Here is a 57,671-nt window from a genome sequence, read left to right as displayed (position 1 = left end):
GGCGCAGCTTGAAACCGTCGGCCTTTCGCTCGACGCTCTGAAAACCACCGGAGTCGCCTATTTCCCGGACAAAGAGTTCTCGTACGGCAAGGTACCCGAGTGGAAGACGCCGACCGGTAAGATCCAGTTTACGAGCGAGGCGGCAACGGCGGCAGGTTTGTCAGCTGCACCCGTGTGGGTGGAACCCGCCGTCATGCCCTCGGGCAACGAACTTAGGCTTATCGGCGGCAAGCAGGCCATCCACAGCCATACGCAAACGGCGAACATCGAAGATCTCATGCAGATCACGAAGGATTACGACCTTACGCGCGTATGGATTAACGCCGACGTCGCTGAAAAACTCGGGATTGCCGACGGTGACGAGGTGGAGGTTTCGAACGAGAAGCACACGGGACGCTGCCGTGCGAAGGTAACGCAGCGCATCAACCCGACGGCGCTCTACATGCCGAGCCATTACGGATGCTCGTCTCCCGACCAGCATACGGCGTACGAGGTCGGCCTTCGCCAGATGGACTTCGTGCCCTTCAGGATTGAGACTGCATACGGAGCGGCTTGTACGCAAGAAGCCCTCGTATCGGTGAAGAAAGTAGGTGCATGATGGCCCGCTACGGAATGCTGATCAACACCAAGAAATGCATCGGCTGCTACGCGTGCCGTGTAGCGTGTCAGCGGCAGAACAGCCTCGAGTCCGAGCAGGCGTTCATCCGCTACGAAGAACGCGAGGCGGGCACGTATCCGAACGTGTCGATCGAGACGGTGCCGTTGCAGTGTATGCATTGCGAGGATGCGCCGTGCGTGTCGGTGTGCCCGACGGGCGCTGCGTACCAAGGACCTGACGGCATCGTGGGCGTCGATCACGGGCGTTGCATCGGGTGCAAGTACTGCATGGCCGCGTGCCCGTACCAGGTGCGCGTGCACAGCCACACAACGGGGACGGTCGACAAGTGCCGCTTCTGCGTGGTGAGCTCGGCGGAATCGGGGACGAAGATGTCGACGTGCGTCGATGCGTGCCTGACCGATGCGCGCATCTTCGGCGATCTCGACGATCCCGATAGCGATATATCCAAGGCAATCGTGAGAGAGAACGCCCAGCCAATCGCGGGCAGCCTCACGAAGGCCAAAGTCTTTTATGTGAGGTGATGAGCGATGTCTTTCGAACCTGTATGGGGTGCCATCATCGCGTGGTACCTGTTCTTGGCGGGTCTCGGCGGCGGCGCGTTCGCCACCTCGGCCTTTTTGGGATGGAAGCACCCTGAAGCGGTGAACATGCGCAAGATCGCGCATATCATCGCGCCTATTGTGGTGATCATCGGTTTGTGCCTGCTCATGGTTGATGCCGAGGGCGGCTTGCATAATCCGCTGCGCTTCGCGCTCTTGCTCACGAACTTCGGATCGGTGATGACGTGGGGCGTCGTGTTTCTCGCGGGCTTCGTCGTCATCTCGCTTGTGGCTGTGCTGCTCGATTTCCTCAAGCGCTCGATTCCGGTGTGGCTCGACATCGTGGGCACGGTGTTCGCGGTGTGCGTGGCCATCTACACGGGCGTGCTGTTGGGTGTCTGCAAGACGTTTCCCTTGTGGAACAACGCGCTTCTGCCGATCCTGTTTCTCGTGTCGGCTATGTCGGCCGGTGCGGCGGCGGTTCTGCTCATAGCGGTGTTTCGCCATGCCGACGAGTTCAACATGGTGGGCGTTCTCAAGAAGTTCCACTTCTGCTTTCCGATCATCGAGCTTGTGCTGCTTGCCTCGCTCATGTTTATCACGTCGTTCAACTCCGAGGCCGGTTGGAATTCGGTCATGAACCTGCTTGTGGGCCAGTACGCGCTGCCGTTCTGGATCGGGCTCGTGCTCGTGGGCCTTGTAATTCCGACTTTGCTCGAGACGTGGCTCTTGTTCTTCTCGCCCCGCGAGTTCGAGGAGAGTCGCAAGGCGCACTACCTGTCGGCCGCGTCCGATGTGGGCGTGCTCGTGGGCGGTTTCCTACTGCGCTTCTTGATCGTGGTGGGCGCGGTGCCGGTTACGATCGTCGTGCCGATGATGCTGTAGGTCGTTTGCCGTTTCCGGGGCGATGCCGCTTGAGCGGCGTTGCCCCCGGCGGTTCGGCCGGGCAGCTGCCGCGATGTCGCCCCAGCAGATTTTGCGGCGGCGCTTGCGGTTCCCTCATCGTCACGCAAACGGTGGGAGAATCCGAGGGCGCTGCAGACGACGAGGCTTGCACCTTGGGGATTCGGATTACGGCTGTTCGACCGCGCTGCGGGCGCTGGGGCCGCAGTTGCGGAGCGAGTCCGCGTTGCAGCCGTCCGCCTACGTTGCGAGCGGATTCGGAAGTGAATCCACAGCGCAGGTGCAAGCGCTTTCGAGCGAGCAACTCCTACCATAAATTTCCAAATCCGAAAAATTTTTAGTACAAAATGACGTTTGCGAACGGTTATTTCACTCGAATCCAGATCAGAGAAAAGGGAAGAAAAGAAACGTCCCAGTTCGTAATCAAGTACAATCGACTATTCTGAAAAAAGATCATTCGCAAACGTCATTTTGTACTAAAACGATGCCGCTAATTTGCAAAACTGCTGTACCATGCAGGTATGGCTATCGTTCTCAGTCACATATCGGCACTTGAGTACTGGCTTTCGGTTCGCAGTCAGTCGAGGAGCTTTGTTGCGGTATCTCACGCGAAATCGCTGATTGCGCAGCCGCCCGGTTCGCATGAGGAGAAAGCACTGGGCCCGTGGTGGATTTCACGGCCGTTGCATGTGCTCGTTTCGCAGGCAGCGCTTCGTCGCCATTCGAAAGAGTACGTCTGCCATATTTGGGGGACTGCGCTTCCGAAAGGCATGGTGCTCGACACGCGAAACGGGTTTTACGTGTGTTCCCCTGAGCTATGCTTCCTTCAGATGGCATCGCGCCTCTCACTCATTGAGCTTATCCAGCTCGGCTTCGAACTGTGCGGCATATACGATCTCTTATCCGAAGGCGATGATATTCCGAGATGCGCACCGCTCACTACGGTAGCTAAGCTTATTTCATCCATCGAGAATATGCCGCATGCAGCGTGTCGGAAAAAAGCGTTGAGGGCAGTGCGCTACATTGTGGAAAACTCAGCTTCGCCAAAGGAGACGGAGCTGGTGATGCTTTTGTGCTTGCCGTACAAACTCGGGGGGTATGGAATTAAGGCACCTCTGCTTAACCATAGGATCAAGGTAACAAAAACCGGCAAGAGGTTCACATCGAATGATTTCTTCGAGGTGGACCTCTACTGGCCCGAAAGCCGTTTGATCGGCGAATACGATAGCGACAAGTACCATAAAGGCGAGCGCAAGAAAACAAAGGACACGGCACGCCGCAATGCGCTTGAAGCGATGGGGTATACCGTAGTGAACGTAACATTCGACCTGCTTAAAAGCAGGGAAGCGACAGATGAAGCCGCAAACGCGTTTTCTCAGCTTACCGGGCATCAGTTACGTTACGACGAAGGCAGTTTTGTGAACGCGCGCAGCCGTTTGAGGACGGAATTGTTTAGCGGAAGGCGATACGGCCTGCCTGTTGCCGTATGACAAGGGAAAACTGAGAGTCGCTAGTCTACGATGGAAAATGGAGAAACACCTAGTCCACCCGCCTCCGGGTTGCTTTCTTCTCGCTGGTCAACCGTTTGTCCTGGAGCCGTTTCTCTTTTGCGCGGCGGGGGATGCGGGTTTGCTTGCGGATCTTCGGTGGTCGGGCTTTGCGCTCGAAGATGGTGCGAAGCTTCGAGAGGCAGAGCTGGCGATTGCGGAACTGACTGCGCGATTCGCGTGAAGTGACGGTGACACCCGTGGGCAGGTGCTTCATGCGCACGGCCGAATCAGTGGTGTTGACGCCCTGGCCGCCTGGGCCAGTAGCACGGAACACCGATACCTCGCAATCGCGGGCGATTTCGTCAAGCGATTGCTGCGCGAAGGCAGCATAATCGCGGTATGTCAGATGCTCGCTGTCCATAGGGCCATTGTAGCAGGTGTCGCGCGCCGTCCCTTTGAAGCGCATGAGCGGTTGCCGAGCCGCAATGCGCAATGCGCTGCTGCAGCGTACTGCGGGCTGGAACAAAGCAACCCCTTCTGCGTACTGAGGGCTGGAACAAACCAACCCCTGCCGCAGCGTACTGCGGGCCGGGATACAGCAACCTCTGCTGCGGCGGGGCGTGATAAGCCCGGTTTCGCAGGCCGGGAGTTGCTTGGTGCTTCCCGCACGGTGTGGCGTTGCGCTCTTGGCGTGCGCCTCGGCCCATCCGTTCAATGAGGTTGCGCCGTTTACGGTTCTATAATGTTGAAGAAGAACTCGTATGTCACCATATGCTCGGTGAGTTTGGCGATAACGTCCTGGTCACCCTCGATCTGGATTGCTTTCTGGGCTTCTTCGTCGCGGTTCAAGATGGCGAACATCCCGAGGCGCGGCATCGTGAGCGTCGCATCGACGTCTTCGGATTGAACGCCGCGTTCGTAGAGTACCACGCCCGAGCGCACGGTAAGCAGGTACGGATCCTCGTCGGTGAAGGTGAGGTTGATGCGCAGATTCACGTTCTCAGCAGCGTTCGCATCGAGGAGGATGCCCAGGTAGTCGAGCATCATCCCGGGCTCCATCGCTCGTTGGATATCGGCCGAGCCGGTGGCGCGGTACTTCGGGTCGCTGTCTACGCCGAACCGCAGCTCCTTCGCACCGGTGAGGTAGGCGTTTCTCCAGGTGCCGGATTCAGCCGCGTAGCCCAGCTGCTCGAGCGCATCGGCGCACAACAGGCGCGCGGGCTCGTTCGCGGGATCAGCAAACACGATGAGGTTCGTTACCTGGGCGACCCACTGGTATTCGCCCGCATCGAAATCCTGCGTCGCGCGGGCGAGCACGGCATCGACGTCGCCGAAGTACTCGACGAACTTCTTTGCGGTATCTACGGGGGGCAGGGGATGGAGGTTCACGGGGTTCGCATCGTACCAGCCCATGTACTTCTGGTAGACCGCTTTGGCGTTATGGCGCACCGTGCCGTAGTATTGGCGCGTGTACCAGTTCTTTTCGAGTGCGGCGGGAAGCTCGATCATGTTCGCGATCTCGGTGGACGTGTAGCCCTGATTGAGGTACATGAGCGTCTGGTCGGTGATGAACTTGTACATGGCGGCCGTATTTTCGATGTACTCGTTCACGACGTCGTTGCCCCAATGCGGCCAGTTGTGCGCCTGGAACGTCACCTGTGCCTCGGTGCCGTAGCGCGCTTTCGACTCCATAAGGTAGTTCGCCCATGCGTTGCCGTCGCGCACCTCGGCGCCGCGCAGGGTGTAGAGGTTGTGCAGCGTGCCTGTGCAGTTCTCTGCCACCCAAAGCGCCTTGAAATCGGGAAACCACGTGTTCATCTCAGCGGGGGCTTCGGTACCGGGCGTCATCTGGAATTCCATGGTGACGCCGTCGATTATACGCACCTCGCCGGTAGTGGCGATCGTATCGTTCGGCGCTATGTAGGAGACGCTGCCTTTGGATTGCCCCATGCCGATGCCGATGCAGAGGGAGCCCTGCGCGTCCGGCTCCAAGAAGGTGCCGTACTGGTAGCCTGCGCGCCTGCCCATCGCGTTGCCGGCGTAGACGTTTTCGGCCACCGCGTGCTCGGCGAACCCTGCGGGCACGATAATAGGGATGGAACGCTCGGCGACCTCTTCTTCGCTTACGATGCCCTTGATCCCGCCGTAGTGATCGACATGGGGATGGCTCATGACGATGCCCGCGACGGGGCGGGCTCCGAGGTTTTCGGAGACGAGCTCGAACGCGGCGCGGGAACACTCGACGCTCATGAGCGGATCGAATACGATCCAGCCGGTCTCGCCGCGCACGAACGTGATATTGGTCATGTCGTATCCGCGCACCTGGTAGATGCCCTCGACCACTTCGAAGAGACCGTACAGGTGGTTCAGCTGCGCGTTGCGCCAGAGGCTCGGGTTCGCGGTATCGGGCGCTTCGGCGGGCGAGCCGTCGGCCCCGTCGAGAAACGCGTAGGCCTCCTGGCTCCAGACGACCTTGCCGGCGTCGTCGGTTATCTCGAGCGCATCGGGCGCGTCGATGAGGCCCCGGCTTGCGAAGTCGCGTTCGCGCTCGTCGGAGAAGTCAAGGAGCGCGTAGACGGCGTCGTTGGCGGCGAAAGTGGAATCGGTTGCGGGTTTGGTGTCGGTCGTGAGGCCGGTGAGCGCGGCAGCGTTTTCGGGCGCACCGGCTTGCTGGTGCCCGGCGCACCCGCAGAGTGCGGCTCCGGCGGCAACGAGCGCCCCGGTGGCGAAAGCGCCCGTAACGAAGGTGCGCCTGTCTAGGTTATGGTTGCAGCCCATTGGGGCCTCGCTTTCTTTTGGAATCGCTGCGGAGCCATCGGCATGATAGCACGACTGCCGCCGCCGCAGCCAGAAGCGCCCCAAATGCCCCCGCCCAACCGGCCGCGCCGTCGCCTACAGGCGCGAGCGTGCCGCCCTTCGGGTCGCCGATGATCACGGCGAAGGGCGACACCGCGCTCACCTGCACCGTCGCCGTTCCGTCGACGATGGCGGCATCGAGGGCCACCATGCCGCCGGGAAGCTCTTGAAGCACCGTGACGTCGCAACCCGCATAGTCCGCCGCCAGGGGAATCCTCAGCTCGACGAGGCCGTCCAACGATGACTGGCCCGACTTCCTCCCGTTCACGGGCAGCAGGGCCCGCCAGCTCGCCGCCAGCTCGCCCAGCAGGCCGGACGCTTCCGCATGCTGCAGGAGCGCGTCGTAGCTCGCGTCGCCTTCGGCGAGGGGCTCGAGGGAGAGCACCGCGCCCGCGTGGATGGTGCCGGCAAGCGAGATGCCGGTGGTCCCATCGGTTATCGTACGCTCGATCATCGGGTCCTTCACCTGCGAAGGCATCTCCGCGTTCGCGTCGCGCGACCAAGTCCACCAGTTCATGGCGCCGGTCACCCTGGCGTTGAGCTGATCGGCGAAACCCTGAGCGGCCATGGACTCCCGTGCCATCTCCACGAGGCCGGCCTCGGGGTCGTCGCCCGCAAAGCCGCTTCCGAACGCGCGGCCCGCGACGCCCTCTACGAAATAGGCCGCGAACACGTCGTGGTGGTTCGCGCCGATGAAGCTGCCGGCTTGCGTGCCGCTCACCTCGGCGCCGGCGAAATACGCGTTGTAGACATCGCCGGAGTTGCTCCCGATGAGGCCGCCTGCCTGCTCGCCTGAGTACACGTTGCCCAAAGCGTAGCCGTTCCACACGCTCGATCCCGCCTCGGCCACGCCGACCAGCCCGCCGCCGCGCCCGCCGTTCGCGCTGGCACGCACGTCGGCGCCCGACCAGCAGTTGAGCACCTGCCCGCTGTTCACGGCCACGAGCCCTCCCGCGTCGAGCCCTCCTACCGCGGCGTTCGTGGGCTCACCCTCAAAGGCGAGCAGCGAGGGTGAGGTGGCGGTGCCGGCCTGCGCCGACCCCGTGGAGCAATCGACGATGCTGCCCCGGTTGAGGCCGGCCAGCCCGCCCACCGACTGGCTGGCGGGATCGCCGCTGAAGTCGACGGCGCTCACCGCCACGTCGCGCACCACGCCCCCCTCGCCGATCACGCCGAAGATGCCGCCGAACTTCTGCGCGGCGAGCGCGCCCTGGCTCATGTCCATGGTGAAGCCGCCGATGCGGTGGCCCGCCCCGTCGAAGGTGCCCGTGAACGGGTGCACCTCGGTGCCGATGGGCGTCGTCCACGCCGGGAAGGGCGTGCTCTGGTTCACGATGTCGGCGGCCAGCCTGAACGTAGCGCGCTCGTACGCTTCCGCGTGCTGCTCGAAGGCGGCGGCCACTTTCACCAGGTCGTCGAGCGTGCTCACCAGATACGCCCCGTCGGCATCCTCGGCGAAGCTCAGCGGGTTGGCCAAAGTGGCGCCCGATGCGGCCACGACGAACGCGTCTTGGAAGGGCATGGCGAACGTGAAGCTCATCGCGCCGGGCCGGTTGGTATCGGTCGGCTGGTCGGGCTCGACCAGCGACGCCGCCTCGGGTGTGGCGAGCTTCTCCAGCACGTCGCCGTTCGCATTCTTGAGCACGAGCGAATCGAGCATCGACGGTTCCGATGCAACGACGGAAAGCTTGACGCAGGTGCCCGCCGGCACCTCGGCCGGAAGGGGGTTGCCCGCCAGGTCGGTCATGACGATGTCGAGCCCGCTTCCTTCGGGGTTCGCGTGCAGCTGGTAGGCCTCGCGCTTGCCCGCCTCCTGGGCCAGCACCACCAGCATACCGGGATCGCCGGCGGTGTCATCCATGGTCAGGCTGGTCTTCGCGCTCTCGTAATCGCCGCTGGTCGGAATGGCGGTGCTGGAGAGGTTGAACGACGAGGAGCGGTTCTGCGCATCGACGCTGGACGGGGAGGCCGGATCGACGTAGCTGTTCATGAGCACGTAGGGTGTCGGGCCGATGGATGTCATGCCGTTGCTGTTCAGGAAGGAGGTCAGCGATCCTTCCGAGTTCGCATAGCTCTTCTGCGTGACCAGCGGTGCGAGGGGCGCGAAGTCCTGTGGAAGCGAGTACACGCCGTCGCGAGTGGAAAGCAGGTTGTAGAAATCCTGGTCGGGCAGGCCGAAGCAGTCGTAGGTGAGAAGCGTGCCGGAGCCCAGCTTCTCCCAATAGCGCAGACCGTGGATGAGGTCGCCCTGCTTCTCGCCGTGCGAGATGCCCCTGCCGCCGTCGACCACCAGGTACGTCGCGCCGTTCACCGAGGCGCGGTACACGGGCATGACAGGGGCGGTTTTCACCGCTGTGGCCGTGTAGTGCGTCGTCGAGGTGGTTGGGCCGTTGGAGTCGGACGTTTGATACTTGAACGTCCTGCTGGACGAGCTTTCGTAGTTGAAGTCGTACTCGGTTTGAAAGTCGTAGGGGCGCATGAGGGTGAGCAGGTCGGTGCGCGGCCACGAGGCGTCGCCGCTCTTGTTGGCGAACTCGGCCACGGTGTAGTCGATGTCCTCGGCGACGCGCCTGAGGTTGGTGACCAGGGCGTTTTCGAGAGCTTTCGCCTTGGCGGGTAGGGCGGGGTCGCTCGAGTTTTCGGCTTTGGCGCTCCAGTAGTCGTACTCCAGACGCTGCACGTAGACGACGACGTTCAGGTTGGCCACCACATCGTTGATGCCGGCAGTGAGCAGGGCGTAGCGCTGATGGTCGAAGGCGAACGCTTCGTCGGCGTACTTGTCCAGGTTGTACAGATAGCGCTGGTTCGCGTAGTCGCCCATGTTGATGCCCTGGGTTTCAAGGGTGGCGAGGTCGCCTTCGTAGTCGAGCATGTCGAACGCGGCCACGAGCGCCCCTTCCGCCAGGTGCGCGGCTTGCAGGCAGGCAGACTCGTTGGCGGTGCCTCTGGACGCGGAGTAGTCCCGCGCCGCTTCGACGAAATGGCTGTAGGCAGCGAGCGCGGGGGCGTACACCGAGTCGCTCATCTTTACTATCTGCTCCCGCTGGATCTTGATCGTATCGGTCGTGGCGGTTTGCTTGAGGTCGTTGAACTGCTGGTTGTTCCTGTTTTCGAGGTCGCTCAGCTGCGTGCTCAGGTCGTCCACCGCCTGCAGGATCTTCTCGCACTCGAGCTCGATGCTTTTGGCGTCTTCCAGAAGGCCGTCGACGCGGTCGATCACGTTTTCGAGGTCGGTCGCGGTGTTCGGGTCCGCGGCCATGCCGAGCGGCTTGAACGCCGCACCGTCGGCCAAGCTGAAGGCGATGCCGGATATCTTGCCGAGGTTCCATTCCGAGGGCGCGCCCACCGCGGGTATTGGGGCCATGAAGGCGACCAAGCCGAGCGCAAGCAGAAGGCTTAACGCGGTGCGTAAAAGACGGGGCGCGAAGGTGCTGTCGGCAGGCTTGATGGCACTCATAGTTCACTCCTTTGGCCGCCCCGCACCGTATCTGCGAAGGCTTCGCTCTTGCATGTATCCTGCAGTCTCGAGGAATCGTTCGGGTAAAACCATCTCCCGGGATGAGGTTTCGGCACGGCTTCGCTCACCGCTTCGCCCCCGGTGCGCTTCGCCGCCTCTTGCGCAGCATGCCCCCCACTATTCCCAGCACGCACAACGCAGCGAGCGCAAAGAGCGCTGTCAGGTTTGCGGGCAACTCGGAGTCGTCGCCCACCTTTGCGAGCGAAGCCGCCGAGCCGTCGTCCGTCACCACGAGGGCGAAGGGCGAGAGCGTGTCGATTTCGATCGAGGCGAACCCCTCGCGAACAACCGCATCGTGCGTTTCCACCGCACCGCGCGTTTCCTGCAGCACCGTGATCGCGAGCCCCTGATGCTCGCGGGCTACGGGTATGCGCAGCGTAACCGTGCCGTCGACCGCGTGCTGCCCCGACTTCTTGCCGAGAACGGGAAGGAGCGCGTTGTAGCTCGCCGCCATGGTGCCCAGAAGCCCGGCGTCGCGTGCGTGCTGCACGAGGGCCTTGCGGCTCGCGCTGTTTTCGGCGAGGGGCTCGATCGCAAGGCGCGCCGCAACGTGCATGGTTCCGGAAAGCGTGACGCCGGTGGCCTCGTCGGTAATCGTGCGCTTCATCATGGGGTCGCTTACCAGGTAGGGAAACCCGTTGTTCTCATCGGGCGACTGCGCCCACCAGGCCATGTCCCCCGTAACCTCGGTGTTCAGCGTGTCGGCGAAGGTCTGCGAGGTCATGGCGGCATGCGAGAGCACCTCAAGGCTCGAATCGGGGCTGTCCCCCTTGTAGCCGCTGCCGAAGGGTTTCGCGGCGGCTCCCTCGATCACGAAGCTCGCAAACACGTCGTGGTGGTTCGCGCCGATGAAGCTGCCCGCCTGAGCGCCCGTAACGCTCGCTCCGCAAAAGTAGGCGTTGTGCACGTCGGCGTAGTTCGGCCCGATGAGCCCGCCAACTTGTCCGCCCCCGAGCACGTCGCCCATAGCGTACGAGTTCCATACGCTCGATCCCTGATGCGAATACCCGATGAGCCCGCCTGCGTGTCCGCCGTTTGCCGAAGCGGTCACATCGGCTCCCGACCAGCAGTTGAGCACGTGGCCGCGGTTGACGGCCACGAGTCCGCCCGCATCGAATCCCGTTGCGGTCGAGTTCATGAGCCTGAGCTCTTCGGGCGTTAGTGTCGGTGCGGACGCTCGGAAGCCGGTCTGCGGCGATCCCGTCGAGCAGCCCGTGATCGAGCCGTAATTGAGGCCCGCAAGCCCGCCAACCGCATGGTTCGCCGAATCGCCGCTGAATTCGGTGCCGTAGACGGCCACGTTGCGCACGATTCCCGTTTCACCGATGACGCCGAAGATGCCGCCGTACTTCTGGTTCGCGAGCGGCTCCTTCGTCATGTCCATCGTGAAGCCGCCGATGCTGTGGCCGTTGCCGTCGAACGTGCCGGTGAATGGATGGGCCTCGGTGCCGATGGGGGTGGTCCATGCGGGGAAGGGCGTGCGCAGGTTCACGATGTCGGCGGCAAGCCGAAACGTCGCGTTCTCGTACATGCCCGGATGCTGCTCGTAGGCTGCTGCCACCTTTACGAGGTCGTCGAGCGTGCTCACGAGAAAGGCTCCGTCGGCGTCTTCGGCGAAATTGAGCGGGTTCGGCTGCGCTTTGCCCGGCACCCCCACGAGGCTGGCCGGTTGATAGGGCATGGTGAACGTGAAGGTGGCGTTGCTCGTGCCTCCCTCGATAAGCGAAGCCGATCCCTCGCTTGCAAGCGTTTGGAGCACTTCCCCGCCGCGGTTCTTGAGCACGAGCGAATCGAGTGCGGAGGGCTCCGTTGCGCTCACGGTTATCGTGACGCGGCTTCCCGCCGCCACCCGAGCGCCCGATGCGATGGCGTTGCCATCCTTGTCGGTTGCGGTGATGGTAAGGCCGCTTCCCTCGGTTTGCAGGTAGAGCGGATGGGCCTCGTGCGCTCCGGCTTTCTGCGTCAAAACGGCGAGCAGCCTGGCATCGCCCACGCTGTCTTCGGCGGTGAGCGCGACCTTCGCCCTTCCGTAATCGCCGCTTGCGGGAATCGATGTGTTGTACCAGTTGAACTTTGTGTAGTGGTTCTGGTTGAGCGCGCCCGAGGTATACAGGGGCTCGGTGTACGAATTCATGATCACGTACGATTCTGATCCCAAGCTGGACATGCCGTTGTGGGCGAGATAGCGAGGCAGCGATCCGCCGTAGGTGCGGTAAGGGGTAGACGACACGAGCGGTGCGAGCGGCGTGAAATCCTTCGGCATCTCGTACACGCCGTCCCTCGTCGAAAGGAGGTTGTAGAAATCCTGATCGGGGAAGCCCACGTATTCGGCGAGAAGCAGGCCGAAGCCTTCGGGGATCTTCTCCCAGTAGCGCATGCCGTGGATGACGTCGCCGTGCTTCGCGCCGTACGAAAGGTCGTTTTCGCCGCTCATCACGAGATAGGGCTGGTTGTCGATGCAGATGCGGTAGGCCTTCATGTTCGATTGGGTCTTCTGCGCTTTCGTGGTGTAGTGCCAGGTCCTCGTTTCGACCCGGTTTCCGCTGCTCTGGTAATATTTGAACTCCCGGTTCGTGCTGTACTGGGCGTCGAAGCTGTAGACGGTTTCGAAATCGTACGGGCGCATGAGGGTGAGCAGATCGGTGCGCGGCCAGTTCGGATCGTTGTCTTTGTTGGCGTACTCGGACGTGAGGTAATTGACGTCGTCGATGGTGCGGTCGAGGTTGGTCTTGAGCGCGTTTTCAAGATCGAGCGCTTTTTGCTGCAGCGTTGCGTCGCCGGGGGCTGCTTTCGCCTTGGCCGCCCAGTAGTCGTACTCGAGGCGCTGCACGTAGGCGACGATGCCGAGGTTCGCCGCCACGTCGTTGATGCCGGCGGTGAGCAGGGCGTAGCGCTGGTGGTCGAACGGCAGTGTCTCGTCGGCGTACTTGTTAAGGTTGTACAGGTAGCGATGGTTGGTGTAGTTGCCCATGTTGATGCCGTAGGTTTCGATGGTGGTGAGATCGGCCTGGTAGTCGAGCTTGTCAAACGCGGCTACCATCGCGCGTTCTTTGGTGAGCGCCGTCTGCTTGCGGTTCGCCTCGTTGGTGGTGCCGATCGAATCCGAGTAGTCTTTCGAAGCCTGGATGTACTCGTTGTACGCTTTGAGCGCGGGGGCGTACACCGAATCGCTCATCTTGACGATCTGGGCGCGCTGATCTTCGATCTGGTTGAGGGTGATCGTCTGCTCGAGCGCGTTGAAATGCGCGTCGATGTCTGCCTCGAGATCGGCCATCTGCTGGCTGAGGTCGTCGACCGCCTTCAAAATCTTCTCGCATTCGTGCTCGATGCTCGAGCTTCCCCCGAGCACGCCGTCGATGAACTCCACGATTTCGACGAGATCTTCGTTGCCCGAGGCGTCGGCCGCTTGGCCGAGCCCTTCGAGCGCCGCGCTCATGACGAGCTCGAAGGCGATGTCGAGCACCTTGTCGAGCGCCCATTCGGCGGGCCCGCGCACGTCGTAGGTGCTTTCTTCGGATAGCAGGTCCGTGTTGCCTTCTTCCTGATCGGCGAATGCGGCGACCGCGCCGACGCCTGGGATCGGGGTCATGACGGCGACCATGCTCAGTGCAAGCAGAAGGCAGAGCAAGGTGCGCACCGGGCGTAGGATGCGATGCCTGGGTTTCATCAAAGCTCCTTCAGGTTGGTCCAGCATCGGGTTCGCTTCAAACGCGCATGCTTTCTTTGCGGTGTGCGATCCCCTTCCACGATAACGCGGCAGCCGGTAGAAAAATATCATCCGGGATGAGGGTTTGCGAGATTGCTGTGGCGCCCGCTGCCTTGGCGTGCGGTAGTTGGTTGGCAGCGTGCGGTAGTCGCACATTATTCGATTGAAAAATGTGCATCAGAACACATTTTTCAATCGAATAATGTGTATTTGCTGCCGCACATGATATAGTCAAACGATCTGCTTCGGTAATTCAAGGGCGATGGAGGTTTCAGATGGAACGTGTGCTGCTCGACAAGTTAGAAGCGTGGCGGAATGCTCCTGCAAGAAAGCCCCTCGTACTTCGCGGTGCGCGTCAGGTGGGCAAGACGTGGCTGTTGAAAGAGTTCGGTGCTCGCATGTTCGATACGTGCGTCTACGTTCGGCTCGAGGATAACGATGCCATGGCTCAATTGTTCGCAGGATCGCTGGAGCCCTCGCGGCTTATCGCGGGAATCTCTGCATTTTCGGGGCAGTCGATAAACCCGAACACGACACTGCTCATTCTCGATGAGGTTCAGGCCGTGCCTCGCGCTTTGACGGCTTTGAAGTACTTTAACGAAGACGCTCCCGAGTACGCGATAGCGGTTGCGGGGTCGCTTTTGGGTGTGGCCATGCACCAGGGGGTATCATTCCCCGTGGGGAAGGTGACGTTTCTGGATCTTTACCCCATGAGTTTCTATGAATTCCTGATGGCCGTAGGCGAGCGATCTCTCGTTGATTTCCTGCAGACAAGGAATTTCGACATGATGGGGGTGTTCAGAGAGCGCTACGCCGATCTGCTGAAGCAGTACTATTACGTTGGCGGCATGCCTGAAGCTGTGAAGTCCTTTGTTGCCAACGGTGATTTTGGATCGGTTCGAGCCATTCAGGCAGATATACTCGATGCGTATGAAGCCGATCTTTCGAAGCACGCCTCACCTGTCATGGCCGAGCGCTGCCGTATGGTTTGGCGTTCGTTGCCGCGTCAGCTTTCCAGAGAGAACAAGAAGTTCGTGTACGGCGTGGTGAAGGAGGGCGCGCGAGGGCGCGACTTTTTCGAAGCCATCCAGTTCTTGGTTGATTGCGGGTTGGTGATGAGGGTCGACCGAGTGGCCAAGCCGGGCGTTCCGCTTGCCTCGTACCGCGACGAAGCGGCGTTCAAGCTGTTCTTCGTCGACGTGGGGCTTTTGAGTGCGATGTCGGGCGTTGACAGTCGAACCATCGTCGAAGGCAACACGCTGTTCGAGGAGTTCAAAGGGGCGCTGGCGGAGCAGTATGCGTGTCAGCAGATGGTGTCCGATTGCGGACTGCATCCCTATTATTGGTCGTCGCCGAAGGGGTCTGGAGAGATCGACTTTCTCTATCAAAACGAGGGCGAGATTACCCCTGTGGAGGTGAAAGCGCAGGAGAACCTTAAGAGCAAGAGCCTGGCAAGCTTCAGCTCGACCTATGAGGTGGGCCGAGCCGTCCGATTGTCGCTTGCGGGGTATCGTGAGGAAGGCTGGATGGTCAACGTCCCCCTCTACGCCGCACATTGCCTGCCGCTATGAGATACTTGGCTTAGTTGCATCGGCATCGAAAGGGTGCTGCGTGGATGGTGCCGAATCGCCGACGAGCGCTTTGTGGAGGTCGGCTCCCATCTGGCGGATGCGCGAAGCTTCGAGATCGGTTGCATAGCCGGAGCGCACGGCCATCTCCAGGTAGTAGCGCACCTCATCGACGGCCGCCGCCGCCTCGCGGGCGCGAGACGTCTCGGCGGGGCCGGTCAGATCTTCCAGGTCGCGCGCTGCCATGCCCGCGCGCACGCCGGCGGCCAGCATTTCGGCGGCAAGCGGGAAGCGCTCGGGCTTCTCGCGCAAGTACCGCACGAGCTCGGCCACGCGGATGGCGAAGTCGAACGCCTCGTTCGATCGATCCATAGGGGCACCGTCCTTGTATCTTTAAGCTTGATTGCTCCGTGTACCGCAAGCATTACCGCTTTCGGAACTCCTGCATGCCTGGGTCATATTTGGACTATACTGAGGTCGAACCAATAAAACTATCATCCGGGATGAGGTTTTGAAGGATCGTGCCGGGGACCGTCCGGTTTCGGGATCAATCGCGTCCAAGGCACGTTCGCAGCGAGCACGAGGAAAGGGGATCGAATGGCCGACGACGCACGCGACGCCATCGGCGAGGACGCCGGCGACGGGGGGCTGTGCGCCGATCTCATCTTGAGCGATAAGTTCGCCCCGGCCTCCCTCCCGGATATATGCGCCCCGCGCCTTCGCGTCGTCGATACGATCAACCGTGCGGCGGCAAGGCGTTTTGTGTACATCGGCGCTCCTGCGGGAAGCGGCAAGACGGTGTCTGCGCTTCTGTGGCTCAAGAAAAGCAACCGACCTACCGTGTGGATCGGGCTCGACCGCTACGACAACGTGCCCTCGGTGTTCTACAAGCAGCTTTCGACCGGCCTTTATTCCGTCCAGGCGGAAAACGCCGCTATGCGCGCGGTGCTCGAATCGCCTTCGTTTTCGGCATCGCCCGTCGAGCATGCGATCAGCCTGATCGCCGAGATGCTGCCGCTCGATCGGCGCCACGTGCTCGTTCTCGACGACCTCCATCTCATCGAGAACAAGGAGATCGTCAAATCGCTCCCGGCCGTGCTCAAGCGGCTGCCGGGGGCGTTCTCGGTCGTGCTCTTATCGCGCGCCGAACTGCCCGAAGAGTGGAAGCAAATCGGCGCAGACGACGGTCCGGCTGTGCTGGGAGCCGATGACTTGCGTTTCGCCAAAGACGAGATACGCCACTACTTCAACGCGCTCGGGCGCTTCATCACCCCCGACGAGACGAATCTCGTGTTCGGGGCAACCGAAGGATGGGCGATCGGCGTGGCGGCTCTGGCCAAATCAGAGCAGATGGGGAAAGGAAGCGATCGCGATCTGTTCGCAAGCTATTTTGAAGAGCAGGTGTGGAGCACGTGGGACGAGGGTTTGCGGGCGTTCTGCTTGGCGACGAGCGTGGCTGATTCGTTCGATCCCGACCTTGCGGCGCTCCTTTCGGGCCGCGACGATGCCCGCGAGGTCATGGACAGCCTCGCTCGCTCAAACACGTTCCTTTCGCGGCTTCACGGCGACACGTACCGCTACCACCACCTGTTCCAGGATTTCCTGCGCGACAAGGCTGCCGCCGGCGGCGTTGACCATGCGGCCCTCTGCAAGCGCGCGGCCGAGCACTTCCGCACGCGCGGCGATTACACCCGTGCGCTGCGCTTCTGGCTCGAAAGCGGCGAGTTTCACGGCATGGATACGTATCTGCTGCTGTTTCTGTTCGAGAACAACCGCGGATCGGTGGCCGACTACGCCGAATTTCTGCGGACGCTCGACATCGAAGCGCTTACCGACGACGCGTACAGGGCGTGCCCCCCTCTGCGGGTGCTCGCCGCCTGGTACACGTATCTGACGAGCCAACGTGAAGCCTACGAGCACCACATGGACGAGCTGTACCGCACGCTGCCGCGCATCGCCGTTTCCGATTCGCGCTTCGTCGAGTTCGTCATCCTCGCCTACAGCGTCGATCATCGGACGACCATCATCGAGAAGGCGAAGAAGTTCTCGATGTTCAGCCGGTTCGTCAAGCGGTTCACGCCCGAGGGTCTGGCAACGGCCATCGCCTCGTTCACGCACAACCTTCCGTACCCGCACCGCAGCAACCTCGATTACTCGGCGATCGGGCTCGAAGAGGGCGGCATGGATCTGCTCGGGCGCACGTTCGCCCAGCTGCTCGGCGCCGAATGGGGCTACATCTACCCGCTCATGCCGGCGTGTTTCGCCTACGAGCGCAACCGCCTCGACGAAGCGCTCGGCGGGCTTGACGAAGCGTGGCGGGCCCTCGTGCCCGAAAACAAGGAGGACGGGCGCATCTGCATCCTGCTCATGCGCCACGCGACGCTCTGGCAGATGGGCGACGACGGGGCGCAGGCCGCCGCGCTCGAGGAGCTTTCGGCGTTCGTGGAACGCGACGCTTTGTATTTCCTCCCGAACCTCAAGGCGTACCGCACGAAGCTCAGGCTGTTCGATGCCGACAGGCGCGCTGCGGGGGTTTGGATGGACGAGTACTTCGTGACCGACGTGAAGCGCATCGAGCTCGTTCGCGTGTTCCAGCACTTCACGACGGCGCGCTCGCTCATCGTGCTCGGGCGCACCGACGAGGCTGAATGCCTGCTCGGGTGCTTGCTCGCGTTCGGTCGGGAGTTTCGGCGTCCGCTCGACGTCGGGGAGGCCGGGACCCTGTTGGCCGCCCTGCTGTGGGCTGTTGGGAGGAAGAAAGAGGCCGTCGATGCGCTCGCGGAGGCCCTCGAGGCGCTTGCGCCTTACGGGTATGTGCGGGTGGTGGCTGACGAGGGCGCGGCGATCGAGCCGGTGCTCAAGAGCCTGGCGTCACGCATCGCGCAACCCGATTACGCGGGTCCGCTCGCTCGCGCGTTCGTGCAGGAAGCGTTTCTTGCGGCGCACGATCGCTCTCGGCGCTTCCGCGGCGTATGCGCGAATCTTGCCAGGAGCGATAAGCCGATAAAACTGTCCAAGCAGCAAAAGCGCATCCTCGAACTGCTTGCGCGCGGGTACCGTAACGCCGAGATCGTCGAGGAGACGGGGCTTTCGATGCCCACCGTGAAGAGCCACATCCAAGCGGCTTACCGCAAGCTCGCCGTGCACTGCGCTCCCGATGCCGTGTTGAGAGCACGGGAATTGGGGCTGATCGAGTAAAACCGGCCATGAAAAGGCCTCGATGAAGGTTCCGCGCGTACGAACGCCAAACTATCCGCCGAAGCTGTTGTCGGCGTATGCAAATCGTCGGGCGAAAAACACGGTTTTTGCGCCGAAACCGTGTTTTTCGCCCGACGATCTTATTGCGTGCCCAGGATGCGAAGTTACGCCCCGGTCGCGCCATCGGGCCGATCCCTCTTGCGTCTCCTTGGGCGGAAGCGGGCTGTATCCGCCGCGGCCCTTCTACTCGATGAGCTCGAGGCGGCGGGCCTCGCGGACGGCGTCGAGCGCGTTGGACACGCCGAGCTTCTGGTAGGCGTAGAACAGGTGGGTCTTCACCGTGCGCACCGACAATCCCGTCTCCTCGGCGATCTCGGCGTTGCGGTAGCCGCGGGCGAGGTACTCGACCATGAGCTTCTGCTGCTTCGAGAGCTTCGCCTTGTCCGACGGCGCCGCCGCATACCCCTTGTGGCGTGCGGCCTGCTCCTGGGCGTTGATATAGATGGCGTTCAGGTACTTCGCATCCACCTGAGCCGCCGCCGGGTCGCGCTCGACGCGGGCGAGCGCCTGTTTCAGCAAAGGGACGGTGGCTTTCCCCTCGATCGAGAACACCCGGGTGAAGCGGTACGGCGCGAGCGAATCGATGGCCGCAAGCAGCACGGACACCCCGTCCTCGCCGTTGCCGCGCAGATGCTGCACGACGGCCAGCAGCGTGTCGGCTTCGGCGGCGTCGGTTATGCGATCGAAGCTGCGTGCGAGCGCGCTCACCCGACGGCAGAGGTCCTCCGCTTCGTCCAGACGCTCCTGCGCGATGAACGCCCGGCATGTGGTGAGGTACTGGTACATCTTGAACAGCTGGAGCGCGGCGTCGGGATGCACGAAATACTGGTCGAGCCAGGTTGCGGCGGCCTGAAGATCGCCCCGCCTCAGAGCCGCGTCGGTTTTGAGCGCGAGGAAATTCGGCATGAGGTACAGCGCGTCTTTCTCGCGCAGCAGCGCTTCGATGCGTGCCTCCATCGCGTCGCTTTCCTCGTCCTTGCCGAGGCCAAACAGGGGCACCCAGCGGTGGGAGAGGATGGCGAACAGCACCTCGTCGGACGTTTCGTTGGTGATCTCGCCGTAGGCCTGCGCGGCGAAGTCGAGCGAGCGGTGCCACTCGTTGCGCTCGTAGGCGAACCCGGCCTGGCAGGTGAGGATGGCTATCTTGAAGTACTGCCGGAACACCGCGCCCACCGATCGCTCCAGCTCGTCGAACGAATCGAGCAGGGAAAGCTCGTAGAAGTCGCGCAGGCAGCGGTGCGCGAGCGGCATGTTCACGGTAACGGAGGCCGCCTGCTGCTGGGTGTGGCGCCGCGAGCCGAGCGCGGGCAGCCGGTCGAGCTGCCCCGCGAGCTCCATGAGGGTGCGTCGCGGGTCGAGCAGCAACGTGAGCAGGGCGATCTCCAAAAACTCCCCGTGGCGCAGAGCCAGCAAGGGAAGCTTCGCGCGCAGCCGGTCCAGCGCCTGCTCCATCTTGCACGCGTCGCCCGTGAGGTAGCGGTACCACGCGGCCGTGATGTTGAGGTAGGGGTACTTGTCGAACGCCTTGGCGGGCAGCTCTTCCACGTACGAGCCGACGCTTGCCACGTACGCGCTCATGGAGCGGTTGTTGGAATGCCGGTCGTACTGCACCTGGCTCAGCACCTGATCGGAGAGCAGCTTGAAATCACCCGCGAACAGCGCGTAGTGCCGCGCGGTCAGCACGTCTCCCTTGCCGTGGTAAAACCGCGCCACCGTGCGGGCAAGCTTTCGCGCATCGATGCGGCTTTCGCCGAGCCGTGCGCGCAGAAACTCGAGGAACAGGGCGTGGAAACGGTAGCGGTCGCCGTCCACTTTGGTGAGAAACAGGTTCTGCCGCTGAAGATCGTCGATGAAGGCCCGCGGCTGCGGCGCATCCGAGAGCGCGGCGAACAGATCGGGCGAGAAATCGTCCACGATGCTCGCCCGCATGAGCGCGGTTCGGGTTGCTGCGGGAAGGTTGTCCCATACGAGCGTTTTGAGGTAGCGGTCGAGGGCGGCCTGCCCCCCGTGCTCGTCGTCGGGCACCTCGCCGCTGCGCGCGAGCGAGGACACGGCGATGGGCCACCCGTCCGTGCTGGTTGACACCTGACGGGATTGCTCTGCGGAAAGACGATGCCCGTACTGGGCGTACAGCCCGCGGATTTCGCTTGCGTCGAAGCAGAGGTCGGCGGCTTGGACCATGCTCAGCTCCGCGCCGAAGGCATCGATGAACGGCGCGGGCGGCTCCGTGCGGCTGAGCGCGACGAAGCGAAACGCGGCGGGCAGGCGCTTCATGAAGCGCGGGAGCGAATACAGGATGTCCTGCTGGGTGATGGTATGGAGATCGTCCAGAACGACGTAGCGAACGGGCGCATCGCCTCGTGCGGCGTCGCGGGCGCGCGTGGCGAGCTGCATGGCGTATTCGATGGGCGAATCCGAAAACCCGTCGTAGCGCGCAGAGCGTGCGTCGCTCGCGCGGTCGCGATCGTCCGTGCTGCCGTGTGCGCCTTCGCCGTCGCTCGCATCGAGGTCGAACAGCCCCAGCGAGCGGCAGAGCAGCCGGTAGAACGCCTCGGGCGCATTGTCGTAGGAATCGAGCGCGATCCACGAGGCGCAGGCGCCGGTCTGCTCGAGCCACAGGCGCACGGAAACCGATTTGCCGAAGCCTCCCAGAGCCTGCACGTACAGCAAGCGGCCGCCGGCCCGTTCGGCGAGCAGGGTCATGAGCGCCGGACGCGGCTCGATGATGCGCGGCAGCGCGGGCGCACCCTGTTCGTCGTGCGTCATAGACGTTCCTCCGTTCATTGCGACCTGCCTGCTCGCCCATCGAGCGGGCAGGCACGGGCCGAAACTCCGCAAAGGATCGCGGCCCTGAATCCGACGCTCCGCTGCGGATCGCAGCTTTGAATGCGAAATATAAGTATACTTCATATAGTTAGTTGGCTGCTCGCAAGTAAAGCAAGGCCTATTCGTTTGTCTGCACCCTTGCTGTGCCGAACTCGGCCTTCGCTTTTCATCGGAAGGGCGACGCGCCTGGCCAGGCTTTCGCTTTTCGGGGGATGACGCGGCTGATCCGCTCTTCGATTTCATCGGGGGTGTCGCGCTTGGCTTTCGCTTTCGCGAAAGGGCGGCGCACCTGTCCCGAGGGCTCTTTTTGTTTTCTGGGATTCAAATGTCCGCCAAGGCCCACTAAACGACATTTTTTCGCTCGCGAAAGTACAGAAGATATTCCGATTACCTGATCACAGAGTTTGGCTGCAAATCGAGGCGATTCGAAATGTCGTTTTCCGAAGGTTGGCGGACAGGGGAAGCCCCCGCCGAATGCGCTTTTTCTGCCGATGCGTTGCGAAATCGGGCTCCCTGAGTCGCCCACGGCTTGCCAGCGGTGCCTTCAATCGGCATGCGATTCAATGCGGAGCCGTGATCAGGGGGTTTGCTTGAGTCGGCAGGATGAGCCCCGCGTCTGTAGCCCTGGGCGCTGGGCAACGTGCACAACAATGCGGTCATGGGAATGCGCCGACGTGCCCTCACTGCGCTCGCTCAGGATGGCAGCCAGCGCGTCTTCCCTCTGCTATTTCCTCAAAACCTCATACCAGGCCGAAGTTTGAGATCGGCGCTCCGCCTATACTCCACTTGAAGACTGGTAATTCTACGGGGGAGGAGCGCCATGGAAGGTGCGAGCAGGGTGCAGGATACGTGGCGGCAATGCGCCCGAAAGACGGTTGCGACGGCGCTCGCGTGCGTGCTCGCCTTATCGACGGTAGCGGTGCCCGCGCAGAGGGCCGAGGCCGAAACGGTCTCCGGCCCGGTCACCGCCTGGGCGCTCACCAAGCTCGCGGACTTCAGCGTGGGGATGTTGGAGAAGGTGTGCGTGTCGTCGCTCGGGTGGGCGGCCGGCAACACCGACAACAACGCCGTGGACGCCATCTACAAGATGGTGAACTACGCCATCGGCGACCCCATCGGTACGAAGATCCTCGAGGAGTGCGCCAAGATCGAGCAGGACCTGGAGGAGATCAAGACGCAGCTCACGCAGATGGAGTCGGAAATCAACTCCCGCCTGAGCTACTACCAGACCGCCACCTACTACACCCAGGCGAACGAACGCTACAAGGCCATGTACGCCCCCGCGCAGCCCTACTCCGACCTCGTCGACCGCTACCGGGACTACGTGGCGGCCGCCACGGCGCTCGCGCAGGCCGAGACCGACCACGCGGCCAACCCCACTAACGCGACCAAGGCCGCCGTGGACGCGGCGCGCGCCGAGGCCCAGCGCGTGCAGGGGTTCCTCGACAACGACGTGGCCGCCATCGCGGCGCGCGGCTCCGTGAACGACCCTGGCGGCTTCCTCGCCGCCATCGACAAGGCGGCCGAGAACGCGTGCACGGTGTACCCCAGTCGCAACCCCGACGACCCGAACGGCCGCGGGCAGGCCCAGTTCGACCGGGACAACACCTACGTCGGCGTCCTCAACAAGATCTCGTACGAGAACAACGCCTTCGAGCACCAGCACTACGCCATGCTGAAGGACGGCCTGAACAAGAGCGCCATCCCGTTCACCACCCTCGTCGTGGCCTACCGCATCTACGCCGACTACCGCGCCGCCGCCGGCAACGACACCGCGGCGGAGGAGCAGTACTTCCCGCAGGCGGCCAACGCGGCGCTCAACAGCATCAACAACGTCGCGGAAACGCAGTGCACCGCCTACGACACCAGCGGCCTGTTCCCCACGGTCAACATCAAGACCGCCATGCGCCCCATCGACGTGGAGCCGACGCTGCCGCTCGACGGGTACGCCTCGTCGGCCAGCCACACCGAGGATATCAACGGCGACTTTTTCGACCATGACTATCATCCCGAAACCACCACGCAGACGTTCACCGCCTACGCCGAGAAGACGACGAGCGAGATGCCGTTTTACCGCGTTCGCACTGGCGGCCAGACGTTCTTGCTGCTCAAGGACGCGGGCATCACCCAGTACGAGCTGACGCGCTGGTACGTGCGTGACGCGTTCCCCCTCGATCAGTATTACGGCTACCCCAACCAGGACTTCTACAACCTGCTCTCGGTGGAGGGCGGGCGCTACCGCATGGTGCAGGCCCACCAAGACTACATCGTCTTGGTGAACCAGCACAGCAACACCAAGGCCACTTTCATCGAGTTTCTCACGAGCCAGGGGCTCAGCGACATCCCCCAGTACGGAAGCCCGTCCAACGTCTACGTGATGGCGAACAGCTGGATTCATCCGCAGGAGGGGCCTCCTTTCGCGCCGAACAACCACTACAGCCATTTCTACCTGCCCCGCACTGATAACCCGGCGGGGGCGGCTTACGAATTTTACAACTTCAACACCGAGAACTACAAAGACCAGGGCGTCCCCACCGACCGCTTCAAGCTGCTCACCATCCTCACCGGCGACGAAAGCAAGATGACCTACGGGGTGAACAAATCCGTCAGCGGCAAAGGCACGCTCGAGGTGGCGGCCGAGGGCGGGCAGGGCCTCGAAGCGGTGTCGGCCCGCACGCAGCTTGCGATAACCGCGCAGCCGTCGAACGCCAACGGACGGCTCGTGGGCTTGAAGGTGAAGGACGCCCACGGCAACGTCATCCAGGAGCTTCTGGACAAGGACACGGCCTCCCTGTTCACCGACGAGAACGGCGTGGTTGAGGTGGGCTACGCCATGCCGTACCAGGACGTGGTGATCGAGGCGTCGTTCTTCAACGTGGAGGGCGACGGCACGCCCGAGAACCCCTTCCTCATCCCCGACTCCGAGACGTTGGGGCAGTGCATGGACTACTACAACGCCGTGGACGACCCCGACGCCTGCTTCAAGGTGACTGCCGACTTCGATTGCAGGAGCGGCGGGCACGCCGCGTTCAAGAAAAACGCGTTCGCGGGCACGTTCGACGGCGGCGGCCATACGTTGTCCAGCCTGGGCGTCGGCAGCCTGTTCTACGAGGTGGGCCCGAGCGGCGTGGTGAAGGACCTGGTCCTGGAGGACGCCACCGGCAACTTCGCGTACGACAACAAGGGGACCGTGACGGGATGCAGCCAGACGGGTAACGCGGCGCGCGGCGGAGCCGGGCAGGAGGTGGGCGGCATCGTCACGCACAACGCCTCGGGGGCGAGCGTGGTGAACTGCTTCAACGCCGCGCGCGTCGTGGGCTCCAAGGCGGGCGGCATCGCGTTTTCCAACCGCGGCACGATAGCCAACTGCTACAACACGGCCGACCTGCACGGGCTCGCCTCCTATGGCGGGGGCAACGGCGCGCAGGCGGGCGGCATCGCGGCGGACTCGTGGAACGGCACCATCGAGAACTGCTACAACGTAGGGGAGGTGCGCGACTTCGGCACCCGGTACGCCATCGCGCCGATGTACCCGTTCCAGGATGCCGACAGCTCCTACAGCTACTACTCCTCGACGTTGGATGTCAACCAGTCGCAGGCGAACGCCAAGGCCATGCCCTACGATGTTATGAAAACCTCCGAGTTGGTGGGCAAGCTCAACGACGGGCGACATGGGGGGGGGTGGAACTTTTGGACGCGCGTCGACGGCGTGAACGACGGCTTGCCGTACTTCAGCGCCCACGACTTCGACACCGATGACGAGGGCGTCATCCTCATCCCTGACTTCGCGACGCTGCAGGCGGTGGCCCAAGCCGTGCAGGGCGAGCCGGACGCGTTCGCGAACGCGTCGTATAAGGTGACGGCCGACATCCTGAACGTGACGAAGGACTTCCCCTTGTGGTCGCTTCCCATCGGAACCGAGGCCGTTCCCTTCGGCGGCACCTTCGACGGCGGCGGGCACGTCATCGGCGGCCTGCGCCTGGACGAGGCTTCGGCCCCCGGCGGCTTCGCGGGGCTGTTCGGCGTCGTCGATTACGGGGCGGTGGTCCACGACGTGCAGGTGTGCGCGTTCGAGCTGTCGTCTGCGAACCACGTGCTGGGCGGCCTCGCCGGTCTCAACCGGGGGACCATCCGCGATTGCAGCAGCGGCACGGCGCAGTACTCGGGCATCTACGTGGACGACACCATCACCATCGACGATTTGCGCAAGACCAACGCGCACATCAACGGCGGCGCGCAGGTGGGCGGCCTCGTGGGCGTCAACATCGGCAGGGTGGAGAACTGCTGGAGCGGTGCCGACGTGGCGAGCCTCGCAGGCGGGGCAGCGGTGGGCGGCCTCGTGGGGCAGCTGACGCAGGGCTCCATCGTGAACAGCTACGCCATGGGCAAGGTGGGGCACGTGAACGACGCCTCCAACACGTCCGCGACGGCGGGCGGCCTCGTGGGTGCGGCCAAGAGCGGCACGGTGATCGACAACGCGTACTTCTGCGGCTCGGAAGTGGTCGGGTCGCTCGCTGGCGGCGTGGTCGGGAGCAACGAGGGCTCGGTGTCGCACGCGTATTTCCTGGCCGAGTCGGCGCCGGACGCGTTCGGCACAGGCGAGGGCGACGCGCAGCGGATGCCGAAGAAATCGATGATCGTGCAGTCCTTCGCCGATGCGCTCAACGCGTCGGTGGCGGACGGGATGCACTACTGGGTGCAGGCCGACGACGTGCACCACGGCTACCCGACGCTCGCGAAGGACCCGATGGTCGAGCGCACGCTGGTCGATCCGGCTACGGGCATCACGCTGACGGGCGTCGTCCACGCGGGCGCCGTCCTGTCCGTCGAGCGCCTGCAGCCCGGCCACGACCTTCACAGCGAGCTTGGCGGCCACACGAAGGGCGAGGTGCTGGGCGCGTTCGACATCGGCCTGGCGGTGGTAGGCAGGGATGCCGGCGCGGCGGCGCTCGGGGGGCCGGTGCGGCTGTCCTTCCCGCTCGGCGGCGCGTATTCGCAGATGCACGTGTACGTGCTGCACAAGCTGGCCGACGGGCGCGTGGTGGCCTACCGGGACGCGGCGCGCACCGACGAGGCGGTGGCGGTGACGGTGGAGGCGCTCTCGCCGTTCGCGGTGGTGGCCGAGGAGCTCACGCTAGCGCCCGTCGGCGACCGCTCCGTGATGCCGATGGTGCTTCTGCTGGGCGCGGCCGCCTGCGCGCTGGCGGCGTACGCGCTCGCTCGCAACGGGAGGGCGACGCGCGATGAGTAGGCCGCGCGCCGCGACCGTCGCCGAGGGGGCGCGAGGTGCGCGGCCGCCCAAACGGCGCGTATCCCCGACCTCGCGCGGCGGCCCGCGCGGCACAACCGTCGCCATTGCGGTGCTTATCCTGGTGGCGGCGCTGGCGGCAGGCGTGGCGGCGTTCGTCCTGCTGGGTGGGGGTGCCCAGCCGGCCTCGCAGGGCGCATCCGCCACGGTGACGGGGTGGGACGCGGCGGTGCCGAGTGCCGGCGGCGTGGAGCAGGGCATCTCCATCCCGGGCTACGAGTCCATGACCATGCGCGCCGGCGAGACGGCCCAGCGCGTGGACATGGGCAATCCGCCGAGCAACGAGTGCTCCTTCGTGATCACGCTGCGCCTGGAGGACGGCACGGAGCTGTACCGCTCGCCCTCCCTCGCGCCGGGGGAGGGCTTGGCCGAGATCGAGCTGGCCGTCGGCCTCGAGGCGGGGGAGTACCCGGCGGAAATCGCCTACGAATGCTTCTCCCTCGATGACGGCTCGCCGCTCAACGGCGCGGTGTCGAGCTTCACCCTGCACATGACGACGGAAGGATGAGGATGAAAACCTGCATGCACCATAGGGCGAAGCGGTGCGGCTACTTGGGCATGGCGCTGCTGCTGGCGGCTGCCTTGGCCCTGCCAGCGGCGGCCCACGCCATCAACCAGGACGAGAAGACGGGCAAGACGGACGTCACCGCCACGGTGGAGGATCCGAATGCGCCCAGCTACACGGTGGAGATCCCAGCGAAGATCGATTTCGGCACGTTCGCCAAGCCCACGAGCAATCAACCCGAAGAGGTATCCGTCTCCTTCAACGTGGGGGTGACCGCGGTGAGCAACCTGGGCGCCCAGAAGGTTGCCGTGCGCGTGCACGACACGGCCAATCGACAGACGTTCATGCTGGCGGCCTCCCGCACGCCGGCGAACGTGCTGGAGTACGACATCGAGCATTCGGGAGCTTCCATCAAGGCGAACGACTACGTGATTCCCGGCGGCTACCAGCTGTTCGCCGCTTCCATGGTGACCACGATCAGCTACGACGCCGTGCTTGACAAGGCGCAGCTCTTCGAGAAGGACGAGTCGTACAACGACGCCTACACGGGCACGCTCACGTTCTACGCCCAGCTCGTGACCTCGTAGCCCGTGCGCGGCGCAGTCGGGAAAGCGAAGCGTCTCATGGTCGCGTCCGCTGCGGCGGCCGCGCTCTGCCTGTGCTTTGGGACGGCCGCGCTCGCGCCGGGCGCCGCGCACGGCGGGGAGGTGGGCACGACCGAGGTGACGGCCCGCGTGGTGGAGGCCGCACCCGACGCCCCCGACGGCAACGCCCCCGACGCGCCCGACGGCGACGCGCCGCTCATCCCCACAGGCGACCTTCTGCCCGCCGTCGCTTTTGCCTTGGCTGCCTTGTCCGCCATCGCGCTCGTCGCTGCCGCTCAGGTGAGGCATCGTAAAAAGAGCAAGGCACCTCCAAGCCGATAGCGGCCGAAAGCGCCCGGCCCCGCTTTCGATGGCTGAGCCGGGCGCTTGCTGGTCACCGTTTACTGACCGGTCGATTTCTTCCTGCACCGGCGGTATTCCTGAACGGCGGCGATGCTTACCGTGCAGCCGAACGCGAAAACGCCGAGGGCGGCAACGTAAAGGGATCCCGCGAGGCCGTCGCCGGTCTTGGCGAGGACGGAAGGGCTCGGCCCGGTGCCGGATCCGCTGGATTCTCCCCCGTAGGCGTAGAATACCTCGTCGCCGGTGCTCCCCGCCGGTATGACGGTTGCGGCCTTCTGCGTGAAGAACGGGTCGGCGTACCAGGCGCTCGTACCCGCAGCGGTACCGTCGAATAGAGGCGGCGCGATAGCCAGATCGTCGTCGAGCACCGTGTAGGAGCTCGGGTTGCCATCGGGGTTCTTGCCGATGCCGGCGAAGTAGAACAGGGGATACTCGATGAGTCTCCATTTCGCGTACAGGCTTATGTCGTCCGTCGCGCCGCGGGGGATGGCCGTGACGGGCTTCGAGAGCGAGCTGTCGGCATGCCAGCCCTCGAACGCATAGCCCGTCTTCGAGGGCTCGCGCAAGGTGACGGTCGTGCTGCCGTTCATGAGCGTTGCAGGGTTGTCGGCGCTGTTCGTGCCGCCGTCCAACTCGTAGGAGACGGCGTACTCATCCTGCGACTAGGCGCTGTACAGCGTCGTCTGCCCGGGGCCGGACGCGAACGGGGGCGAGAGGGGGTTCGCCAAATCCGTGTCGGTGAACCAGCCGTCGAACTGCGCGCTCACCATCGCGGGGGCGATGTTGGGCAGGGGCATGTGCTTCGTGAGGGCGTAGGTTGATCCGCTGGGCAAAAGGCCCTCGGTGTTGCAGGTGAGGAAGTGCGCCACGCGCTCGATGTTGACGGTGCCGTAGTTGAGGATGAAGTACTCGTTGATGGGCAGCACGGTGTCCGTGGTGGGACTATTCGGTGAGAACCGTGCCTCGATTTGGAACACGCGCGGGCCGTCGCTCCCCGGATCACCCCCCGGGATAGGGGGCCAATAATTCGGGTTGTGCGCGGGGTCGATGCCCGAATAGCTATGCTCGCCGTTCACGAGCAAGAGCGTCGTTTGGGTGCCGGATGAGCTGACATCGTTTTTGTAGGTGTACACGGTCAGGGCGATCGTGCCCTCGCAGGGCTGGCCGTTCTCGTCCTTCACGGTGAAGATCATGTCGAACTCGTCCCCGAATGCGGTGAAGAATTCGTCGCGATGCTTCGTGACTTTGCTGCCGTCCGCGCGGACCAGGTCGAGGTCGAGGGTCGGCGCCGTCTTGAGCGGTGCCGTAGCTGCGTTTATCGACAGCCGCGCCGGTTGCGAGCGCACCGTCGGCACCACGCCGTTCCCGTTGGTCGTCCGGTCCATCACGTCCACGCAAAAGAGCCCTCCGGTCCATAGGGCGTCGCCTTCGTCGATGACATAGTCGGGTCCCGTCGCCCCTACGACGGGCTTCCATTCCGCATAGGCGGTGCTGCTGCTTGTGTCGAGGTAGAACCACTGATAGCCCAGGGTCTCGCCGCGCTGGGAGTGAGCGCGCACGGAAAACGCGGCGCTGCTCTCCCCGAGCACTATGCTCACGTTTTTCGGCTGCTCGTCGATGGCGGGCGCGTCGCTGCCTATCGTGGTGCCGACGATCGCCGGGCCAAGCGCGCTCGGATTGTTCTGGCCCATGCTGTCGTAGGACTGGAACCGCACCTGCCGGGTGTCGCCTGCGGTGAGGCCGTCTTCGATCCAGAACCTGCTCGCATCGACGCCCATCACGTTGCCGGCGGGCACCGTCCAGCCGCCGGTGCCCGTGGGCAGCGCCACGCCGTACGCTCCCGCGGGGCGGGTGGTGTCGTTGCTCCAGGCCCAGATGATACTGGTCTCGTCCGCGCTGTACGCCAAAGGATAGCGCGGAAGGCTCTTCGGCGCGGTTGCCGCTCCGGTTCCTTCGACGGCATAGCCGATGACCAGAGGGTTCTTCGCCACGGCGTCGGTCTGCCATACGGCTAGGCGAACGCTGTACGAGTATTCGTTGCCCTTGTTCGCCAAGTAGGGAAGGGGGTGCAGCGAAGGCAGCGAGGTGGAGAACTGCGCGCCCTTCGTCTGCGAGGACACCCAGCTGGCGCCGCCCGACAGCTCGCCCTTCACCCCTGCCTGTCCGGAAACCGATATGGCGGCGCCGAGCGACGCTTCGGCATGCACGTTCAGGGACAGGCCTCCGCTTACGGTTATGTCGAACCCGTTGGTGAACTGGGTCGTGTCGGTTACGGTTATGCTTACCGACGTTCCCGAACCCCCGTCGGCGGTAACCGGTATGGCGTTGGCGTTTGAGATCATGGCGTTGTTGTGCACGTTTGCGATCTGGCTCGTTTGGGTGGGGTAGGTGGTGGGATCGCCCTGCGTGTGCGCCAGCACGTTGGCCATGTCGATGGTCGGCACGTCCGCAGACCCCACGCTCTGCGCTGCTTTGTTGTAGCCGTCGAGCGTCATGAGCCCGAGGGCAGCATCGTAGGTGTTGTCGATCTTGTAGGCCACATGGGTGTTACCTGCTTTGGTGCCCACCTTTTCCTGTCCCCATTGCTTGCCGGGCTCCGCGCGCTTGTTGTACTCGTCGAGGTACTGCTGCGTGACCGTGAACTCGGGCACGTACACGTCGTACTCGTAGACGACAACCGGCACCGCCGACGTGACGACCATGGTTCTGCCCGCGTATTCCTCGTAGGTGAGCGAACGTTCGACGTTGCGCTCGCGGTAGTAGCTGCCCGCATAGTTGAACATCGCGCCGAAGTCGAAGCCGCCGCCGAGCAACCCTTCGTTTCCGACGAGCCCGACGCCCAAAAGCAGCTCGGCGGACACGTTGAACCCGCCGCCCAGGCCCCATCTGCCCTCGGTGCCGGCCGATTCGGATGACGAGATGCCGAAGCTGGTGGTTCCGATGCTCGTCTTCTCGTCGCCGAGCCTCTCGTCGGAGAGCTCGCTCCAGTACGGCACGCTGGCAAGGACGGCGAGAGGCTGCGGCGCGCTCCAGCCGAACGATTTTGATTTCAGCGCGAACTTGAAGGCGTTGTTCTTGTTGATATCGCAGGCAGCGATGGTCAGAAACGTGCCGTTGTCGTCGGTTTTCGCGTTGCTGATGAAGCTGGGATCGGTGTCCTGGGTTGCGAGCTTGCCGTTTTGGTCCAGCACCCAGCGCACGTCGTAGGTGACCGTGAAGTTGCTCGACCCCACAGCGCCGCTCTGCACGATGAGCTGCTCGGTGCCGATGTTCGTTTTGGCGAAGTTGCCGGATACCGCTTTGGTGATGAAGTGGTTTCGGTAGCCCGTCAGGTTCATATGGTACAGCGAGGTGAAGCTGCCGTCCCTGAAGTGCGCGGCCTCCGAATCGCCCTTCTTGTTGGTGGACGAGAGCGAGAACACATACCCCTCCAAGAAGAGCAGATCGTTGGCCTCGGAGCGCAGGAACTTGCCCGTGGCGAGCGCTGCGGGCTCGCACATCTCGTACTGCACGTAGATGTCGCTTAACGCGGGCACTTCCTTCGGGGTGTCCCAGACGAACTGGTAGATGCTCTTCGCCGCGTCGAACGTGAACATCTGCACGAGGTTCTTATCTGATTCCATCCAGCCCACCGGGTCGCCGCTGTTGTAGGAGTTATAGTGGCCGGCAAGGATAAGCTCGGGTTCGCCGTTGCCGTTGAGGTCGGTTTGCAGCGTCGAGGCGAACCGCATGCGATACGACCCGAAGTCGGGGGTGTAGTTGTATACCTGCTCGAGCTGTGGCCGCGTTGCCTTGGTCTTTCTCGAGTAGATGGCCATGAATGAAGGCGTGCTGCGGAACCCGAGGCCGTTCTGGTAGGTGAGCGGCAGGCTCATGGTGACGACGAGGTCGTCGTAGCTGCCGTGCGAGAACGTGGCCAGGTGGACGATGGGCATGCGCCAGTCGCTGAATTCGCCGCCGAAGCTGGAATTGATTTTGTCGAGGTAGATAACCTGCTCGTTGACGAGTGCTCCCTTCGAGGAATCGTAGCGGTAGATGACGATGTGGGGACCTGCGGGGTAGGGGTTGTAGATGGCAAGCTCCTGGTTGCCGTCGCCGTCGAAATCGCCGCCGACCATGGCCAAGAGCCCGAGCGAGCCCTCCTGTTGGATATGCTCCATGACAAGAGGGTCGTTTTTGGCAGGAAGGCCATGGCGGACGCGGGCCAGCGTTTGGACCTGTCCGTTCGCGAAGCGCTGCAGCTGGATGTCCTGCCCGCTTTCCCGATCTTTGCCGTGGCCCGACTGATAGGAGCCCGTGTAGATGGTGTTCGAGACGATGAGCTGCTCTCCGGCATGCGTGAGCGTGCACGCGTTGTTCGCGTGATACTGGTAATCCTTCCAGTTGGTGTCGAGGGATGTTGCTCCGAGGGTTTTGCGCGCCATGCTGTCGAGCTTCATCGAGGATGCGGCAAGCGCCTCGATGCTGTCCGCGACGTAGGCTTTCCCCTTGTCGTAGTCGGTTCGGTTCACGTAGCCTACGTAGAGGTTCTGCGGGTCGAGCGTCGTGAAGCCCGCGAGGGGATCGCTCGATGTGTCGTCGTTGAAGTCGGCGGGCACGTTTTGCACGTCGAGCTTGAAGTCCTTGTAGGAAGCCGGATCGGAGAAATAATTCTGCGCGTTCGCCTGCGACTGCGTTGCGGCCGAGGCATCGGTCGGCGATGCGGATGTCGTATCCGGTTCGAGGTCGTCGGCGTAGGCGCTTGGGATCATCGGATCGAGGCCGAGCGTGCCGAACAGCGCCATGGCGCCCGCTCCCGCTACGAAAGAGCGTCGCGATAGCGCTGGGCGCTCGTTGTTTTCTCCTGACAGGTGCTTTTCCTGGTTGTGGTTCATACGCGAAACTCCCCGTGTGCTGGTTTGGCTGAGCGGCATGGCGCTTCGGGTGTGCCTCGGCCTGCGTGGTGCAGGGTCTCGTGCGCAGGCCGGGTCTTGCCCGAAATCTAAGTAACATATTAGACAAAAGGTTGCAGCAAAAACATCATACGGTATGAGGTTTTCGCTATACTTTTGAGAAACAGGTGAGAGGATGGGTATGACTGATAGGGTTGTAAGCGGGGAGCCGATCGACCAAGCCGATCTGCTCCTCAGCGGCAAATTCGCTCCAGCAACGCTTCCCGATGTGTACGCGCCCCGGCTTCGCGTGGTGGACGTTCTCGATCGCGCCGCTCGTAAGCGCTTCGTGTACGTGAGCGCTCCTGCAGGCAGCGGTAAAACGGTTTCAGCGCTTTTGTGGCTGCGCAAAGCCAAGCAGCTTACGGTGTGGATCGGTCTCGACCGGTACGACGATGTCCCCTCGGTGTTCTACAAGCAGCTTGCAACAGGGTTGTATTCGGTACAGCCTGGAAACGAAGCCATGCGCTCGGTACTTGAGAACCCTGCATTTACCCATTCGCCCGTCGAGCATACGGTGAGCCTCGTTGCCGAAATGTTGCCGCTCGACAAACGCTACGTGCTCGTGCTCGACGATTTGCATTTGATAGAGAATCGCGAAATCGTAAAGTCGCTTCCCGCCGTGCTCAAGCGACTGCCGGGTGCGTTTACCGTGCTGCTGCTCTCGCGAGCCGGTCTTCCCGAAGAATGGGAATCGTTTGGTGCGGTCGGAACGCCGGCGCTCGTCGATGCGGTGGATCTTCGGTTTACGGTCGACGAGATCCGCTCGTACTTCGATTCGCTCGGGCGTTTTCTTACGCCGGACGAAACGCGCCTTGTGCACGCGGCAACCGACGGATGGGCGATCGGCGTAGCGGCCCTTGCGAAATCGGATACGGTTACACGGGGCAGCAGCAACCAGCTGTTTGCGAGCTTCTTCGAGGAGCAGGTATGGAGCACATGGCCGGACGATCTGCGTGCGTTCTGCATGGCCACGAGCGTGGCTGATCGATTCGATTTCGAACTGGCCGAGTTGCTGTCAGGGCGCTTTGATGCGGCCGAGGTGATGGACGAGCTTGCCCGTACCAATACGTTCCTCTCGCGGATTCACGGCGAAACGTACCAATACCATCACCTGTTTCGTGACTTTTTGCGCGAGAAGGCATCCGAGGACGGCATCGACCGTTCGGCTCTCTGCAAACGCGCTGCCGAATACTTTCGTGCCAAGCTCGATTACACCCAAGCGCTCAGGTTCTGGCTCGAAAGCGGCGATTTTCGCGGTATGGACACGTACCTGCTTCTATATCTGTACGAAAACGATACCGGCTCGGTTGCCGACAGCGCCGATTTCATGGGTACGCTCGCTCTCGATGAGCTTCCCGAACGGGCGTATCGAGACTGCCCCCCGCTGCACATCCTCGCGTTGTGGTACGACTATCTGACCGGTCGGCGCGAGCGGTTCGAGCACCATCTCGACGAGCTGTACCGCGCCCTACCGCGCATCGCGGCCTTCGATTCGCGGTTTATCGAATCGGCCACGCTTTCGCACAGTATTGATCATCGTACGACCATCATCGAAAAGGCGAAGAAGTTCTCGGAGTTCTCACGCCTCATCAAGCGCTTCACGCCGAGGGGTTTGGCAACCACCTTGGCATCGTTTACGCAGAACCTTCCATATCCGCATCGCAGCAACGTCGATTATTCGGCCATTGCTCTCGAAGAAGACGGGATGGATCTACTGGGAAAGACGTTCGGGCCGCTGCTCGGCACGGAGTGGTGCTACGTATACCCGCTCATTCCGGCGTGCTTTGCCTACGAACGCAACCGCCTGTGCGAGGCGCTTGCGGGCATTGAGGACGCCCGACGTGCGCTTGTTCCCGAGAACAAAGAGGACGGTCGCATCTGCATCGGTATCATGCGCCATGCGGCGCTTTGGCAGATGAACCGCGCCGACGAGGCCGCTGCCGCGCTTGCCGGCCTCGAAGCATACGTCGAACGCGAAGCCTCGCAATTCCAGCACAACCTGCTTGCGTATAAGGCGAAACTCGCACTGTTCGATGGCGATGTGCGCACGGCGCGCGCGTGGCTCGAGGAGTACTTCGTCACCGAGGCGGACCGCATCGAGCTCGTCCGTGTGTTTCAGCATTTCACAACAGTGCGCTCTCTCATCGTGCTCAAGCGAACCGAGAAGGCCGAAAAGCTGCTCGATGCGCTTTTGGAGTTCGGCCGCGGATTCGTCCGCCCGCTCGATGTTGCGGAAGCCGCTACGCTCAAAGCGTCGCTTCTGTGGGCGTGCAAGCGCAAAGACGAGGCGGTTTCTGCACTTACCGAAGCCCTCGAAACGCTTGCGCCCTACGGGTTTTACCGCGTGATCGCCGACGAGGGCGCGTCGATAGAACCCGTGCTCAAGAGCGTGGCCGACCGCATTGCGCGAGCCGACTACGATGGCGCGCTCGACCGTGCATACGTGCAGGAGGCGCTGCTTGCCTCCCATGATCGGGCGAAGCGCTTTGGCGGCGTTGCTGTGAACCTTGGCACGAGCGACAAGCCGGTGAAGCTTTCGCGCCAGCAGAAGCTCATGCTCGAACTGCTCGCGCGGGGTCTGCGCAACGCCGAGATCGCCGAGGAAACGGGTCTCCCATTCCCACGATCAAGAGCCATACGTCGCTTGCGTACCGCAAGCTCGGGGTTACCAATGCGATGGATGCTGTGCTGAAAGCCCGCGAGCTGGGGCTGATCGAATAAAAGCTTTTGATGCGGTTTGCGCGAGACGGGGCAGAGGCTCATGAACCCTTGGATTTCGTGTGGTACCGCTGCGCCGCTTCGCACGCCTCACGTATACTTTGTACGAGATACGCTGTCGATCCATCGAAAGCCGAACGCATGCCAAAGAAGAAGCAGCAGAAACAACCGCTCAGCAGACAGCTGATCGTCGATACGGCCTTTCGCATGATCGACGAGAACGGCTACGATTCTTTCACTATGAGGGCGCTCGGCTCGGAACTCGGCGTTTCGGCGATGGCGTTCTACGCTCACTTTTCGTCGCGCGAGGAAATGCTCGGCGCGGTGGGTACGAAGTTCATGGACGCGCTCAATACCGGCCCGGTTGCGGGAGAGCGCTGGGACGATACGCTCAGGCGTACGATGACGTCGTTACGGGCGGGGTATCTCGAGCATCCGAACGTCGCCGAAATCAACAACGACAACGCAATTGCGTGGCTGGGGCTTGCCAAACATACCGAGAAGATCGTGAACCTGCATCTCTCGCAAGGCATGCCCGAAGACATCTTCGTCAAGGCCTGGGCCATGGTCGACGCCTTTCTCACCGGGTTCACGGCAAACGAGCTCGCCATGATCCGCGATGCCGCGATGCCGGGTTCGCCTGACGAAGGCGATCTTCCAAAATGGCAGCAGGTCGTGCGGTCGGCCTACACCGATGAATCTTTCGCGAGCGGCATCGAGATCATCATCGAGGGCGTGCGGGGTTTGGCCGCACCCGATCCGTGCGAATGGTACACGCCGGACGAACGAGGCGACGACGGCAGCGATACTCGCGGAAAACGCGATGCCGCTGCGAGCGAAGCGGGAATTCGCAGTGGAACCGCCGGCGACACGGCTTCGAAAGCCATGCGCTAGATGGCTGAACCCGAACGTACAGTGCAACCGAGCGGGCAAGCGAATCCCCCGAGTACCTTACCGTCCCTCGAGGCGGTGCGCTCTGCGGCCTCTTCGGCAGCCGCGTCGACCGCTGCGGCTATCAGGGCGCGCACGGACTGTGCGGATATCGGGCGGATCGGTATTCCGAGAGCGCTTCTCTATTACCGCTACGGCGTGTTGTGGACGACGTTTTTCGAGCAGCTCGGACGCGAAGTTGTCGTAAGCGATGCTTCTGACAAAGATGTTTACGATGCGGGGGAGCGAGTTTCGGTCGATGAGTGCTGCCTTGCATCGAAGCTGTACCTCGGGCATGTGGAAAGCCTGATCGGAGCATGCGATGCGGTATTCGTTCCCAGCCTTGCGAACAAGGGGCGCCGCAGGGGGTATTGTACGAAATACCAGGCTCTTCCCGACTTGGTGGCGAATACGTTTTATGACAGGAATGTGCGCATCGTATCGCTTTCGGTGAACGAAACCGAGGAGAAGACCGATGAGAAAAGCGCGTTCATCGCCCTCGCCCAGCGGTTCGGAGTGGGCGCCGCCGACGCGAAACGGGCGTACCGTGCGGCGAGCGCAGCACAGCTCAGAGCAGACCGCAGCGCGGCTCGTGCTCAGGAGCGGCGGCTTTCTGAAATCGAGCAGCTGCAAGCGCAGGCGGCTTCGGGCATGCGCTCGCTTGAGCAGGCAGTGCCGACAGCGTCGGTTGTAAACGCTCAGATGCCGCTTTCCATATTGTTCGTGGCCCATCCTTACGTGGCGCACGATCCGTTCATCAACGGCGGTATCGTCGATCTGCTCGAATCGATGGGTACGACGGTGTTGTTTGCCGATGAGACCGACCATGCGAAGGCGCTCCATGAGAGCTTCGGCTTCTCCGAGACCCTGCCATGGCTCGTGAACCGCGAGCTCGTCGGCTCGATCACGCTTCTGCACGAGCACATCGACGGCATCGTGCTGGTGAGCGCATTTCCCTGTGGACCCGATTCGATGACCAACGATGCTGTCGCCCGTTGCATACAGGGCAAGCCCATTCTCTCGCTGATCGTAGATGCCCAAAGCGGCACGGCAGGACTCGAGACCCGCATCGAGAGCTTCATCGACATCCTGCGCTATCAGCAGAGGGGAGGCTACCTTCATGGCTGATCATATCGAAGAGGACGTGCGCAATGCGCGCATCTGGCTGCAGCTCGACAAGCTGAGGCCGCCGAAACTCGTCGTGCCGCGCAAACGCGAGAAGAAGGATCGCCACGCTCGCACGCGTGTGGGGTTCTTCCGCTACAGCTACTACGACATCGCGTTCAAGTACTTCGTTGAGCAGGTGCTTGACGCCGAGTTCATCGCGCTGCCCGAGCCCACGAAACGCACGCTTGAACAGGGCGCGCGCAACTCGAACGATTTCGTGTGCGCACCGTTCAAGCATATTCTCGGCGACTACATCGATGCGCTCGAGGCGGGTGCTGACGTGCTTGTCCAGTTTGCAGGTCCGTGCCGCCTCGGCTATTACGGCGAGCTGCAGGAGTCGATCCTGCGCGATTTGGGCTACGAGTTCGAGATGCTCAACTTCGCTACGCTTACCGGTAAGCCGCTTAACGAGTACATTCGCGAATGCAAGAAGAAGGTCAATCCCGACCTCTCAGTGGCTCACGGAGTACGTTCGATGCTCGCGGTGTTCAAAATGATCGAGAACCTCGATGAGGCGAACGGCTTCTACCTCGCGCATGCGGGTTTCGAGGTCGAGCCGGGATCGTTTGCCCGGGCGCTTGCCGCCTACCACGACGATATGCGGCAAGCGGTGACCGAGCGGGATATCGCGGAGGCTCAGAAAAAGGGGCTCGATGCCCTGAAAGCGCTTGCGGTGCGCAAGCCTGCCGATCCGGTGCGTGTGGGCATCGTGGGCGAATACTTCACGGCGGCGGATGCGGCGAGCAACCTCGGGGTCGAGCATAAGCTTCTCGATATGGGGGTTGAACTGCACCGCTTGCTCACCATGACGAACCGCAACCTCCGCTACAACGAGAAGAACCTGCGCGCGGGCATTTCAGAGTACGTGAAATACGACATGGGGCCAACTTCGAGCATGACCATCGCGGCGGCTAAGCGCTACGCTGACGAGGGGTTCGACGGCATCGTGCATCTGAAATCATCCGGCTGCACGCCCGAGATCGATTGCGTTCCTGTTTTGCAGCGCATCAGCCGCGAAACGTCGGTGCCCATGCTGTTCTTGAGCTACGATTCTCAGACGAGCGATACGGGACTCGATACGCGTCTCGAGGCGTTTTACGACATGATCGCACGAAGGAAGAAGGCACGGCTGTGAGCGAAGCATACCTCGGCATCGATACGGGTTCTATTTCCACAAAAGGCGTGATCATCGATGCGAACCGCGAGATCATCGCTCGATCCTATCTGTGGACCGAAGGTAATCCCATGCAGGCAGCGCGCCGCGTGATCGAGGATTTGGGCAAGCAGATCGATCGAGCGTCGGTGCAGGTCGAAGCCGTGGGAACCACGGGAAGCGCTCGCAGGCTCGTGGGAGCCATGACCGAAGCCGCCGTGGTCAAAAACGAGATAACCACGCATGCTGTGGGAACGACGTACCTTCACCCCGATGTGCGGACCATTCTCGAAATCGGCGGTCAGGATTCCAAAATCATCTGCGTCGAAGGGGGGATCGCCGTCGACTACGCCATGAACACGCTCTGCGCGGCGGGAACGGGCGCGTTTCTTTCGAGCCAGGCGCATCGCCTGGGGCTTGAGGTGGAGGAGTTCGGCGACATTGCGCTTACGTCGAAACGTCCTGCGAACATTGCCGCGCGCTGCACCGTGTTCGCCGAATCGGATCTCGTGCACAAGATCCAGATGGGGTATTCGCGCGAGGATATCGTTGCCGGGCTGTGTAAGGCGGTCGCTTCAAACTACCTCAACAACGTTGGCAAGGGCAAGAAGGTCGTCGCCCCCGTGGTTTTCCAGGGCGGCGTGAGCAAGAACGCCGGTGTGGTACGGGCGTTCGAGAACGAGCTTGGCATGGAGGTGCTCGTGGACGCCGACGGCCACCTCATGGGTGCGTTCGGAGCTGCGCTTCTTGCAGCCGATGCGGTGCCGACTGCTTCCGAGCGAACCAAGCCGTTCGACTTCGACGTGACCGCATTCGAGTTCAAAACGCGCGAGATCGAATGCAGCGCGTGCACGAACCATTGCGAGATCATCTGCGTCTACCGCGACGGCGAGATCATCGATGCGTGGGGCAACCGCTGTGAAAAAGGTGCCGTGAAGACGGGCCGCTAGGTTGGGCGATTTCTCTTGATAGTCCGTTGCTTCACGGTTGAACATCGGTACTGCTAGGCTTTGGGATCCTTATGTACGATGTCGATGACATCTTGTTTGGAGTGCACGCCGAGCTTTTGGTACACGTTTCTCACATGCGACTTCACCGTGTTTTCGGAAAGCGTAAACCGTTCGGCCATGTACTGGGTCGAGCGCCCTTGCGCAAGGCATCTGAGCATGTCTGATTCGCGGGGAGTCAGCTGCGCCTGTTCGGCGAGTGCGCGGCAGCGTTGCTCGAAGAGGTCATCGGCTGCGGCTCGCTGGGTCGTCGTGGCATCTTCCATCTTGGGCAGCGCATCGGTCTCGCCTGAGCGTTCGGCGGTATAGCCTGCGATGCTGCGGTCTTTCAGCACGAAGAGCACGACGGTCGACAGCAAATAGACCGCCACAAGCGCAAGCGCCATGATCGCGATGCTTCCCGTTTCAATGAAGCCTGCAAACGTATAGCCGATGCCGACGCCGAGCAGCGAGGCTAAGCTCGTTGCCGCTTCGCACGCTCCGAACAGGATAAGAGCAGGGAGCTTGGTGGTGTAGACAACGTTGGCGATGATGCACCACGTGATGACGTCGGTAATGAGCCACCCCATGGCCACCATCGAATTCGCCACACCTCCGCCGGTATTCCAGATGAATGCCAGCAGCAAGAATCCGCCCGCCGCGATGGGCAAGGCGATGCGGTAGGCGCTTCCGATATCGACGCGCTTCGGAAACAGGAGCGCAGGCAGGAGCATCGCAATCACCACAAGCAACGTAACGGCTGTGGAAGTCCATTGAGCCGCCTCGACGTCGACCGACTGTTGGCCCGATACGAACAGCGTGAGATTGCTCACGAAGGCGAACGTGGCCGTGATGAATACCGGTCGCCATAAGAGCGATACCGCATTGCGCAAGGTCGCGTTGGTCGGCTCTGCCGTTTCGATAGCGCGTCCCGCCATACTCTTTTTGAGCAGGAAGGGAATGGCGGCGATGCCGACAGCGGCGATGGCGAGTATCGCAAGCGGGGGAAGCTCGACGAAGAGCGCATAGACCACAAGCGATGCGAGGTAGGAGAGCAGCACGAACACATATACCGACCGCAAGGAGAGCGTCCCGCAAAACCGACCCCATACCAGCAGCATAAGCGCATCACCTGCACCGAGCAGACAGGCGGCCACGGCGAGCATGAGCGTGCTTTCCGATGCACCGAATTCGAAGCCACCTACTCGTAGGATGATGGTCGAGAGCGCAAGGCCGATTACGAGGAGCAGCGCCGCGCAGAGCGAAAGCGTGCTTGTGGCCGACAGGGACGGTCGGCGGTAGGCGGCCAGAGCGCAGAGGTTGAATACGACGATGCGCGCGGCGAAAAATACTGCAAGGTAGCAGGCCGGTGCTATTCCCGGCAATCCGGCCTTACCCGTCTGCGGCATGATGTCGTGCAGGTACAAAAAGCTGAACGCGAAGTACAGCGCGAAGCCGATATGGTAGGGCCTGACAGCCTTAGCCAGATTGCGTATGGGGGCTGATGTCGAGCCCATGACCCTCCTGCGTTTCGCTTCGCCGAGAAGGCGATTGCTTCCTCAAGACCCATGGTGCGGTGTTCCCACCCGTCGCGGGTGAGATAGATGATAGCTTACTTTCGCCCGAATTTCATCATTGGCGGGTGTGGTGCTGGTTTTTCGACGGCCGTACCATGACCGAAGCTAAGGATAGCTTGCCGGGCATGCGGCGATCGGGAGGAACGAAGCCGCGCAGGGATGAATGCAAAAGCCCGGCATCGTGAGAGAGGATTCACATGAACGAAATCAAACAAGGATTAAGCCGTCGCGCATTTCTCGGCCTCGGCGCGACTGCGGCCGTAGCGGCAGGGGCAGCGGGTCTCGTCGGGTGCGCTCCGAGTCCAACTGCCGATGCGAAGGCGCCCGCCGACCAAGGAAGCGCCCAAACGGCAGCGGGCGAGCCAGCATTCATGGCCAAACCCGAAGTTCCTGCCGATATCAAGGAGACCAAAAGCTGTGACGTGCTGGTCATCGGTCTCGGCATTTCGGGCATCGTCGCGGCACGTGCGGCCTCTGAAGCGGGTGCTAAGGTGATCGGTATCGAGAAGCAGGCTCAAATCGGAACCATCGGCCTTTCGGGCGATTTCGGCATTTACGGTTCGAAGGTCCAAGAAGAGCTCGGCATGGAGCTTGCAAGCAAAGAAGAAGTCGTGAACCAGCTCATGAAGGACATGACGTTCCGTCCGCATGCAAAGCTTTTATCGTATTGGTACGATCATTCAGGTGAAGACTTCGATTGGCTTATCGCCGAGTCCGATTACGAGCTTGTTCCGACGTCGGCAACGCCGGCGAGCGGCGAGAAGGAAAACGTCATACGGCCGAAGTGCTATCCGGTGCTCGAAGGATACGACCGCTCCAAGGAGCTCTTCCCGTTCTTCAACGGTTCCGTCACCACCGAGCCGAGCGTGGGTTGGTGCCTCGATTCGTGTCAGCAGATCGCCGAGGCGAACGGAGCGGAACTCATCTTCGGCATGTTCGCCGAGCAGCTCATCACCGACGAATCGGGTCGGGTAACCGGTGCGTACGTCTACGATAAGGGTGGGGAGTACACCCAGATCGACGCTTCGAAGGGCGTTATCCTATGTTGCGGCGACATCTCGGGCAATGCTGAGATGCTTAACTACTATGTACCGTGGGTCGAGGGCATCGCCCCGTTCTATCCCAACGTCGACGTGAAGGGCAACGTCGCCAACTCAGGCGACGGCCATCGCATGGGCATGTGGGCAGGGGCTCATATGGAGAAAGGCCCGCTCGCCCCGATGACCCACCACATGGGTGCGGCGCTCGGTGTGGATGCCTTTCTGCAGCTTAACGTGCGCGGTGAGCGCTTCATGAACGAGGACATCCCTGGTCAGAACATCATGGACCAGTTGAGTACGCAGCCTGAGATGCGTGCCTGGCAGATTATCGACTCGCAATGGCCCGAGCAGCTTTCTGTGCAGGGAACCGGTCACGGCTACGTGAACTACTATATTCCCGACAGCGAAGCCGATCAGTGGCCTGCGGTTGTGGGCGAGGAGATGAGCGCGAGTTTCTCCGGCTATACCACCGATTCCATGTTCGAAGCCGCTATCACCCATAAGGCCGACACGATCGAAGAGCTTATCGAGATGATGGGGCTGCCGAAGGAGACGGCTCTCGCATCGATCGAGCGCTACAACGAGCTGTGCGCGAAGGGTGTCGATGAGGATTTCGGAAAGGATCCGCGTCGCCTGTTCCCTGTGGAAGCCGGTCCGTTCTACGCCTGCGAATTCGGCGATGCCGGCATGCTCGTGTGCATGGGCGGTCTCGACACCGATGCCGAGTGCCACGCGCTCGATGACAGCATGGAGCCGATCCCTGGCCTTTACGTTGCCGGCAACACGATGGGCAACCGTTACAAAGTCGAATACCCCGTCACTGAAGCGGGCATCAGCCTTGCAACGGCGCTTGTGTTCGGTCGCCTTGCCGGTATGAAAGCCGCAGCGGGAGAATAGCCAACTGTCAACGGGTGCGTCTGCCTCCCCCGAGGCTGGATCGCCCGTGAACCTACGCGGGAACCGGGCTGCCCGACGTCTTTGCGTCAGGCAGCCCGCGCTCGTAGAGCTCATAAGGTCGGGACTCGTATTTTCGTACGTTCTGAGTGTTCAAGCACCAGATCGCCATCTGGCGCTATGCGGAAACATGGCAATCTTGGCAGCGCTCTGGACGGCTGGGCGGTGGGCGGGCCTACACTGCATTTGCAATCATCTGCGCAAGATAATACGGGAGCCCCGTCGTTGCTACCGAAAGCAGAAACACAACGGCGACGGTGATGATATAGCGGCGCTTGCGCATGATGAGGAGTGCGGCGAACTCCCGCAACAGCGCGTTCGGAAGGTAATAGAACGCGGTCTTCGCGCCGAGGCCGTCCATCTTGAGACCGGCCTGTCGCGCGTAGATACCTGCCCGCATCACGTGGTAGTTGCTCGTCGAATAGATTGCCTTGTACCCTTCGGGGGAGCGTGCATCCATGATGGCTTTCGAAAACGCCATATTCTCGGCGGTGTCGGTCGATTTGTTCTCAACGAGCACGTGGTCGGCATCGAAACCCGCATTGAGGGCGAACTCCCTCATCGCTTCGGCTTCGGCACGCGGTTCGTCGGGCCCTTGTCCGCCGGACATAATCAAAATCGGAAGCTTTCCCGTTTTCTCATCCTGCTTTTGCGCGAACACGATGGCTTTGCGGATGCGCGAGGCTAAAAGCGGTGTGACCTGCCCCTTGATAAGTCCGCTTCCCAACACGATGATGTAATCCTTGTTTTTCCTCGGCCGTGCGATACTGCACAGAAACGCCGTCATAAGGAACAAAAACACGATGAAGGTGTACACGCCGACGACGGCTGCTATGCCCGACCAGAGCGCCTGCACCCAAAACGGCGTCGATTGGGATGCGACCAGCCATGAAACGGCTACGAAGACAACGATTGCTACGGCTGCTAGAAGCGTGAGCGAATTGGCAAGTGAATGGCCTTCCCGTTTGAACACGGTCCTGGCGTTGAACAGCAGAAATGCGATAAGGATGTACAAGCCGAACAAAGCGGCGATAACCGCAAGGACGGCGACGGCGATGAGCGGGTACAGGAAAAACGGGTTGTCTTCGTGTGATACGGTGACAACCCCCAACGTGAGGGCAAGCGAGAATAGGAATGCCCCGAACGTGAACCCCGTGAGCATATTCGTCTTGTTCGCTCGATAGACGAGAGCGAACACAGCGAACGAGACCGCTGTAACAAGGCACATGAGCAGAAGGGCATCCATGAAGGCCGAACCCCGTTATTGCTTTACGATGAGGACCGGCATGGGAGCGGTTCTTAGCACGTGACTCGATACGCTGCCGAGGATGCCGCGCAGCGCGCCGAGCCCGCGTGAGCCCATGACGATGAGATCGGCGCGATGCTCGGTAGCGTAGGCAACGATCTGATCGCCGGGCAGCGTCTCCTCGACGATATCGATGCTGACTTTCGTGTCGCCGGCTGCGATGATCGGATCGATTCGCTCGTGCAACTCGGCATCAGCTTCATGGATGACCTCGTCGAACAGCGCCCTCAGCGCTTCGGATGACGGTTTAGGGGCATCGGGTTGGCCGCTCGTCGCTTCAAGTTTGTCGATGACCCGCTGCTCGGTATCGACGATATGGAGGATGCGGATGGCTGCATCGGGGTCGGTCGATGCGATCCTCATGGCCTCAGTCAAGGCCGCATGGGCCGATTTCGAATTGTCGTACGGTACGATGATGGTTCTGTACAGCATGAGTCTCCTCCCACCGAGCTTACGATGTACCCATTATAGCTAACTCGCAGGAAGCGAAACGAAAGGATGCATTCGATTGCCGATTCGAAAGCGAGCCTTCGGCCTTTTGCGGTGCGGGTTTGAACTAGGCTGGCACGGGGTGGATTCGCGATGCCGTTTGACTGAAGCTAGATGGCTCCGAGCGCTTCGCGCGTGGCGATGACCTCGATTTGCTGGTTGCGCACGTCTTTGCGCATGCGAGCGAAATTCCAGAGCGTCATGCCGAAGCAGAAGGCCGTATAAGCGAGCGTAACGATGCTCTTCTGGGTTTCGAACAGGGGAACAACGCCTGCCTTGCTTGCGAATGCATACGCCATGATGAGCAGATAGGGGACAAGGAGCACGTATTCGAGGCGATAGTAGCGCGCTACGATGTAGCTGCATGATTTGAATAAGCGCTTGCTGACGATGAACAGCGCGATGCCCGCGTGCATGGCTATAAGCGCTCCGAAAAACCACGGCATCGGGGCGAATTGAAGCAGCGTGATGAAACCGAACGTGAACAGCGCTGCAAGAGCGAAGAGTACGAGTCCCGTGCTGGTGGTGCGGGGTATGTCTGCCATGGCATCCCTTTCTTGTCAATCAGAGAAGATATACCCTTTTTTCACCAGCACGGAGGGCAGGCCTGCGATATTCGCGAAAAACGCATTACTCGTAGGGGTTTTCCCGCGATCCGCCTGCGCGCTTCGTTGTCGCACGTCGGCGGTTCAGGCTCGCAAGCGCACAGGCGAGTGCGCCCGCGCCTATGCCGATCAAGAGCGTGAGCGGGCCGAAGTTGCTATCGCCTGTTGCGGCGAGCTTCGAGTTCGCGCCGCCTTTTCCGGGAAGCGGTTTCGGATCGGATGGGTGTGTCGGATCGGAAGGCTCGGGGGTCGGTGTCCCGACGGGTTTCCACTGGGCGTAGAGCGTCTTGTGGCCATCCATGATTATCCTGTCGTCGGGTGCGAACGAGGCCCCGCTTCCGTCGGGCCGCTCGTTCCACGAAACGAACGTGTGGCCTTCTCGCATGAAGCCTGACGAAGCTCCTTCGGCATGATTGTGGGGAAGCACGATTGCTTCGGACCCGACAGCGTAGGTTCCTACAGGATCGGCGATAGTGCCGCTGCCTCCGTTGGGATGGTAGGTAAGCGTATAGTATTCTACGGGCGCGAAAGTGACGAACCCGACGTTGAAGCGGTACGCCTCGTCTGCCTCCACGTCGAACGGGGCGGTGGAGCCGCTTTGTGAGAATTTGTTGCCGTCGATGCTGTCGGCAACGACGTTTGCGGTTATCTCCAACCCGTCGGGCGTCTCGACGGAAAGCGTATATCCTGATCGAGCGGGAACATCGGGGATTTCGTAGCGTCCGAACTCGTCGGTTACATACGTCCCCATCTCGCCGTCCGATCCGTGCAAGGTTATCGGCACGTTTTCGAGCAGCTCTTCGCCGTCATCGCGCACGCCGTTGCGGTTCTCATCCATAAAGGCTACGCCCTCGATGCCTACGATCGATAGGATCACCTCGAAATCGAAGGAAAACTCGTAATTCGACCTGACGTAGGGGTTGGAGATGTAGCTTCCGTTGAGGCCGAACGCAAACTCGTCGAACGTGATCGAATCGCCGCTGCTGCCCGAAGGCCTAAGGATCGGCAGGTCGGCCATGATGTCGTCCATCATTGCTTTGTTTGCTTCGGTGCGATCGCGGTACGACGGATACAGCAAGCGGGTTCGCTCAACGGGAGCCGTTGCTATCTCTTCGCTGACGTTGAGATACGGGTTGAGCGGATAGCGCGTATCGTCGAACGTAATCAAGAGCGACCTCTCGTAGAGCAACTCGTTTGCAAGCGCCTGCATGACGGGATCGGTTTCAAGGATCACGTAGGAGTCACCGACGCGATCGAACGGACCTTTCGAAAAATCGAGACGATCTGCACTGAACGTCCACCTGCTGTCGTCGAAAAATATCTCGTGGGCGAGCACGTCGTCAGGCAGATCGGAAAGGGAGTCGATTGAAGGGTATTCTTGCTTATACAGTGCAAGCAGCGCATCGGACATGCTCATGCCCACGAGGTTTTCGAAATCGTAGAGGTAGTACGCCTTGCCGTTGTACGTCTCGTCGGGGAAGTACTGGCTGAAGCATTTTCGTATGGCCACCGAATCGGTGCGCAAAAGCTGTTCGAAGGGGCGGTATTGCGGGCTCACGCGGTAATCGACTATCTTGAACGAAGCATCGTCGCGCGAGTTGGCAATGCGGAATTCTCCCCTGACCGCGTTGCCCGGTGCATACGAGCGCGTATTCTGGATGTATTCGAACAGCGATTCCGAATGCGCGCTGATGACGGGTCCGTCCTGCTCGGGCTCGAGCTTCGGCATCTGCTTTATAGAAAGCGTGCGGCTTTCATCGAAGGATATCGATTCCGCAGCCCGTTGTGCTTCTTCTTCGTTTGCGAATACGACCGATCCGTCGGATCCGTTGACGGTAAAGGTGAGAGGAACGGTGAAAAGCCCGGGTCCGACGATTTCGAGCTGTACATTCACCGTTTCGGTTCCCACGTCGAATTCGACGTTCTTGCCGGCAGATGCATCGGTAATCGTAAAGAGCGCTTCGTCTTCAGGGGTTTTGCCTTGGATGGTTGAGCCCTCGTACAGGCCGCTTACGAGAATCGATGGCGCACGCTGTGTAAGCGTGAGGTAGAACTGCGTAGCGGTTTGCCTGCTGTTTACCGTAACGGTATGGGGGTTTTGGACATCGGGTTCGAGCGTATCTTCAAGCTTATGGGTTGTGCCGTGGCCGTTCGGGTGGTATGTACCTGTAGCCGTTTCGTACAGGCTGACGGAAAGCGCGTAGGGCATCGAGAAGTCTTGGATGTGTATCGAGTTCGCGGCTTCGTCGGTCGGCTCAGTGCCGATGAACGGGTATCCTGCGTTGGCAAGCGCAGTTTTTGCCGCTTGCGTCGTATCGTAGGATGCAGCGGGGACGTAGTACGTCTTCCGCCACCGGTTCGTCTCGTTCGGCATGTCCTGTACGGTCCCGTCGAGCACGTCGGGAACTTCGGCATAGGCGTGGGCGAGCGGAACGCTAGTCTCTATCGAGAAGGCGCGCGCTTTGTAGGCGAGGTATTTCGGTGCGCGGTTGAGCGTAACCGTCGTGGTGCCGCCGTCATCGGCTTGGGAGACCATTCCCTGTTCGCCGTTGTTGTTCACATGCGACCACGAGCCATTTGCGCTATGGGAGAACGTGCCGACTACCTTATGGTATACAAGTCCTCCGACGTTGCCCGTGCGCTGAGGTGAAAGCAAGGATACGACGTATTCGTAATCGGTGCCATCGCTAAGTGAGGTGGCGGATGCCGAGAAGGTGTAGTAGCCGCTTTCCTCGGTGGAGCGCGGCAGGGTGATCCAGGTATCGGTGCCGACTTCGCGGTACTGCATGGCAGCCGAGCTGAAATACGAGGCAGTAGGAACTTTGAAGGAGAACGTGTCGTCAAGTGAGCGCGGTGCAGCTTCGCGGGCCGAAGATGCAGGGTTTTTGGCCGTACGATCCATCACTGCATCAAAGAGTTCGTTCGATGTCGTATTGCTCGGACTGTCGCCTTGTTCTTCGCCCTCGGAATCTAGGGGTGGCGCTTGCTCGTTGGTTTCTTCTTGATCCCCTCGAGCTTCTCCTTGCTGGTGCTCTGGATTGTTGGATTCAGCCGGTCCGTCAGCGGTTTGTGCTTGGATAGCGGCCTCAGATGCGACGGCTGTATCCTTCGCATCATCGGCGCTACTCGGAATTGCTGCAAATGCGGGGCTCGCCGCAAGGGTCAGAGCGAGTAGGGCGGCGCAGAGGGCGCGAACTGCTTTCGTAGCTGGTTCCTCTCGTGTACGTTTCCATAGTCGTTCGATGGCATGCTATGCGGGAGCCTTGAGCGGTGATCGGCCTCTTGTGCTGAAAGCCCCCAATGACAACGACACCGTGAATAGGGAATGTATTATAATACTTACTTATGGACATATTGGGAAGTTATTATGTTTTATCTTGACAAAATCACTAGGGATATATACAAGAACTTGCATGTTCGAATGCCCTGGCATCGTGGGAGATAGCGGGCGGCAACCGCAGCGTAAACCACTACAACGCAGTCCGATCCCGTTACCCCGTTCAATTGCTACCGCTCATCTCCCAAATAAGTATGATGTTACATTTAATTTGTGGAATAAGTTACAAATATACGTTACATAACGTATTCTCTTTTACATCTGTCGTACTCAGTGGTGCGCGTCTGCGAAATGCGGGCATGCAAGGAGGGAACTCTATGAGGATCGTGACTACGTTTCCGCGTGCGGTGATTGCCGCGGTGCTGGCATTGTTCTTGGCAGCCGCGCTGCCGATGGCGGCGCTTGCCGAGGGAGTTGCCCTGGGGGCCGATACACAACCAAACGTGCAGCAAACCCAAACCCCTTCGGACTCCAGGGGCGAGGAAGCCGGTTCTGGTGATGGTGATTTCGAAGGCAACGACACCGATGCGCCTCAACGGGGGCTGGCGAACGGCGAGGGTGCTCAGGACGGTACCGCTAGCCAGAATGCCGCCCAAGGCGAGGTGCCGTCGGCGGTAGAAACACGCACGGATGAGACGGAGGCCGTTTCTGAGATCGTCATCGATCAATCGGGCGACTCAACGCTTTCTCTTTCATCTGACGGTACGTTTACCTTATCAGGGGCAACGTCTGGCTCGGGGGCGTTCGATGGTAACACTAAACTTGCCTTGGAGCCTGGCATCGAGGGAACGCTCACCATCAACGGAAGCGGCACGCTTGCAGGTGCCCAGCTTATGGATTGGGATCAGCACGATTGGACGCTTTTCGGCTTGAGCGTCATTATCGCTTCAGATTCCGTCGTTGAGTTCAGCGGTCCCCTCGACTGCATCGACTTGACGGTTTTAGGAACTTTGAAGTCGACGTTGACCTCAATCGGTGATGAGTACATCGACCATTTGATAGGCGTGTACGGCGTATTGATGGTTCAAGGCGGTGCGATCGACGTGCAGGTAAGCGGCGCTTCGTACCTGTCCTCGATGATAATGATCGACGCGGGGCATCTTGCTGACTGGGATACCGAAGCCGAAGAATGGATTCTTCCCACCTCGCGTGTGGACGGAGGCGGAAGCGTTACGGTTTCTGCCGACGGTGGAGAGACGGGCGGCACAATGCTCCGGCTCAATTTTACGGAGTTCGCGATAAAAGACGCATCCGTCACCATGGCCTCAACTGACGGCTCGTATGCGAGCGGCATTGTGGGGTATGCGCCGAGCAGGCTCTCTCTCGATGGCGGCTCCATCACGATGAGTTTGTCTCAGGGCTTAGGCATCAACGTTAACGAAGCGGTTCTCGGTGCTTCAGGTTCAATCGACATTGAAACGGACCTCCAGGGCATGTTTGCGGAAACGCTTCTGATCGGCGATGAAGCCAATCGGAGCAGCGCTACCATTGACATCGTGTCCGGCGATATGGGAATCGAGGTTGCACGAAGGACCGAGATATTCGGTGTGGGCAAAGAGGTTCCCTCCGTAACCGTATCGGCGGGAACTCCCGAAGAATGGGGGTGGAAGGGGGCAATATTCCGCGGACCGCATATCGTTAACACGAAGGTCTCGGCTGATATGGTGAGCAAGGAATCGACGGGTATGCTGCTCTCGCTCATGATGGCGCCGGTTCCGACCTATGCAACGCTCGAAGCTGAAGAAGAGCAGCCTGTCGGCATCGTCGACAACGCGACCATCGTCGCGAACGGCACCGATGTGGGTTTGGAGATCGACGGCGAGCGGTTCGAGTTCACGAACAGCGCGTTCGATACCTCTGCGTCGGGAAGACCCGCGGAAAGTGAGTTCGCGCTTCTCTCGACGCCCGTCACGTATCCCACGGCGGCTATCCTGAGCCATCCTGGCAAGGTGTTTGTGGACGCTACCTCGATTAAGGCTGACGGTGCGACATACGGCTGGCTGAGCGCCTGCTATGAGCAGCCCGACCCGCCCGATCCGTACACCGTTCGGAATAGCGGCGAAGACGACTACGATAGCACGCGCATCTATGCGAGCAATGGATCCGACATAGCGGCTGTTGGCGATGTGGCGGGTATCGCGCTCGCCGGTTCGGTCGAGTCTTCGTCGGGTTCTGAGGTCGTGGGAACATCGCGCCTTGTCGACGTCTATTCGCCTGATGCGAACGACGTGGCTGCCATCGACATTTCGAACTACGAGGTTGGGAAAAACGAGATCAAAGCCAACGGCGGTACGGTGACCGAGTGCTACAGCATCCCGGTGAGCGACGCGCTCGCCGACAATGCGAACGATGCTTTCAACCCGTATGCGGGCAGTTGGCATATGGTCAAGCCGTCGAACTACGCGTGGTCTGTGAACCATCCCCAGGTGCTTTTCGCCGCGCACGATACCGGCGTGTATACGACGTCGGGTACCGGAAGCGCCGAATCAGGCCTCGAGATCACGGCAACGCGCACGGCGAATGCAGCGGGGGAGAAGGTAGTTGTAGGTCCTGAGGGCTCTTCGCACAACGTCGTGCTGCTTGCGGGCATCAAGCCACAGGATACGGTTACCTATCTTGTTCAATTCGAGCCGAACGGCGGAGCGCCCAAACCGGCCGATCAGACGGTGGCACGCGCCACTGCGGCGATCGAGCCGTCGGGTGCCGAAAAACCTGTGCTCGAAGGCCATACACTCGAGGGCTGGTACGCAGACGAGGCGCTTTCGACGAAGTGGGATTTCGCCGATCTGGTGATGGGCGACATGACGCTGTACGCGAAATGGGTTGCAGACGACCCCGTGCCACCCGGGCCGATCGATCCCGACCCCGATCCCGTCGATCCGAAACCGACTGACCCGAAGCCGATTGACACGGGCAAGGCACTTGCCCGAACGGGAGACGGTCCTGCGCCGATCGTGGCTGCTGTGCTTGCTGCCATGGCTGCTGTGGTGCTCGTATCGGTAACCGCGAGATATCGCATGCGTGATAATAACGTAACGAATTAAGCAATAACCCGTCCGGACGGTACGATGAGGGCGAATCGACGAAAGGGATGATCCGCCGTGAACGAAACCGTCCGTACGGTTGGTGCGAAAACGATAGCGTGCGCAATGCTTGCCTTGACAGCGCTTTGTGTGTCGATGCCGCTTCGGGCCGAGGCTGCCGAGCCTGTCGATGCGGGGCCTTTCACGGTCGAGGGACCCGAAGGCGGCTATGTCTACGAAAACGGTAAGCTCGTCATCTCGTCCGATGGCGTTACCGTACTTGGGATGGACGGAGCCAGTGCGGCGGATGATGAGGGAAACGATATCCATATCGAAGCAGGCGTCTCACGTGTTACCTTCGAGTCGGGCGTTTCGATCGAATCCCTTACCGACGAAAGATCCACGACGCTGTGGCTGAATGGCGACAACAACGCGATACAAACTCTCGATAGCGCTCGCGATACGGTAGTGCGGGGCCCGGGAAGCGTCACGATCGGTTCGTGCACGGGAGGAGCCGATATTACCGAGGCAACGGTTTCGCTCACCTCGTCTATCGGTAACGTGACGGTCTGGAAGGGCGGGACCTTGGTGTTGGGCCCCGGCGCGCAGGCAAGGGCGATTACCGTTTTTGGAGGCACGCTCGACCTATCGCATGTGAATGCGGTCGATCCTGTTTGGATGAACGGCTACTCGATTGGAAGTGCGGCTGTAGCGACGTCTGTGGTCGTCCCGTTTGGGACGGCGGGAATCGACGAGCTGATCTCGGCGACCAATCGCATCGTGGCAAACGCAACCATAGATGTGTACTCGGACGGCGAGAAGGTGGGGCACCTCGAGCAGGACGGTACGGTGTACTATACCGCCACAAGATCGGTCACCTTCGTCGGTTTCGATGGCGAAGTGCTGAAAGCCGAGCACGTGCGTCTGTTTCAACCCGCACAAGCTCCTGCGGTTCCCGAAGTGCCCGGATACGAATTTCTCGGATGGGACGGCGTGTTCGACCGCGTTTCGCGCGACATGATCGTAGCTGCTCGATACGAGGCCCTTTCCGCGCCGCCCGACAATTCGTCGGGCAATCCCGACGATCCAAGCGACGCACCAGGGAACGACTCGTCGGGTGCGGTTCCGAACGGCCCGTCTGCGGCGGACTCCCATGCCCCTGCGGCTGGCGGTAGGGCAACGGGCGCTTCTGCTGAGAGCTCCTCGCTTTCCGCGACAGGCGATCCTTTTGCTGCAGTTGTCGGCATGCTGGCGTCTCTCGGCGGAATCGGCGGTGCAGCGGGTCTTTTCATGCGCCATACTATGAGGAAGTCGAGCTAGGCACAACGCGTGTGCGTGCTCGTCGATCGAGCGCATGGCAGGAGGCGGGCCCATGGACGAGGTAGGCGTCGAACAGATACGGCGTTTTAGGTTGCATTCCCACCACCTCGATATGGCGTATCCGCTGACGGATGCTGTGGGTGCGGCAGGTGCTTGCGGGCTGCAGAACTCGCCTCCCAAAGCGTGGGAAACGGCGTTGTACAATCGCGTGCCCTCGTGCGATGCGGCGGAGCTCGATCGGTTGCTGCTCCGAGATAAGGAGCTTGTCCAAGCGTGGAGCTTCCGGGGTGCGCCCATTGTGTTTCCCGTCCGAGATGCCGCTTCGTTTCTGACGGCGCTGGTTCCCCAAGGGGATGAACCGTGGATCTATACGCGGGGCATAACGCTTGCCCTCGATCATCTTCAGATGAGGTTCGACGAGCTGTTTGAGCTTCTCCTGCGGGTAATGCCGAATTTGGACGAGTGCACCATCGCAAGCAAAACGGCACTCGATCAGACGCTGGCCTCGTGGGTGGCTCCCCTGTTGCCTGCCGATACGCGCAAGCGATGGAACGATCCCTCGATGTACGGAAGCCCCGATACGCAGACGGTCGGGGGTGCCGCTGTGTCGTTTCTGCTGCGACCGTGCTCGTTTTGCGGCCTCGTGGTATTCGGGAAGCGCGAGGGAGCAAGCCCCACGTTTACGTCCTACAAGCATTGGCTTGGCAGCGAACTTTGCGCCGGCGACGATGCGGCAAAACTGCTCGCTCGCGCGTTTCTGCACTGCTACGGCCCGACGACGCCCGATGCCTTTGCGAGCTGGCTCGGCTGCTCGGGTAAGCAGGCGCGCCGCATGTGGGCGACGGTGGCTGAAGAAACGAAGCCGGTGGGTGTGCGGGGAAAGAAGGCGTTCATCTTGGCCGCCGACCGCGAGGCGCTTTTTGCCCCGGCATCTTTGAAGCGCGAGCTTCTGCTGCTCGGGCCGCACGATCCGTACCTCGATCAGCGCGATCGCGCGATCCTTCAGCCTGATACGTCGCTGCATACGCGCATATGGAAGACCGTCGCGAACCCTGGCGCTCTCGTGCACCGAGGCGAGGTGGTCGGCGTGTGGACAAGCAAGGCGAAGGCAAAGGGCATCGAAGTCACGGTGTCTGCATGGGGCGATCGCTTCGACGAGCGAGATTTGACCTGTCTTATCGAGGAGTATGCAGCCTTTCGGGGGCGCGAGCTTCTCGGCATTCGTCGGTGATCGAAGCGAATCGCGAGGCAAAGAAACGGCGACACCCGAGCCCAGAATCACTAACGGCTGCCCACCAAAAGGTGACCAGCCGTTAGTGGTGCGGGTGAAAGGACTTGAACCTTCACGAGATTGCTCTCATACGGACCTGAACCGTACGCGTCTGCCAATTCCGCCACACCCGCATTATGCGTTCCGACCTGAGTCGAAAGCAAGAAAAAATGATACATGACCCCACGGACCAATGCAAGGACGAGTTTGAATCCCAGCGAAACCGGACAAAACCGCACAAAACCGACCGAAATCGAATAAAACCGCACGAAACCAAGCGAAAATCGAGCGACGCCGAATAAAGCCGCACAGAACAAAACCGAACTAAGCCGCGCGATCGTCGCACAACATCCAGCGAGAAAGGTGCAGAAAGCCAATTCGAACCCTGCAGGATGGCCGTTGCGTCGCAATCCGGGGGGGGCTCCGTTTCAAGGCGAGGCGAATTAGGGAATGTACACCCTACGTCGTTTTGCGACGATTATTCCCTGTTTCAGAAGCATCGGTTTTTTGCGACCAGGCGAAACACTTTGAACGAAGGCAAATCAGCCGTCTCTTTTATCGCAAAACGACGTAGGGTGTACATTCCCTAAATATGTCGGTGTCAAACGAGGGTCCACAGTGCGCTTTTCGGGCATCGGGATGTTCCCGCAATGCGACCCTCGGAAGCGCTGCGGTCGTTGGGTTGTAGGCGGTCGAGCCCTATTTCTTTTTCAGTACGTTTTTCATGAAGTAGGCGAGCGCGATGATGACCGCCGAGATGCCGACGCCTTCAAGCAGTACATTGGTCGGCGTATCTCCCCCGACAACACGGCCGAAGAAGTATACGGCGAGCGCTACACCGACGATGGCGATGAGCTTTTCCTTAAGATCGTTGAGCGTGTGGAACTCGAGCCAATGGGGAAGAGGCAGATCGTCGGAGATGAAAAGCGAGTACAAGCCGAGTGCCATCACGTATAGCACGACGGCGAGCAGGAATATATCGGCTAGCTCGACGAATTCGACGAGGAGCCCTTTGGTGTCGAGGGTGCCCTGGATCGTTTCGATGACCACATGCCCTGTGGTCAGAAGAGAAATGACGGTAAGCACGATGGCACCGAGCAGTAAGCCCAGCACGGGGCCTATCGCAATGAAGCGCGACCATCCTACAATGAGGTCACCCCGCTTGGTTTTTCGCGCCGCTTTCTTGGCGTAATCCTTCTGGCTCAGTCCCTCGGGAAACGATACTTCTTCGTCGTAGGTTCTCGGTGAATCGGATACGGAATCGTTCGTGTCGGCAGTTGGGATTGTTTCGTGCGGCATGGGGCCTCTGCTCCTTGTCGGTCGTGTGCGAACTGACAGGATACTATAGTTCGAAGATTGCAACGGCGGGGTTCGGTTTTCTTCGAGGGAAGCGCGCAAGCATAACTATACGTGGTACACTCAGGTATGGGGTACGGAACGTATCATACGAATGGGCAGGGAGCAGACCTGGGTGAGAACTCTTTTTTCGCAATATCGCACGTCTGATGCACGACGTTGCTCCAAGGCGACGAGGTCCTCGGGATTCGGCACGGTTCTTCGCATGCTTCTGGTGGTCGCTTTTGCTGTGTTGCTCAGCCTCTGCGCAATGCCTACCGTACAGATCTTCGGCATCGGCGCCGCCTATGCTGAAGGGTCTGAAGCTGCGTCGGCTGCAACCAACGATACGGCTCAGCAGGCGACGCATGGCTCGAAAGACTTGCAACTCACCGCAGAAGAACGGGCTTTGGCTTTTGCAACGCCTCCGTTGCGTGTGGGCGTGCTGCCCGGTCGCGAGCCGATGAGCTACCTCGATGCGTCTGGCCAAGTTGCCGGGGTCACGCGCGATGTGCTCGATCGCATTGCTCGTGAAACGGGGTTGACGTTCGAATACGTTATGCTCGAAAGCAGCGATGCCCTCCTTCAGCAAGCCAAAGACTTACAGCTCGACTTTATTGCAGGATGCGAGGACGTCGAGGGAGCGAGCGGGGAATTCGGATTTGCTTTGAGCGAGCCGTACAGCATCACGCGGGCGGTAGTAGCGTTTAACGCGTCGTATGCGTACAGCGATCTGTCGTCCGAAATGCCCATGGCGGTTACCTTCGACCGCGTCGAACAGTACGAGTCGCTGGGGTATACGGTGCTCTCGTATTTGACAGCAGCTGATTGCCTTGCTGCTGTAGACAGGGGCGATGCTGTGTATACATACGAGAATTCGCATGTGATACCGTTGGTTTTGGACAACGGATCCTATAGCAACGTGCTTACGGTCGACGCAAGCTTTCAGAACGTGAACCTGTGTTTTGCTCTCAGGGAACCGCATGACGAGCAGGTATTGGCCCTTCTCGACAAGGCGATCGAATCGATTCCAGCCCGAGATGTGATATCCCTCGTCTACGATCACACGTATTCGAACCGCACCTTCACGTTTCGGGAGCTTATCAGCCAATATCCGACCGCATTCGCTCTGATCGTATCGGTGCCGCTTCTCGTTGTGGTGGCAGCGCTCGGGTTTATCGCCTTCACGCGCTCGCGCGCGGCGAGCCATGATCCGCTCACGCAAATGCTCAATGCGGCGACGTTTCGCCGAAAGGTGCTGTCGAAGCTGCGTCGCAGCGAGCATGGTGCCGTATGCTGCCTTCTGATACTCGATATCGATGATTTCAAGCAAGTGAACGATACCTACGGCCATTTCGAGGGCGACCGCGCTTTGAAAGCGGTTTCTGCAGCGCTGAAGGCTGCATGCGGAAAGGGCGAGTACGCAGCGCGCATGGGAGGCGATGAATTTCTCGCGTATTGGGAGGAAGACAGCCTTGCAGCGAT

At 61.2% G+C, this 57,671-nt stretch carries 32 protein-coding genes, 1 tRNA gene and 2 pseudogenes (2 of these 35 only partly in view); 20 read left to right on the top strand and 15 right to left on the bottom strand.

The genetic code is table 11. The features are described 5' to 3' along the window. The 4 genes from FJE54_RS02300 to FJE54_RS02285 form a co-directional block, all read left to right on the top strand. Positions 1-598, top strand: partial view of a molybdopterin-containing oxidoreductase family protein gene (locus tag FJE54_RS02300; RefSeq protein ID WP_139651130.1) — the 3' end only. It extends 1,604 nt beyond the left edge of the window; only the last 598 of its 2,202 coding nucleotides appear in the window; its start codon lies beyond the left edge, outside the window; the stop codon is at positions 596-598. Then, entirely contained in the window at positions 598-1,140 is a 543-nt protein-coding gene (locus FJE54_RS02295) for a 4Fe-4S dicluster domain-containing protein (protein ID WP_139652180.1), read from the top strand. The genes FJE54_RS02300 and FJE54_RS02295 overlap by 1 nt, the downstream gene beginning before the upstream one ends. Before the next feature lie 6 nt (positions 1,141-1,146). Continuing rightward, positions 1,147-2,043 carry an NrfD/PsrC family molybdoenzyme membrane anchor subunit gene (nrfD, locus tag FJE54_RS02290; RefSeq protein WP_139651128.1) on the top strand — a complete coding sequence of 299 codons (897 nt, stop codon included), beginning with the start codon at positions 1,147-1,149 and terminating at the stop codon, positions 2,041-2,043. A gap of 848 nt (positions 2,044-2,891) precedes the next feature. Beyond that, positions 2,892-3,551, top strand: coding sequence for a putative endonuclease domain-containing protein (locus FJE54_RS02285; RefSeq protein ID WP_139651126.1), 660 nt, complete (start codon positions 2,892-2,894; stop codon positions 3,549-3,551). A 49-nt stretch (positions 3,552-3,600) separates the two neighbouring features. Here FJE54_RS02285 and FJE54_RS02280 read toward each other — a convergent pair. The 4 genes and pseudogenes from FJE54_RS02280 to FJE54_RS02265 all read right to left on the bottom strand — a co-directional run. Continuing rightward, positions 3,601-3,894: pseudogene (locus FJE54_RS02280) on the bottom strand (peptide chain release factor-like protein); the annotation flags it as partial. Between the two features lie 386 nt (positions 3,895-4,280). Then, positions 4,281-6,329 carry an alkyl/aryl-sulfatase gene (locus FJE54_RS02275; RefSeq protein ID WP_139651122.1) on the bottom strand — a complete coding sequence of 683 codons (2,049 nt, stop codon included), beginning with the start codon at positions 6,327-6,329 and terminating at the stop codon, positions 4,281-4,283. Continuing rightward, the gene (locus FJE54_RS02270; protein WP_139651120.1) at positions 6,313-9,864 is read right to left on the bottom strand and encodes a hypothetical protein; all 3,552 of its coding nucleotides are present in this window, start codon (positions 9,862-9,864) and stop codon (positions 6,313-6,315) included. Before FJE54_RS02270 ends, FJE54_RS02275 begins: the two co-directional genes overlap by 17 nt. Positions 9,865-9,988: 124 nt before the next feature. Next, positions 9,989-13,591 carry a hypothetical protein gene (locus tag FJE54_RS02265; protein ID WP_139651118.1) on the bottom strand — a complete coding sequence of 1,201 codons (3,603 nt, stop codon included), beginning with the start codon at positions 13,589-13,591 and terminating at the stop codon, positions 9,989-9,991. 314 nt (positions 13,592-13,905) lie between these two features. On the opposite strand from FJE54_RS02265, the gene FJE54_RS02260 reads away from it, so the two are divergent. Further along, positions 13,906-15,201 carry an ATP-binding protein gene (locus FJE54_RS02260; protein WP_139651116.1) on the top strand — a complete coding sequence of 432 codons (1,296 nt, stop codon included), beginning with the start codon at positions 13,906-13,908 and terminating at the stop codon, positions 15,199-15,201. Here FJE54_RS02260 and FJE54_RS02255 read toward each other — a convergent pair. Further along, a complete protein-coding gene (locus tag FJE54_RS02255; protein WP_139651113.1) occupies positions 15,196-15,570 on the bottom strand; it encodes a four helix bundle protein in 375 nt (124 codons plus the stop codon). The genes FJE54_RS02260 and FJE54_RS02255 overlap by 6 nt on opposite strands. 225 nt (positions 15,571-15,795) lie before the next feature. Here FJE54_RS02255 and FJE54_RS02250 point away from each other — a divergent pair, with 225 nt between their 5' ends. Further along, positions 15,796-18,396, top strand: coding sequence for a winged helix-turn-helix domain-containing protein (locus tag FJE54_RS02250; protein WP_139651111.1), 2,601 nt, complete (start codon positions 15,796-15,798; stop codon positions 18,394-18,396). Positions 18,397-18,639: 243 nt separating this feature from the next. On the opposite strand, the gene FJE54_RS02245 is transcribed toward FJE54_RS02250, so the two are convergent. Beyond that, positions 18,640-21,222: a winged helix-turn-helix domain-containing protein gene (locus tag FJE54_RS02245; RefSeq protein ID WP_180326510.1), complete on the bottom strand. Its 2,583-nt coding sequence runs from the start codon at positions 21,220-21,222 to the stop codon at positions 18,640-18,642. Between the two features lie 880 nt (positions 21,223-22,102). Between FJE54_RS02245 and FJE54_RS15940 the strand changes: the two genes are divergently transcribed. From FJE54_RS15940 to FJE54_RS02230, 4 genes are all read left to right on the top strand, one after another. Further along, a complete protein-coding gene (locus FJE54_RS15940; RefSeq protein WP_180326509.1) occupies positions 22,103-26,533 on the top strand; it encodes a hypothetical protein in 4,431 nt (1,476 codons plus the stop codon). Beyond that, positions 26,526-27,098 (top strand): hypothetical protein, encoded by a 573-nt coding sequence (locus tag FJE54_RS15935; protein ID WP_180326508.1) that lies wholly within the window; start codon positions 26,526-26,528, stop codon positions 27,096-27,098. Before FJE54_RS15940 ends, FJE54_RS15935 begins: the two co-directional genes overlap by 8 nt. Before the next feature lie 2 nt (positions 27,099-27,100). After that, on the top strand, positions 27,101-27,682 hold the full coding sequence (locus FJE54_RS02235) for a hypothetical protein (protein ID WP_139651104.1): 582 nt from the start codon (positions 27,101-27,103) through the stop codon (positions 27,680-27,682). 120 nt (positions 27,683-27,802) lie between these two features. Beyond that, the gene (locus FJE54_RS02230; protein WP_139651102.1) at positions 27,803-28,021 is read left to right on the top strand and encodes a hypothetical protein; all 219 of its coding nucleotides are present in this window, start codon (positions 27,803-27,805) and stop codon (positions 28,019-28,021) included. A 59-nt stretch (positions 28,022-28,080) separates the two neighbouring features. On the opposite strand, the pseudogene FJE54_RS02225 reads toward FJE54_RS02230, so the two are convergent. Then, positions 28,081-28,680 (bottom strand): annotated as a pseudogene (locus tag FJE54_RS02225) (InlB B-repeat-containing protein); the annotation flags it as partial. Between the two features lie 24 nt (positions 28,681-28,704). Continuing rightward, entirely contained in the window at positions 28,705-32,916 is a 4,212-nt protein-coding gene (locus FJE54_RS02220; protein WP_139651098.1) for a hypothetical protein, read from the bottom strand. A gap of 199 nt (positions 32,917-33,115) precedes the next feature. Between FJE54_RS02220 and FJE54_RS02215 the strand changes: the two genes are divergently transcribed. The 5 genes from FJE54_RS02215 (at position 33,116) to FJE54_RS02195 (ending at position 39,894) form a co-directional block, all read left to right on the top strand. Next, positions 33,116-35,668 carry a winged helix-turn-helix domain-containing protein gene (locus tag FJE54_RS02215; protein ID WP_218971886.1) on the top strand — a complete coding sequence of 851 codons (2,553 nt, stop codon included), beginning with the start codon at positions 33,116-33,118 and terminating at the stop codon, positions 35,666-35,668. A gap of 167 nt (positions 35,669-35,835) precedes the next feature. Next, complete coding sequence (locus FJE54_RS02210; RefSeq protein ID WP_139651096.1) at positions 35,836-36,588, top strand: TetR/AcrR family transcriptional regulator; 753 nt, start codon at positions 35,836-35,838, stop codon at positions 36,586-36,588. Next, positions 36,589-37,752 (top strand): acyl-CoA dehydratase activase-related protein, encoded by a 1,164-nt coding sequence (locus FJE54_RS02205; protein WP_139651094.1) that lies wholly within the window; start codon positions 36,589-36,591, stop codon positions 37,750-37,752. Continuing rightward, the gene (locus FJE54_RS02200) at positions 37,745-38,926 is read left to right on the top strand and encodes a hypothetical protein (RefSeq protein ID WP_139651092.1); all 1,182 of its coding nucleotides are present in this window, start codon (positions 37,745-37,747) and stop codon (positions 38,924-38,926) included. The genes FJE54_RS02205 and FJE54_RS02200 overlap by 8 nt, the downstream gene beginning before the upstream one ends. Next, a complete protein-coding gene (locus FJE54_RS02195; RefSeq protein ID WP_139651090.1) occupies positions 38,923-39,894 on the top strand; it encodes an acyl-CoA dehydratase activase in 972 nt (323 codons plus the stop codon). The genes FJE54_RS02200 and FJE54_RS02195 overlap by 4 nt, the downstream gene beginning before the upstream one ends. A gap of 53 nt (positions 39,895-39,947) precedes the next feature. Here the strand turns inward: FJE54_RS02195 and FJE54_RS02190 are convergent, their stop codons facing one another. Next, positions 39,948-41,447: a helix-turn-helix transcriptional regulator gene (locus tag FJE54_RS02190; protein ID WP_139651088.1), complete on the bottom strand. Its 1,500-nt coding sequence runs from the start codon at positions 41,445-41,447 to the stop codon at positions 39,948-39,950. 257 nt (positions 41,448-41,704) lie between these two features. On the opposite strand from FJE54_RS02190, the gene FJE54_RS02185 reads away from it, so the two are divergent. Continuing rightward, positions 41,705-43,444, top strand: coding sequence for an FAD-dependent oxidoreductase (locus FJE54_RS02185; protein ID WP_139651086.1), 1,740 nt, complete (start codon positions 41,705-41,707; stop codon positions 43,442-43,444). A gap of 232 nt (positions 43,445-43,676) precedes the next feature. On the opposite strand, the gene FJE54_RS02180 is transcribed toward FJE54_RS02185, so the two are convergent. From FJE54_RS02180 to FJE54_RS02165, 4 genes are all read right to left on the bottom strand, one after another. After that, positions 43,677-44,747, bottom strand: coding sequence for a YdcF family protein (locus tag FJE54_RS02180; RefSeq protein ID WP_139651084.1), 1,071 nt, complete (start codon positions 44,745-44,747; stop codon positions 43,677-43,679). A gap of 15 nt (positions 44,748-44,762) precedes the next feature. After that, positions 44,763-45,239 (bottom strand): universal stress protein, encoded by a 477-nt coding sequence (locus tag FJE54_RS02175; protein WP_139651082.1) that lies wholly within the window; start codon positions 45,237-45,239, stop codon positions 44,763-44,765. Positions 45,240-45,406: 167 nt separating this feature from the next. Further along, positions 45,407-45,841, bottom strand: a complete 435-nt coding sequence (locus tag FJE54_RS02170; RefSeq protein WP_139651080.1) for a hypothetical protein — start codon at positions 45,839-45,841, stop codon at positions 45,407-45,409. A gap of 85 nt (positions 45,842-45,926) precedes the next feature. Then, on the bottom strand, positions 45,927-48,803 hold the full coding sequence (locus tag FJE54_RS02165; protein ID WP_255467284.1) for an SdrD B-like domain-containing protein: 2,877 nt from the start codon (positions 48,801-48,803) through the stop codon (positions 45,927-45,929). Between the two features lie 752 nt (positions 48,804-49,555). On the opposite strand from FJE54_RS02165, the gene FJE54_RS02160 reads away from it, so the two are divergent. The 3 genes from FJE54_RS02160 to FJE54_RS02150 are packed head-to-tail and all read left to right on the top strand — an operon-like array spanning position 49,556 to position 54,812. Continuing rightward, the gene (locus tag FJE54_RS02160; RefSeq protein WP_180326507.1) at positions 49,556-52,282 is read left to right on the top strand and encodes an InlB B-repeat-containing protein; all 2,727 of its coding nucleotides are present in this window, start codon (positions 49,556-49,558) and stop codon (positions 52,280-52,282) included. Positions 52,283-52,339: 57 nt separating this feature from the next. Further along, positions 52,340-53,581 (top strand): hypothetical protein, encoded by a 1,242-nt coding sequence (locus FJE54_RS02155; protein ID WP_139651075.1) that lies wholly within the window; start codon positions 52,340-52,342, stop codon positions 53,579-53,581. Between the two features lie 52 nt (positions 53,582-53,633). Then, positions 53,634-54,812 carry a winged helix DNA-binding domain-containing protein gene (locus tag FJE54_RS02150; protein WP_139651073.1) on the top strand — a complete coding sequence of 393 codons (1,179 nt, stop codon included), beginning with the start codon at positions 53,634-53,636 and terminating at the stop codon, positions 54,810-54,812. Between the two features lie 86 nt (positions 54,813-54,898). Here FJE54_RS02150 and FJE54_RS02145 read toward each other — a convergent pair. Next, positions 54,899-54,985 (bottom strand) — tRNA-Leu (locus tag FJE54_RS02145). A 565-nt stretch (positions 54,986-55,550) separates the two neighbouring features. Then, complete coding sequence (locus FJE54_RS02140; protein ID WP_139651071.1) at positions 55,551-56,150, bottom strand: YqhA family protein; 600 nt, start codon at positions 56,148-56,150, stop codon at positions 55,551-55,553. Between the two features lie 307 nt (positions 56,151-56,457). Between FJE54_RS02140 and FJE54_RS02135 the strand changes: the two genes are divergently transcribed. Continuing rightward, positions 56,458-57,671 carry the 5' portion of a transporter substrate-binding domain-containing diguanylate cyclase gene (locus FJE54_RS02135; RefSeq protein ID WP_180326506.1) on the top strand. It continues 202 nt past the right edge of the window, so 1,214 of the gene's 1,416 nt are visible here — the first part of the coding sequence; its start codon is at positions 56,458-56,460; the stop codon falls past the right edge of the window.

It is taken from the genome of Raoultibacter phocaeensis (genome assembly GCF_901411515.1).
Classification (GTDB): domain Bacteria; phylum Actinomycetota; class Coriobacteriia; order Coriobacteriales; family Eggerthellaceae; genus Raoultibacter; species Raoultibacter phocaeensis.
The sequence above is the reverse complement of the archived record's forward strand: the minus strand, read 5'-3'. Positions and strand labels throughout refer to the sequence as shown.

What these genes read in the sequence shown, in the direction of transcription:
- FJE54_RS02220 (WP_139651098.1), bottom strand. Translation starts at nt 32,916, where the DNA reads ATGAACCACAACCAGGAAAAGCACCTGTCAGGAGAAAACAACGAGCGC.
- FJE54_RS02150 (WP_139651073.1), top strand. Translation starts at nt 53,634, where the DNA reads ATGGACGAGGTAGGCGTCGAACAGATACGGCGTTTTAGGTTGCATTCC.
- FJE54_RS02250 (WP_139651111.1), top strand. Translation starts at nt 15,796, where the DNA reads ATGGCCGACGACGCACGCGACGCCATCGGCGAGGACGCCGGCGACGGG.
- FJE54_RS02185 (WP_139651086.1), top strand. Translation starts at nt 41,705, where the DNA reads ATGAACGAAATCAAACAAGGATTAAGCCGTCGCGCATTTCTCGGCCTC.
- FJE54_RS02260 (WP_139651116.1), top strand. Translation starts at nt 13,906, where the DNA reads ATGGAACGTGTGCTGCTCGACAAGTTAGAAGCGTGGCGGAATGCTCCT.
- FJE54_RS02160 (WP_180326507.1), top strand. Translation starts at nt 49,556, where the DNA reads ATGAGGATCGTGACTACGTTTCCGCGTGCGGTGATTGCCGCGGTGCTG.
- FJE54_RS02170 (WP_139651080.1), bottom strand. Translation starts at nt 45,841, where the DNA reads ATGGCAGACATACCCCGCACCACCAGCACGGGACTCGTACTCTTCGCT.
- nrfD (WP_139651128.1), top strand. Translation starts at nt 1,147, where the DNA reads ATGTCTTTCGAACCTGTATGGGGTGCCATCATCGCGTGGTACCTGTTC.
- FJE54_RS02275 (WP_139651122.1), bottom strand. Translation starts at nt 6,329, where the DNA reads ATGGGCTGCAACCATAACCTAGACAGGCGCACCTTCGTTACGGGCGCT.
- FJE54_RS02245 (WP_180326510.1), bottom strand. Translation starts at nt 21,222, where the DNA reads ATGACGCACGACGAACAGGGTGCGCCCGCGCTGCCGCGCATCATCGAG.
- FJE54_RS02235 (WP_139651104.1), top strand. Translation starts at nt 27,101, where the DNA reads ATGAAAACCTGCATGCACCATAGGGCGAAGCGGTGCGGCTACTTGGGC.
- FJE54_RS02295 (WP_139652180.1), top strand. Translation starts at nt 598, where the DNA reads ATGGCCCGCTACGGAATGCTGATCAACACCAAGAAATGCATCGGCTGC.
- FJE54_RS02270 (WP_139651120.1), bottom strand. Translation starts at nt 9,864, where the DNA reads ATGAGTGCCATCAAGCCTGCCGACAGCACCTTCGCGCCCCGTCTTTTA.
- FJE54_RS02180 (WP_139651084.1), bottom strand. Translation starts at nt 44,747, where the DNA reads ATGGATGCCCTTCTGCTCATGTGCCTTGTTACAGCGGTCTCGTTCGCT.
- FJE54_RS02190 (WP_139651088.1), bottom strand. Translation starts at nt 41,447, where the DNA reads ATGGGCTCGACATCAGCCCCCATACGCAATCTGGCTAAGGCTGTCAGG.
- FJE54_RS02285 (WP_139651126.1), top strand. Translation starts at nt 2,892, where the DNA reads ATGGCATCGCGCCTCTCACTCATTGAGCTTATCCAGCTCGGCTTCGAA.
- FJE54_RS15935 (WP_180326508.1), top strand. Translation starts at nt 26,526, where the DNA reads ATGAGTAGGCCGCGCGCCGCGACCGTCGCCGAGGGGGCGCGAGGTGCG.
- FJE54_RS02215 (WP_218971886.1), top strand. Translation starts at nt 33,116, where the DNA reads ATGACTGATAGGGTTGTAAGCGGGGAGCCGATCGACCAAGCCGATCTG.
- FJE54_RS02140 (WP_139651071.1), bottom strand. Translation starts at nt 56,150, where the DNA reads ATGCCGCACGAAACAATCCCAACTGCCGACACGAACGATTCCGTATCC.
- FJE54_RS02210 (WP_139651096.1), top strand. Translation starts at nt 35,836, where the DNA reads ATGCCAAAGAAGAAGCAGCAGAAACAACCGCTCAGCAGACAGCTGATC.
- FJE54_RS02165 (WP_255467284.1), bottom strand. Translation starts at nt 48,803, where the DNA reads ATGGATCGTACGGCCAAAAACCCTGCATCTTCGGCCCGCGAAGCTGCA.
- FJE54_RS02175 (WP_139651082.1), bottom strand. Translation starts at nt 45,239, where the DNA reads ATGCTGTACAGAACCATCATCGTACCGTACGACAATTCGAAATCGGCC.
- FJE54_RS02255 (WP_139651113.1), bottom strand. Translation starts at nt 15,570, where the DNA reads ATGGATCGATCGAACGAGGCGTTCGACTTCGCCATCCGCGTGGCCGAG.
- FJE54_RS02205 (WP_139651094.1), top strand. Translation starts at nt 36,589, where the DNA reads ATGGCTGAACCCGAACGTACAGTGCAACCGAGCGGGCAAGCGAATCCC.
- FJE54_RS02200 (WP_139651092.1), top strand. Translation starts at nt 37,745, where the DNA reads ATGGCTGATCATATCGAAGAGGACGTGCGCAATGCGCGCATCTGGCTG.
- FJE54_RS02265 (WP_139651118.1), bottom strand. Translation starts at nt 13,591, where the DNA reads ATGAAACCCAGGCATCGCATCCTACGCCCGGTGCGCACCTTGCTCTGC.
- FJE54_RS15940 (WP_180326509.1), top strand. Translation starts at nt 22,103, where the DNA reads ATGGAAGGTGCGAGCAGGGTGCAGGATACGTGGCGGCAATGCGCCCGA.